The organism is Paenibacillus sp. BIC5C1, assembly GCF_032399705.1.
Taxonomy (GTDB): Bacteria; Bacillota; Bacilli; order Paenibacillales; family Paenibacillaceae; genus Paenibacillus; species Paenibacillus taichungensis_A.
The window spans coordinates 4,902,079-4,957,720 of record NZ_CP135922.1; the positions used below are offsets into that span (position 1 = coordinate 4,902,079).

The following is a 55,642-nucleotide window of genomic DNA, read 5'->3' on the forward strand; positions in this document are numbered from 1 at the left end:
TAGCCAGTTCATTCCGATCGGACCAAGTCCAGTCCCTCCAAGTGCCGCCATCTCCAGCGCACCCATGGCTGTACCGTTCTTGTTCTGGGGCCCCGACATCGCGGTCACGCCCGTCATGGCGCAAGGCCAAAGGGGTGACGTACCAACTCCGAGAATGAGACAAGCCATGGCAAGGCCAAATGCACTTTTGAAAAATATAATCATGATTACAGCAACTAATGTACAAATTAGGGCCGTCACCATTGTTGCCCGGAATCCGATTCGTTCTGCTGCCCAGCCAGAGGGAGCCCGGAACAGATTATCTCCCAAATATTGAAGGGCAAAGGCCACACCAATTACGCCAGCGGATAAGCCCAGAATATTGTCCATATACACGGGCAAAATAGCGACCAGCAGGGCACCCTTGATGATTTCAACTAAAAAAAGCGTTAGCCACATGGCGATAAAAAAAGGTGATCGCAGGATTTTGGCTGGTTTTGTAATGGTTTGCATTCTTTTTCCCCCTTCGATGCTTGCTTGCCCATCTCCTATCCTTACTGTTACCCTCGGGGATGTGTCCAAATCTCAGCAATTCGAAAAATTGTCAAGCAATACTGCTTGCATTCGGTTCTTAATTTGCTATACTCAAATTTGTTTAAGATTACAAAATGATAAGTTATCAGCGAAGCTGAACTAAATCCGTGATCGCAAGAAAAACATCCGCTACATGCGGTCTGTCTTCATAGAATTTACGTCGAAAGACGTTTTTCTTACAAATTATAATTAGGAAAGGTTGTGACAGCACTGATGGATCACCGCCGTACGCCGCTGTTTACCGCTTTAAAAAATCACGCGGCACTCAATCCGGTGCAATTTCATATTCCGGGACATAAAAAAGGATTGGGAACGGATACCGAGTTTCGTGAATTTATCGGCGATAATGCCCTCTCCATAGACTTGATTAACATCGCACCGCTAGATGATTTGCATCAGCCAACCGGTGTCATTGAGGAAGCGCAGATTCTGGCAGCCGATGCCTTCGGAGCCGATTATACCTATTTTAGTGTGCAAGGCACAAGCAGTGCCATCATGACCATGATTCTGTCCGTATGTGAGCCGGGTGACAAGATTATTGTGCCCCGTAATGTGCATAAATCGGTCATGTCTGCCATCATTTTCTCAGGAGCGAAACCCGTGTTCGTCTCTCCTGCGCAGGATGCCAATCTAGGAATTGATCACGGTGTCACTACGGGCGCGATCCGACGTGCCCTTGAGCGTCATCCCGATGCCAAGGCATTGCTCGTCATTAACCCAACGTACTTCGGTGTATGTACCGATCTGAAAGAAATTGTTGAACTGGCGCATAGCTATCAGGTTCCAGTACTTGTGGATGAAGCGCATGGCGTACTCATTCATTTCCATGAAGATCTGCCGCTCTCAGCCATGGCCGCCGGGGCTGATATGGCTGCAACGAGTGTACACAAGCTGGGTGGTTCGATGACTCAGAGTTCTGTACTCAACCTGAACACGAAGAATGGCTATGTGAACCCGCAGCGTGTACAAACCATTCTGAGTATGTTGACTTCAACGTCGACTTCTTACATCCTGCTGGCTTCGCTCGACACGTCGAGACGTAATCTGGCTCTGAATGGCCATCAGATGGCACAGAAAGCCATTGATTTGGCTGAGTTTGCAAGACGCTCCATTAATGATATGGACGGACTGTATTGCTTCGGCAGAGAGCTGCTGGGCACAGAGGCTACCTTTAATTACGACCCAACCAAAGTAACTATTCATGTTCGCCACCTTGGCATTACAGGCTATGAAACAGAGAACTGGCTGCGTGAGCATTACAAAATCGAGGTAGAGCTCAGTGATATGTATAATATTCTGTGCCTCATCACGCCGGGAGATACGGATGACTCCGTAGAAATCTTGCTGAACGCCCTGCAAGATCTATCCCGTACGTATTATCAGGTGAATCCGGCCCACGAGCTGGTGGTTAAGGTTCCAGATGTGCCACAGCTGATGCTGACTCCACGTGATGCGTTCTATGGGGATACCGAAGTCATTCCTTTCAAGGAATCCGCAGGCCGGATTATCTCGGAATTTATCTACGTATATCCACCAGGAATTCCGATTCTGCTGCCAGGTGAGGTTATCACTCAGGAAAACATCGACTACATCATTGATCATGTTGAAGTTGGACTGCCTGTAAAAGGACCTGAAGACCGTAGCGTAACCAATGTAAAAGTCATCGTGGAAGCAGATGCGATTTTCTAGAACAGCCACCTCTTCATGAGTTTGATCGATCTCTAAGGACCAAGCGGGATGCTTGGTCCTTTTTATTTTTTTCTCCACATAGACTTGTCCTGCCTCATGTTATGATCGCTGTCTTATTTGCATTTTACCACCTATTCCACTGTCCTTATCGCAAGAAAAAACAGCATAAATACCTAATAGAAAGCAAACAAAAGGCCCCCTGTAATCAAGGAGCCTTCTTGCTTTATTCCAAAAGGATGACTATTCTTGGCTTGCAACGAGTTCGTTGTACGCCGCTTCAACACGGGTCCACTCTTCTTCGTCTTCAATATTGTAGAGCACCATTTCCTCGTCTTCTTCTTCCATACGCAGAATGATGCCGTCAGCTTCAGGATTGTTACGTTCCAGCAGGAGCGCATAAACATGCTTCTCCACGTCAAACGTCTCCACCAGAACCATCTCCACGTCATTTCCGTTCTCGTCTGTCAGTGTCAGAAGAACTTCTTCATGCTCGTGGTCGTGGTCGTGGTCTTGACCGCATCCGCAGGCATCGCCGTGTTCATGTGTGTGATCGCTCATTGATATACCTCGCTTTATAAATAGAAATTGTGTAACCTTGCATATCGTAACATGTTCAATGGTCCAGGTCAATTTAACCGCCAAGGTTATTTTTGCTTCAATCGTTCAGCGCGGTAATGATTTTCTCGGCTGCCAGCACATAATTACTATTTGCATTTTCTTTAATATAAAAACCGACTTGGTACTTGCCAGCCCGGCTGAAATCATACGTAAAATCGTACGTTCGGAACCAGAAGTTATCCTTCTGTGTCTTAAGCTCCTGGGACTGAATATCCTTAACCTCACCACTTGGATTGGTAATTGTCACCTTCACGGCAGCTATATCCGTTGTCAAACTGTCCACTTGCGAGAACACATTAAATTTCAATTTACCCACGTTCACGTTGCCAAACACGGTATCTCCCTTGAAGAGAAAAATATGTACATTCGGTTTGATAACCGTTACTCTCTTGTTTGTGCTATCCCATCTGGCGATTCCGCCCGCTTCCCTTACAGGTACATAGGTCGTTCCGTCAATCAGATAACCACCGTCAGCTGCTTCCTTGCCGTTAATGAGAACCCGAATCTTCTCGTTCACTGAATCTGCAAACAATAAAGACCCGCCGAGCAAGGAGAATACCGTGACACACAGCAAAATTCTTTTCCATTTCATTCCGTCAATATTCCCTCCCCTGCTGCTAGCTGTTGTACATTTATACTGCAGGTTCATCCACAAAGTTGCGCTGTTTTTCATCATTTTTCATTTTTTATCCAGATTATTTTCCACCCCTTGGAACGATCAAAAAGAGGCGTTCCCTGTTAAAGGACGCCCCTATAGTATAGTTGTTGGCAGTACGTAATTATACGAACTTCTTTTGGATGAATTTTATTATGCTGCTGACTACGAAGTATGACGAGTTAATATGCAAGGTACGCCCTTGCCTACAGCTCCATCGGTTCGCATCCGTGCTGCATAATCCATTCCTCGTGTACAGGGGGTCTTGCAACGCTCACATACATCCGAAGTAACCAATTTCATGGATACACGAAGTTTGTCACTCTTTAACGCGGGAGCCTTTTTTCCCTTTGCTTTTGCCATCCCGAATTCCCCATTTCCCCAATTGCTTGATGATGTAATGCATCATATGGGGATTCGCCCGGTTGTGTGTCAAAAGGAATAAATTTCGTGCATGATATCGTTAAATGAAACCGCCGTTTGCACGCAGCGTCTGTCCTGTAACCCATTGCGACTCTTCACTGACGAGGAAAGAGATCACATTTGCAATGTCTTCCGGCTCACCCAGACGACCAAATGCATTCATTTTACGTATCCCATCAAGCTGCTGCTCCGTCTTCCCGACAGAAAACAATTCGGTATTTACCGGACCTGGTGCAACAGCATTTATAGTGATTTGTCTGGAGCCAAATTCCTTCGCAAGCTGACGAGTAATCTGTTCAACTGCGCCTTTGGTACCTGCGTACACGCTGTATCCCGGAAACATCTGTCCAGTTACAGAAGTGGAGAAATTAACGATTCGGCCCTGATCCTCCATATGTTTCAATGCTTGCTGACAAGCAAAAAATGTACCTTTTACATTAATCGCAAACTGCTGATCGAATTCTTCCTCCGTCACATCTGCCAAAGGTGTTGTCTTCATGATGCCTGCATTGTTGATCAGAATATCGATTTTTCCAAGCTGGTTAATCGTTTCGGAAAATAAACGCTCCACATCTCCCTTCCGGGCAAGGTCAGCCTGAACGGTAATGGCGCGCACTCCTTTTTGGCGAGCAATATCTGCGACCTGCTCTGCTTTGTCGGGGCTGCTCGCGTAATTAATGACGACATCCGCGCCCATTTCAGCGAGTTGCTCTGCTATAGCACGTCCGATCCCTCGGGATGAGCCTGTTACAACGGCCACTTTACCTGTTAGCTTTTTCATTTACGATTACTTCCTCTCTTGTTCCAAATGTAATAATCCCTTTTCGATCAACAACCACACCTGTGCAAATTCCGCATCAATTGTAGGGCTTTGCCATTCATAGGCGTGTGCCGGATGATGAAAACGAGCTGTAGCCTGAAGAATCGCCGCTGCAACCATATCTGGGTTGTTGATTTTGAATAGGTTCTCCTGCTGGAGGACCTCACTCAAATGACGCACAAGATGCTGCACATGTTTATTGATAATATCTGCGGATTCCTGGGTTACCCGTGCGTACATCTCGAACAACTCTGCATCGGATTCGGCATAATGACGTTTAAGAGCGATTAACGTTTCTATATATACTTTCAGATGACGTATACTCTCTCCGTTATAACTCTTATCCTTAGTTATTGTCGTCAAAGGCGCGATAATCTCATCTTCGAGCCATTGTGCGGTCACGCCTTCAAGCAATTCTTTCTTGCTTTTATAGTGCCTGTAAATCGTACCGTGACTAACTCCAAGCAATTTAGCGACATCCGTGACAGATGTTTTGGCAACACCGAAGCGACGGAGAGTTTCCTGTGTTGCTGCGATAATTTGTTCCTTGGTTAAAAATTCAGAAGTTTTGTCCTTTTCCATATGATTAAGATGGTTACACCATCCTCAAGTCACCTCCGTTGAAATTAGATTAACACAGCGAATAACAAATGACAAATATTTATTTTTGTCATTTGTTATTTCGTTGACGATATATATGTACGGGCGTAAAAAAAGAGCCCATTTAATATGGCCCTTATCGAAAGTTTTAATGTTTCTCTTTTTTCTAGAACACGAACTTAAATAATACGAAGATCACCGCAAGTATTCCACCGAGAATCAGCCAATTGCTGATTTCCCACCAAATGCTCTTCCCTCCGGCTAAAAGCTGTTGTTCATTTTCTTCATGACGCTGTTTGTGTGTATGTGGTTCGGAGGCATGGGGCGGCTTGCTGAAGTCCATCATATACATTCCCCTTTCCAGCAGCTTTAATCTTATTGTTCCAGTATAACCCATAATTGAGTGGGAATTTGATCATTTATTAAAATGTATTAATGTATTATTGAATAGACAATTCTTCTTCTGTGACCCATTTATGATTCTTCACCGGATCTCCACCTGTAGTTGGGATGTAATCAACCATATATACCGTCGTTTGCTCAGCGGAGTCAACCTTTGCCTTAGCACCTTTCATTCCTGGCATGTGGTCAGCGTTCAGCACAACCTCTGCTCCTGCTGCATAAGGTTGATCCGTATGGCCCTGAATTTCCTCTTGGATGACCCATTTATGATTTTTTACAGTGTCTCCCCCTGTGGTTGGCGTGTACGAGACTGCATAGGCTGTCGTCTCATAGGCTCCCACAATGGTCGCTTCTCCACCCTTCATTCCAGCCATATGGTCCGTACTCATCACGGCCTGGCTGCCCACTGGATATGTAGGATCTTTCTTTTCCTGAAGTCCTTCCGGTAATTCTCCCGAATCCGAGTGGTGCATCTCTCCTGTGCTCGCTGCATGACTGTCACTACTGCTATTATGCTGCTCAGTATTCTTGCCACATCCACTTAACATCAGACTGCCCGTGATCACCGTAGTCAGCAATATCATTGCATACTTTTTCATAAGTTGCACTCCTTTTGAACTTTCGATTTCTACACTAATAATATACCCCATATGGGTATATTTCAATCATGATTAATTTCTTTTTCTACTATTGGATATCCCTGAAGAATTAATAACATATCAAAAAACCTCCGATTCCTCGGAGGCCTTAAGTATGTTGGACATTATTTTAGATACATGCTTCAGACTTCAACAGTGACGTCCAAACGAAAGTATTGAATCGCCCCGGCTCAAGATTAGGCTAGTCCCACGGTAACATTGACGTTCCCTTTAATGCCTTTGGAATATGGGCAGTAGTCATGAGCAAGTTTGACAAATTTCTGTGCTGTCTCTTCATCCAGACCTTCAATTTTAACTTCAAGTTCAACTTCGAGCTTCACACCATTATCCTCAGGGTCCGTTACTAGCATAACCGTAGCCGATACTGTGCTTCTCTCAATTTCGACTTTGTGTTTCTTCAACTGAAACTCCAGCGCTGAATTAAAGCAAGCACTGTAGCCTGCTGCAAACAATTGTTCTGGATTCGTAGCTGTCGTTACTTTCCCCCCCAGTTCAGGTGGTGCAGCGACATCAAGCATAAATACGTTATCCGGCGATTGCACGATCCCTTGACGTCCACCTGTATTGATAACTGTAGTTTCGTATAATGTTTTCATGAGTATTGTCTCCTCTGTATGTTTTAGATTTTATTTTGTAAAGATGATGTCTCTTTATTTTGATTACAATTAGATTGTACACAATTCAATTGTGTTTGTAAATAATTATTGTAAAATTAAAAACAACCATTCCCTCTTGTAATAGCAGGAAATGGTTGCTCCGTAATTGATAACTATCTATTAATGATCCAAAAGTTGAGTCTACCTAATATAGTTTAGCTTTTACATTTTCTTCTCAAAGCCCTCCATCGGTGCAAGGGAATTCTGGTAGTCAGTCCCTTCCTGACTGTCGGTAGTAAAGTGCATGACCTCCCGAAACGAACCTTCCAGATAAGTCTGCATTGCCAAAGGAATCTGCAGTTCATCCATATCAGACGGGGACATTTGGTAACGAATGCTGCCAAGGTCACCTGCTTTTACCTTCTGTACCCATTTCGGCTCGCGAATCAATTCCCGTCCGAGTGCAGCCAAAGTTGCTCCGGCGTTAATAACTTCTTCTGCGTCTTCCGGCCTCTCAATCGATCCGATACCGATCAGAGGTTTTTTGTGATCCAAAACCCGAACGAATTTAGATAAAATTGGCTCTTTGTCATCGGGGTGGTTTAAAGAGGTTCGTTTGTAACTTCCCATCGACAGATGAATGTAATCAACCCGAGTGTCTGTCAGAGCCTCGGCAAACGCCAAGGAGTCTTCGAGCTGGATGCCCGGCATATGAATTTCTTCCGGTGAAATCCGATAACCGAGGATGAAGGGTTTATCCGCATGGGCATCGATAACCGATGCAACTTCCTGAATGACCTCCAGCGGAAATCGCATGCGATTTTCAAAGCTGCCACCCCACTGATCGGACCGTTGATTGGAATTGACGGAGAAAAATTGTTGCAACAGATACGTGTTAGCACCGTGAAGCTCTACCCCATCAAAACCAGCTTGAATGGCCCGTAAGGTTGCTCTGCCGAAATCCTTAATAATGCTTTCGATTTCCTCAGATGTTAATTCACGCGGTGTCTCAGAGCCGATTGGATGTGCGGCAGCGATTGCACTCGCACTGGTGGGTTGAACACCTCTTAGCGTTTTGGAGTTCGTTTTGCGACCTGCATGAAAGATTTGCACAATGGCTTTCGTTCCGTCTTTCTGAATGGCCCTTGCAATTTTGGACAGTCCTTTGATTGTGGAATCACTTGCGATGGAAAGCTCACCTTCGAAGCCTTTTCCACCTTCGGTTACGTACGCAACACCCGTAATGATCATACCAGGGCCACCAGCCCGTTCTGCATAATAATCGACTTCATCATTGGTAATTGAACCGTCGAAGAAACTGGACATCGTTGTCATCGGCGCCATGACCACTCTATTTTTCAACATAAAACCATTCGCAAATGTATAAGGCTGCAAGAAATTACGATTACTATTTTCCATATATATTCTCTCCCTTTATTAGGCTTGTTCGCCCTTGTCTCTGTTTCATGGGTTATTGTATAGTAGGGTGGAAAAAGAGTATAGTATGCACTTAAAAGGTAGATACTATCTAAAAGGAGAGTGGAATATGGAAACTACTGAGGAAGTAAACGTTAAACCATTTTCACATGCCATGTCGTTGATCGGCGGAAAATGGAAAATGCATATCTTGTTTTGGTTATGGAAAAAAGAAACATTGCGATATGGAGAATTGAAAAGAGCCTTAGGAGGGATTACGCATAAAATGCTAAGCTCTCAGCTGAAAGAATTAGAGGCCGACCAATTAATAATCCGTACAGAGTACCCACAATTACCGCCAAAAGTAGAATACTCTTTGTCTCGTGAAGGATTAACACTGATGCCTGTGCTGGAGATTCTCTGCGATTGGGGTAAACAGAATCTCGCTGATTTGCAGAAGAGTCAGTGAACGTACTGCAAGCTTTATATTTTCAGTAGAATACTACAAGTGCAGCAGTACGTGAACTGAATTTACTTATTGCGATTTTAAAGTACTCTCAGTCATTAATGGAGAGCATCTTTCGGAGGAGTAGTGTAGTTTGGTTTTAATCTTCTGAACTTTCGAGTAGAAATTTTCCGATAACATTCTCGTTGCTATCGTACAAGTTTATATACTTATCTACTTTTGGTTCATTCATACTCCGAATTGCTTCTTCTGGATTTTGTGGCAAATCTTGATTCATATCTGAAGTCTTGATGTAACCTTCAGTTCCGTTACACCTATAGCCTTAACTAGATCTAATACTGTTTCATCATGATAAACAAATGAACCATATGTATCACCGTTATCATTGATTTTTATTTCCATTTGATCTTCAGAGGGACTAGTATCAGCAGATGCAGCTCCCCAGCCATAGACACCTATTCCAACCCCTAAAGCAAAAGTCACTCCAACTGTAATTAATTTTAGTGATTTCGTTCTCATAAGAATATCCTCCTAATGATGAAAGATTGGTGTTATTTTATTCAAGTTATTTTTGGTCTGCTTGAAAATGCACCCTGATCTTTACTTGTGAGTACTCAAAACTTTGTTTGTAATTTTAATATCCTATATATAAATGAACACTTACAATCAGGAAATGTTACACAAAGAGAAAATTTTTTATTTAAAATTAGAACTCCAGCAGTTCTGCAATTGTTAAGTATTTATGCCGGTGCTGGATCGCTGCATCATAAGCAGTTATTTTTCTCACTATGGAGGCTTTTGACGGCAAACAATCGATTTATAATCGTTTCTGCCAATTGATTAAATACTTTTGGCTGCTGTTTGGGTTAACGTAAAAAATACCAACTCACAGTTAATGTGATGTTGGTATTTTTTTACCGATAATCAATAACAGAACTTGTAGAAAGCAATTTCAATTTAATTAACGAGATACTTAGCAAAAAAACATGGTCTTGACCATAAATTGACCATTTCTCTTTAATGAACACAAAATTATAGTGAAGTTTCTTCTATAAGGAAAAGAAGCCTTGCTCTGCAAGGCTTCTCGCGTATGATCTGTAGTGGGCTCGAACCACTGACCCCTACCCTGTCAAAGGCATGGGGTCTTTATACTGAATTACCCTCCTGTTGTTGAAACCAAGGTTTGAAAGCCTTTATATCTTGAAAGCCTTCTATGATTTACCCTACAATCTACCACTTGTATTACAGTCTGTCCCCAGTTCGTCCCCAGATTGTCCCCTGAGATCATTCAAGAAAAACCGTGTATTCTATAGACGACGAGACAACTTTTACTACAACCGGAGTTTTGATCCCTTTCACAGAAATTAAAATCTGCGCAAGGGCTTTTGCTGATTTTTGTGTTATTCTATGGTTAACATCAATTTGGTGTAATCGCATGTTGCACTTCCTTTGCTCTCATTCATTTGCTAACAGATTAAAAATGTAATCTAATAATTTCTTAAGAAGAGGTAAAGATGTCATTAGTGCAAGTTTATTTAATTCCGCAACACATGTTATACTAACTTTCGAAATTTGATTGAAGGAGTCCTCTTGGTGGAAGTTATCCGAGGGAGATGCTTACTTCAGTACTGGCTTGATCACCGCCAAATGACCCAAGCCGAATTCTCGCGTCGTACAGGTTGGTCCAAAAGAATGGTCTCGTTTTTCGCGACAGGTCAGCGCCCTATGAATGTAGAATCTATGTACCTGGCCGCGATGATCTTGGATGTTCAAATGGAACAACTGTATGAGTGGGAAGTACTAACGAAGTAGTCGCGGAATATTCCGCTCTCCCCGGCCGAATGAGTACTATGCTAGTACTCAAAATTCTTAATCCACGTCCCTCACAAGCTTCATATCTATTCACCTTTAAATGTTACCCTATGTCTATCTCCCCCTCAATATTCAATTCTTGTTTTTTCCAATTTAATAATAACATGTCGTAGCCGTGTAACTTGTCGATGGTTGTCGAAACTTTCCCTTGTTACCTAGTATCGATTTATCTTGACAATGAATGTATTTAGTGATAAATAAAAACCCGGTTACCCCGGGCTTGATTAATTGATAAGTCCTTTTAGAGCTTTGAGTTTACTTCTCGCTACAGTAACTTTATACTCAGATTCCTTAAAAATCGCTGTAGATCCAAATATTTGTTCATCAACTCTCTTAATCCAATAAGGATTGACCAGGTTACCGTTATGCGCAGGGTATAGATATGGCATAGCCTCAGCACAAGCTTTGTATGTAAGTCCAATTGTGAAGAGGCCTGTGCTTGTGTGGAATCGTGGTACATAATAGTTGGCTTTCGGCTCCCACATATCTATATAGTAAATATCACAAGCGTTAAAGAATCCACTTGTTGATAACTGCCCGTTCTCCACTATTTCTACACCAAAAATCTGCCTGCTGTCCTTCTTTAACTGTTTTACTTCATCTACGATATCTTTCCAGACTTTGAGATTCTTCTTGTTGATTCCGGTATGTATATCGTCTTTAAAGTATGCAATCCCGCCATATGATCCGGTAAACACACGATCTATGTTATCGACATTCACCAGGTTTGAGCCATCAAGGAATTTGAAGTTAGGGAAAGCCATTTCGCATGCACTCAACGTTGTAAGCACGGTAAAGTTCCCTGCTCTTGTATAAAAAAATGGGACATTATAGTTTTTCGATGGCTTCCACATTTCGATGCCCATGATATCATTCTCGGAAAAGGAAAAGCGAGGCCCGTATGAGCCATCGCTTTGTACTTGAATACCTATGATTAATCGATCATTCATCAAGGATCACTTCTTCTTCAGTTCTTCTGGCATTTTCATCACTCCAACAATGACTTTTCGTTTCTTGGATGATTTTTTTGCTCCTTTAGTAAGGTCAGTACCAAGCATTCTTGCTATTTTCTGATTCAATTTAACCACCTCCTTCACGTTTTGTCCATACTGGAAGAATAAGAATGGCTTGAACAAAGAATGCCAATGTAATTTCTGGTGATATAATTATGAAATTTACAATGACCATCGCAACTGATATCCACTTAAGCCACTTATCCCATTGGGTGGAATTTACGTATTCAAAATCATTTGGAGCGTAAATTAACATTATAATTAGGCTTACTGTATTCAATAAAATAATCGATTCGTAATTTAAATTAATTAAAGGAATTAACGCAGCGGCAAAGCCGGTTACAATTGAACATATCGTTATTGGCAAATGAATGCCACCTGAAAACTTTCTTAATGCAACAAATGAAAATAACGTAATCAAGGCACCGATAGTCGTTCCGAACGTTAATCCTAAAACAATCGTAAGAAACAGTCCGGTATACCAATTGAGTCGTAGTCCCAATTCGTACTCCAATATCTCAACAGTACCTGGTCCCTCAGGATCAGATTCTTTTATGCTTACTGCGATACGCCTCGACAGCCTTTCTAATATCACCTTGTTCCCTCCTTACTGAAAAGAAGTAAGATACAGCAAAAGTAGCAAGCGCTAGTATTAACAATCCTGTTGGTTCGGATCTGTATAACAACACTAGAGTCATGCAAATTGTTATCGTAGAGAACATCGTACCAATCAAGTAGGAAAGATTTGTCTTAGACAGATAATTCTCTTTGATAATAAAATCATGAGGAGGTCTTATAATGAAAGAAAATCCAAAATCGAACATAGAAAAGATTAAGCAAATTAAATATGTAACTAATATAGAAGACAACTGCAGTAAATAAACCAGACTCCCCTCATTCTGTTGAACAATACCAGAATGCATTATATCCATCACCTCAAATACATGAAAAATACCCATTTGTATTGCTGCGTAAGCCGATATACCAGCGCCAGCAATAAATGATGAAATATGCGATTTCAATTCCATACCAAAACGTAAAAAAAGTATGAAGAAAATATACTGAAAAGGTAAATCCAATTTTGGTAATTCTAAAGTTATTCGCATCATATATGAGAACGAAGCCATGAAAACAACGAAGAAAAATATTTTCCCTGCAAACTCTCTAACCGGCAACATATATAGCTTTAGAATAATTAAAAGCACAGCGAAAGCCTCAAAAATACCGATCACGATATAAAAAAAAGTGTTCAAATCCACACCATCCTACTTAAATATCTTTTTAAAGATATTATAAAGGAGGATGTGGCAATTCCATAGCCAATTTAATACAACTAGATAATATAAGCGAATACCACCTGTTTTTAAGCTTAATTCAATCTTCTCTTATTGTAAGCCTTTGGAATCCATTGCATAATAAAATAAAAAACCATATTAAGGTGGTATTCATCTATGCGATACATGAATGAAGCATTATCAGTTGAGGATGTAAAATTAATGACCCCGGAGCAACTTGCGAATTTCCATGAAAGAATCTTATGGGGAGATCCTGAGCCTGGAGAGAAATATTATGATTTCGAAACAGAAGAAGTGCACACTCTTATCTCCACAGATGGTGATAACGACAAATTTGCTCTTGTCTATGAAGGAGGACAATCTCCAAATGCTGATAAATGTTTCCCCCTAATGACTATAGGAAACTTAATAGACACACTTTCCTTCGAAAACAATCTCGAAATAAGAAATTGGGGTGGCGGATGGTTTGTCATATTTGAAGGAACTATATGGGAAACCGAAGAACGCAATGGACTTCCAAGACTTCTATTTGATGCATTGAGACATAAATTAACGGAAGGCGTATACCTTTAAGACTTTATCTACAAATGCATAATCTTCTGACTAATAAGCTCACCACAGGCTCACTCTAACGGTGGGCTTGTTTTCTTGCAGCTAATATTTAGTCCAATAGTCAATGTTCCCAGACGATGGTGTCTGGTCTAACTTAGGACGTTCTCCCTCACGTTCCCAGCCTTCCAAGATCACTATGTTAGCTGTGTCAGACCTGTCTTCCCAATGTATGTATTCCGCAGCCACAAGAGCGTCCAAAGCAGCCATGACGTCTGGTTTATGCTTACCTGTTTTGACAGTCAGTTCATGGATTGTAGGAAACCTACGCCGTCCACCTTTGTAGTTATATAAGATCCGGAGGACCTTCCTTTGATAATCCGTTAACATGTAAATCACCTCTTCAATATTATATGCGAACATATGTTCTTTTATCAATCTAAAGATATTGCCATTTATTTTTATAGTCTAGTCTAGAATTTTATAGTAAAATCGAACTGAAAAAGTAAAAATATGGAGGGGTATTATGGGAGCAAAGAACCAAGTTATTGCTGGTGATTACAAAGGAAAGTATTTAACACTGATGTTTGGATCAGTCAGCTTATCAACCGGATTCTTTTCTTCAATTAATCTAGATAAAACTACTGTTGAAGAATACGAAGTGATGGATGCAACACGAAGTAAAAGTGCTGTGAGTGCTGTTGGAAGAGGTTTTGTTGGAAGTTTAATTCTAGGACCTGTTGGTCTACTTGCTGGGCTTTCAGCAAAAGAAAAAAGCACTCACACAATTGCCTTACAATTTAATGACGGGAAGAAAAGTTTAATTGAAGTTGACGACAATATATATAAAGCCATCATGAAGAAGCTCTTCTAAAGATACAAGAGATCTACATAAAATCGGAAACGAGGTGTTTATCCTGGTTAAGATTGAACACTCCAAAGAGATGGAAGATTATTTAAATAACTTAGCAAGTGAAATTGAAAGACACTATAACATACCAAACCTCAAGGGTTCTGTAGCTCAGATTAAATGGGCACGAGATATCAGGATCAAATTTTTAAATCAAGCCCACGACAAAGATAAAAATTTAGAGACTGTGTTGCCACTCCAAAATAAGACTTCTGCATCGTGGTGGATTAATAACAAAGATTTAACTTTAGAACAGCTCATTGAAAAATCATCGCAGAATTAAGATGTCAATTCCACAACTTACCGCCTCTATCTATTGTAGTAAAACGCTATAATTGGATCAGAGGTGTTTTTATGTTCATAAGTCCTATGTTACTCGAAACAGCACCGAATCCATTCAGTCACTCGGATTACATTTTTGAACCTAAGATTGATGGACATCGGTTGATATATTCGCAACAGTCCGGCAATGTCCGGTTATATACACGTCACAACAATGAATGTACACGCCAGTATCCTGAATTACTTTTGCCTTTTGACTCTGATATCATTTTGGACGGTGAAGTAGCATGCGCCGATCCCACAACGGGATTGAATGATTTCGAAGCAGTCATGAGCCGATTTAGCACTAAACAGGATAGTAAGATACAACAGCTCACTCGTACGCTGCCAGCCACGTTTGCGGTATTTGATATCCTCCAGTACAAGGGTCAGGACTTGCGCAAACTACCTCTCTTGGAGCGTAAATCTATTCTACACAGTATTGCCTTGCCCTCTCCCTCTTTTGGCATCGTGCCGCATATAGAAGGCGCAGGAGAAGAGTTGTACGCTCAGATATACACTATGGGAATGGAAGGTGTAGTTGGCAAACGCAAAGACAGCCAGTACGTCAGCAGACGGTCCAGAGAGTGGCAGAAGGTCATCAACTGGTCCTATGCAGATGTGTTCATCACGGGATACAAAAAGTCCGAATTCGGGTGGCTTGCTGCTGTTCCTGATCCAACTGGCAGGATGAGACCAGTAGGGATCATCGAGCATGGTCCGAGTCCAAAACATAAGCAAGCATTCCGTGGTGTATGCCATCAGCTTGTGACAGGAGAGGACAAGAATCATGTTTACCTGGAACCACGTATACAAGCCAGGGTAAAGATGCGTAATTGGACCAAATCAGGCTTGCTACGTATCCCCGTGTTTGATCAATTTATTGTGTGATTATATATTGTAAGGACAATACAGGAGGTGCTTTGTATGTGTGGTAGATTTACGATTACTGATCCCATAGACGCTATCTTGGATCGGTACTATGCATCTATTGCAGAAGGATTTGAGTACAAGCCTAATTACAACGCTGCACCTATGCAGTACATCCCAACCATTATAGGAAGCAAAGACGGTAATCGATTGGGTTCGCTCCGTTGGGGTCTTGTTCCTACTTGGGCCAAGGATGACAAGATCGGCAACAAGATGATTAATGCACGAGCTGAGACAATCGCCGAAAAACCAGCATTTAAACGTCTGATCAGTTCCAAGCGGTGCATCATTCCGACGAATGGATTCTATGAGTGGAAGAAAGAAGGGTCTGCCAAGCAGCCGATGCGCATTTTGATGAAGGATGATAGCATCTTTTCTTTGGCTGGCCTGTACGACACCTGGACAGATCCAGACGGGAATAAGCTAAGTACATGCACTATCATTACAACGGAGCCCAATAGTCTAATGGAAGACATTCATAACCGTATGCCAGCGATCCTTCGCCCCGATGATGAGGCCGAATGGTTAAGCAGAGATAATGATGATGTTCAGTCCTTGCTCAGCCTGCTACAACCATATCAAGCATCTGAAATGAGAGCGTATGAGGTGCCGAAGGACGTCGGTAATGTGCGGAATAACAATGAGGAATTATTAAAGGAAAAAATTTAGTGGTTTTATTTCGTTCAAAAAAATACTCTACTGGCTCATGGCCGGCAGAGTATTTTAATTTATTTACATAGTTCAAAATGCTTCTGCTGCATGAGGGGATCTCTTTACCTACAACTACTTATTCATTAGATCCCTTTAAAAGAGCAGGGTGCTTCTCACTTAAAAACCTTTCAAAATTTGTTTGAAGTCTAAGAGCCTTCATTTTAGACTCGATCAACTCCAACAAACTATGACCTTGTTCTATCTTTTCAAAGTCACTCTTACAAATGTCAATGATGTAGGTCTTCTCTTCTAACTTTTCCTTCATGAGAAAAATCTTCTTGGTAAGTCCAACAGATGATGCCCATCCGCTTCCAGCAAGACCATGATAAGAAAAGAGAATCCCAATTTTAGAATGATTGTCTGCTAGTAAAGTATACAATTTACCAACCCATGTCACTCCGATTTTCTTGTTATAATTTTTACACTCTGACAAGAAGATATCGCCGGGAAGATTAATAAATTCTCTTAACCTTTTACCAATATGATTCAACTCAACTAATTGGTCAATTTCGTTTGTTGAATTTCGAAGGTTCTCATATACCTCGAAGACGCTTGACTTCTCCAACAAAAATGCAACTAAATTCTCAAGCGCTTTTCCCTTTACCTCTGTTGACGCATCACTTTGGGAACCTTCATGTAAATCTATTAATTTTGCAAGGAGGTCTGAATACGATTGTCTATCTTTATCATCTAACCTCGTGATTTCTCTAAATTTGTCTTTCTCTTCCGCAAACTGATTTAAGATGTACTCCTTTAAAGTAAACCCGTCACTACTCATCAGACATCACCCTGTATACCACAATGCTATCGTTTATAGGATCTAGAGCTTCAAAACACTCATCACACTCCACGTACTCAGGAATCTGATTAATAGTTTCAAAAAATGCGATACCAGTTGACTTTTTACAGTCTCTACAATAAATTTCATAATAAGTTCTGATTATTCCCAGTTCCTTAATGAACTCGAGAATACTATAGACCTCATTCATTGTAATATTTAGATGCCTAATCAACGTTCCTGGGTATATATATTCTCCATGTTTATATAACTTGATTATCGAGAGAAACTGTTCTAACTTGTCCGGCTCTAACTTTTTCGATTGTATCAATTTCTGTTTTATTCTCAATAATGTATTCGGTGACATAATTCATCTTCTCCATCTCAGATTGACGACCATAGTATTGTAAAATGGTGAAATCTTGATCTGAAACACCAAATTTAAACTTGACTCTAGTTTTGTCATTTTTCCATACTAAAGTCACCCATGGTAGATTAGCGAGAGTCTCTGTTTCGGAAATGAATGTTTCAAGCAATTGTTTGATTTCTGGGCTCTTATCGAAGAGAGCTTGATTTTCCTTTATCAATTCTTGAAGTTCACCAAGTAATGGCAGTACGTAACTTTCATTTATTCCATTTTCAAGAGTAGCTCTACTGCCATTTTTAAAACTCATTGACTGAGCATGAACAGCGACTTCATCTGATTTGTTTTTCCTAATATGCTCAATAATCGGTGGAAAATTCACTGGTGTGAATTTGCATTTTAAATTATCTCTAAACCATTTAAGAACAGAATCTATTGTATGTTCATAAAATTGTTCATTACCACGAAACATTTTACGCACACTATCCAATCGCACTTCAAAAATACCTAAATTTTTGAAGTAAATGCCTAAAATCGGATACTTTATCTGTTTCTTTTCACCCACACCTAGAGAAAATCCAGTAAGCACTTTGCTGAATTTAAAAATACTTACTTGCCCAATAGAATATAAAGTAGGTTTTTCTACCATTACTTGATCTTCATATTCATATTCCGTGGACACATCGTAGCTGTGATCTGGCGCAAAAAAATCATACACTTCTTTATTATCTTGCAGTTTTTTAATTGAAGATTCTTCTATTGGATCAACATAGAAAAAAGAAGAATATCTATAAGATTTAAAGAATTCGTCCTTCTCTATAAGTTTTATCGCGTTCTGTTCCATATCAATCGCCATAGACAGTTGTCCAATTGAATCTTCGATTTCAGAAACGTCCAATAAATGTTTCTCTTCAGACTTCTTCCTTCTACTCTTTTTGTAAAGAAGTACTTCGTTTCTCTCCATGCTTTTCAGCAGCTTTTCCTGTAAATTTTGCGTATAACTTTCCGAGAGAGTTGATGTTAATAACTTTTTGTAAAAATCTTCTTCTGGGCTTGAGATCCCTACTTCGACATTATCCTCCATATAGACCACCTGTGTTATTATTTTGGGACTTTCATCCTGAAATAATAACACAACATGGAAAATATAGGAATAGTTTTATTGATTAGTTAGCACTTTAACATCAATTTCTTTACGGTAATTGATAACCAATTGCCGCCAGAAGTCGTAACTCCCTGCCTTATCAGCGATATAAGGCTTGTAAAACTCATAAGCAGATTCTGCCCATTTAGGACATTCCATGTTCTCCTTGGCCTTCTGAGCTGCGATCCATTTGGCCTGAGACTCAACCGTTGCCTTCAGTTCCTCGATTTGCTTCTTTTCTTCTGTTGTCATTTGTTTTTCGCCCCCATTCTTAATACTTTCAACTTCCTCTTTAATGGGCGGAATGAAACTCATTTGCGCTGCTGCTTTCGTATTTCCCGCTCCGAAAAAGTTTGTACCTGGACACGTCTTGCTTGATTGACCTCTTTTATAATCTCCCAGCCACGCTCCAGAATCTGTATACCAAGCGTGATACACGATATGGGTTGTATCAACAGGTATGTTTAGTTTAAGTGCGAGACAAGCATATAGGTGGACTACAGCTTGTTTCTGCGCAACAGTCATTGTGTCTCCACCTTGATCAAAGTTACCTATGATCTCAATACACAAAGCACCTGTGTTCGCTCCTTTGATTCCAGCAGGCGTTTTATTGAGATCCCGATCTAAACTGATGGCGATACGTCCATCCTCAATTACAGTTATGTTCTGACCTGTACCGGACCATCCCTGTGATAAATGGTACGTCCTCATACCCTCAAGACATTTCCAGACATCCTGTTTGGCTACTCCATTGACCACCTGACGAGTAGTGTAGTTGGGTGCAGCCGTATGATGGACCTGGAGCTTGTCTATCTTTCTGGTTATTTTCTGTTTGTCGAGCCACCCTTTAAATTCGAATGGCTCAAGTAACAAGAAGTTGCCTTTTGAGATCATGACTGATCAGTCCCTTTCTTCGCTTGCTTGACCACCTGGTTACCGAATACCGCAAACGCACCAACCAATATTCCTTGGATAAGCGATTCGGGAGACCAGCCGAGTGTCCAACAGGTAATAACAATAGCGAAGGCAGTCACGATGAAAACAATGGTCCAGTCCGGAATCTTCGGGATACGTTTTATGCCAACACCAAGTACCCAGCATGCAGTCAATACAATAAATAACTTAGGATCAATAAGTGAAAATACAGTACTCCAATCCATGTCCTACACACCTCCCGTTTTCAAAATTAGAACAATTGCTCCGATTGCTATACCAATCAGGGTTGTTGCAATGGTCCTCCACAACCAGGTCTGAGCATTCTCAATCTTATCGAGTCTGTGATGGGCCGATTTGGTGGATTGCATAGCTTCCTTTGCCAGATCCCGTGTAGCTTCCAATGTGGCAGCCATTGCCGGTACTCCTTCAAGCGTCTTTTCCATTCTGGCCAACTGTACTTGGATACCCATAAGGACTTTCGTAGTTTCTTCCACAACACTGTTCACCTCACTTATAGTTGTGTCGCTCAATTGAATCCCCCATCTCTCTGTTCAGGATAAATTTCCTGACCTATTCACTAACTTCTGGCTTATCCTTTTGTTCTTGAATCTCAATTGCTGCCAGTGCATTCCCGATCTCCAAATCTAAAGCAGTCAGAATCTCTTTTTGATTGAGTGGATGCGAGCTAAGAACCGCAGAGATTACCTGTGTCAATTCTTCAGCTGGTTTATTCAGATCCAGTTCAACTTGGAGTGTATGTGTCATCTTTGCCAAGACCTTTCCTCCTCTCTATACGAAAATAAGCCCCTTCCAATTAAGGAATAGGGCTTCATGTATTTAGCTTATTTGATTTTTGTTACTTCGGTACTACGGATAAAGAGGAATTATACTTAATTCTGTCGAATTTCGGAAAAAGAGAGGAGGAATACTGTGCCTAACAAAAAAGAAGAACCTCGACGTATACACGTCCAAGGTTCTGTAGACAAAAGATCCGCTAGGCTTCAACCAGAAAAGCCAACAAAGGTTGAGCCGGAAAACACATCACAGAAATCAGAAGGAGACAACAAATGAGCCAGAATAAATCATCCAGTAACAATTCGCCGCAAAGACCTCAAACGACACAGGGAAGACCGTCTCATAACAATTCTGTCGATAAACCAAGCGCTAGAATTGTTCCGAATCCTTCACCTACGAAGAAGAATTAGGAGATTGCGCCTTTTCGATGTCGTCCGGATCGAAGATTTTAATATATGTACCCGCCTTGGTATCATATAAAATCTGAGATACAGCGACTTGTCGGTTCTTGACCAGATCAGTGAAAAATTCTATATCTTCTAGATTAAGATAGCGTTCCGGCTCAAATGTTCGGGACGCTTTACTTATACACCCAATTATCGGCTCACCATCACTATTCAATTTACCAATTTCAACGACTTGTGAATCATCTTTGAGAAAAATCTCATCCCACACAGAAGGATTCATAGAGAAAGGTGCTACATTTCGTTTTTTTCGCACTTTGTTAATAAATTTAATATATTTATCATATACTTTAACAGCCCAAATCCAACTCATTCCATAGCTTACCACTACACTTAATATCATGAAGACAACAAGAAACAGAATGTTGTCTGACTTGGAACTCAAATCTTTTAAAGACCAAACTATGTCGGCATTACCGAAAAAGCGTGAAACATAAATTCCGCCGTTATATAGCAATAGTGTAACAAACGAAGTCGGTAACCATAACAGCGCTGCAATAGCTGTAAACTCACCAGCCGTATGTTTTACAACGGGATTAACCCCAAATGATTGAATCCAGAAATACATTAGGAATCCAGGCAATATAAAAACGACTGTACCAATGAAATTTTCCATTCCCATCCCCCTACACATGTTAATATTATGCAGTTACTATACCACTGTTAGCTATGTTCTCACTACTGCAATTCACCGATCATCTTCTCTGTAGGATGCAATTTTCTATTTGACTTGTGTAGTCAAGATGTCTAGTCCTGAAATTACATTGATTACATCCGTAGGCTTCACGTTAGAAAATCCAACGGAAATACTTACAGGCGCACCTCCCTCAAAAATGAATTCTTTTTCATAGGACCAATCTTTCGTTTTCAGTTCTCCTTCCATTACTAAGCACCACCTTAACGTATTGTTGTCCACCTCAACATATCACCTTTGCAATACGTCTCCACTTCGCATTCCACAAACAAAAAAAGAGCCTGCTTATGTACAGGCTCTCTCAGGTAAATTCTCTTATTCTATTTAGCAGTAAGTAATGCTTCATTAATTAGTTTTAATTCTGCTTCATATTTAGCAATTTCAGAATCATACTCTGAAAGTCGTTGCTCTGATACTTTAGCCGCTTCTTCGTTCCCTATGGCTTTCAACTCTTCAAGCGCTGAAGCAGTTGTTTCTCTAGCTTTTTTTAGTGGGGCAATAACATTGTTAACTGTGCTGTCTTTCAATTGATTCAAGCTTGATTTAGTTCCTCCGATATATTTATTTGTCTGAGAAGTAGTGGTATCAGAAGGAGAGCTTTCATTTGTTTCATTACTTCCTTCCACAGAAGTAATTGTTATTACTTTTCCGTTCACAGTAACATCAGCTCCTAGTGCTTCGGACAAAGTACGAGCCGGAACATTCGCCTTGCTATCAATTACCGCTCCTTTGTCCGATAATTTTGATCCGTTAACGATAACTGTATACTCTCCAGTCACTTTCTTTCCAATAAGAGATTTCACCTGATCAGCAAATGCCGCTCCCGCTGTCATGAAAACTATTCCGAGCAAGAAACCCATAGCAATATAAGCAACCTTTTTCATTGATTTACCTCCGTATTGGTGCAATTTACCTATTATGATACATTACGGAGTGGTTGTCGTAAAGGTCCCACCGCCTGATGTCTGGTTCTGTGGGTTTCCGTGATTATGGTTGGCAGTTGTGACGCTGTGTCTGTGATTGTCATATGAATATTGCAGCGCATCAATTTTGCTTTGTAAAGAAGTGAGTTGGCTCTGAAGTCCTACAATATCAGAAACTGATATCCCGTATACAAATCCTGTCCTAAAGGTTGCTGTTCCGCCAAATGTAACAACCCCCTGCAAACGGATAGGGTTTCCGGTATTATTTGATCCGAGAAAAAGGTCATTACTGAAAATAGTTAATCCTCCACTATTTTGGTAGGTGTTAATTTCTCCAGCAAATGCTCCTCCTGATCCAAAGAAAGACATCGCTGCTATTCCATCATCTGAATCAGTATTGATTCTAATCCTATTTCTATTATTAGAGTCATATGTTCGAAATCCACTTGCATCTTGCTCCACACGTCTGCCTGTTGCTGCTGTACGGATCAAAGCACCTGTTATCGTACCACCATTAATATTTGTACCTGTAATAGTCGAAGCTGTAATTGATCCAGAGAAGTTCGCTCCAACTGCGGACATAATCCCGCCTGAAGTGACGGTAAACATCCCATTACCTACATTTATTGAGGAACCTACGATTGCTCCATTTTTAAAGTTGGAGTACTCAATATTGGCATAGTTGGCTGTTAAACTATTCGCAATCAAATCACCCTTCATGTTTAAACGGAAAGGTGCGCTATTAAAAGCAGATGCTCCAGCAGCAATTCCGTTTGTATTGATCTGTACAATGTCTTCTCGGTTACCGATTAACATAGATACAAAGTTACCAAGTTGGCCTATAACTTGCTCCGCCACTACGCCACCCGCTGTTATAGCAGCTCGTATTGTTTTCCATCCATCAGTGGATATCCCAAGTCCTTTAGAAGTGAACCTGACTTGTTCCAGTGGATTGGTTTTCTCTTGAGCCAATATACCGCCTTCTGGTGGATAGATCAGTTCGGTTTTGCTGTTGTTGATATCAATGACCGCTTGCTTAGCAAATGATTCAAAGACATCGGTCCGGATCTTTCCGTTTGAAAACAGGTTATTAGTAATATTCTTATTTCGTTCCAGGTCACTGATAATATCATCGTAATCTCTTAAATTGAGATTGGAGATTGTCGGTTCAGCATGCTTATCCATACTGTATGGATACTCGGTAAGCTCTGTAATACGAGCCTTCATCCGGTTCATGCCCATATCTGGGTCGATACACATGACATCATCACCCAAGTGAGGTTTAGGTTCAGTGTGGTCGATTTTAAACAAGTCTGCCGTGGATATAGTCGCCTCCAGAGAAACTACCTCTTGTTCAAGCAACGCTTTACGTGTAGCCTTCAGCAACTCCTCTGCTTCTTCAATATCCTGCTCGATGATCTCCCCATCATAAAACGGAACCGAATCACTCGCCCAGTACTGAGCAAAAGGAGATATGAGATAGTTGACCGCGAGTTTACCATTCACAATCGTTCCTGGTATGCTCGACAATAAACTTCTTTCCAGTTCAGTCAGCAAGGATGCATCCATGCCGATAAACGTCCGACCGTCTTTCATTTGAGCATGCATTCGGGTAACAAGAGATTCGCCTTTGTCTTTGAATGAGCTGGATACGATATTCTTTTTAAGCCGGTACTGTAATCCGTGGTCTGAACCTATTCTCTTCTTGAGATTAATAACGAAATTGTTGGGTTCTACCTCACACTCATACATATCAATGATTTTATTCAGGGCTTCAAGACAAGTTCCTCTTCCAAAGTCCTTAACGTCATGTAAATCAAACGTATCGTGGATCATGAATGTAAATCTTCCACCTGTAGCTTTTGTAATCAATTCAGTCAGCTCGTTTAGATGCACGCCATAAGCTTCGTCGATGTATGAAGCATAAGGGAATTTAAAATCGTTAAGCTTGAACATGACATGATTACAATATATTGAAGCCATGAGTTTACGACCTTCACGGGATCGGCTCCGGGACTGAATGACATAAAATTGTCCGCGCTCATCTTGAACGTGGCCTTTAATTGCTATTTTTTCGCGGTAATCATCAGAGGTCATTGGAACCTGGAAGGTTATTTCATAATCACTGTTGATGCGTCTTCTTCGTTGAATGTCTGTGCTATCTATCAGCGTACCTGCACGCCGCAGATTTTTATCAAACACTTTCATTGTAGGATTAGGCATATCACACCTCAATTAATACAGGAATTTGTCTCTATGTGTAACACGGATCAGTACGTTTCTACCTGTTTCAGGATCTGTCCATGTAAGATTGTTTTCTCCAAGGTTTAAATCAAAGAAATCTCCTTCAAGTAAATGTGAAGCATTAACTCCATTTTGAGTTATCTTATACGAATTGGCATCGATAACAACTTGATCACCTGGTTTAAACGGTCCACTGAATTCCAAAAATTCCACATGGTACCGACTGCCTTTGCCGACTGCACCAAAACCAACGTTCATCACAGCTCGTTTGGTAATCTCTCGAATGAAATCCGCCTTTGTGCCAGCAGCTACATCCATAACCGCCGCAAAGGATATTTCACGGACAAAATCCCCTGCCGCTCCCACATTGACATCCATAACCGCCGAACCCGTCATTTCCATCGTTGCAGCAGCTACAGCAGATCCTGATATATCAGCAACTGCCCGGCCAAAGACGAATACGGATATTTGGCGGTTAAAGGCCATGCGGTTAAAAGCCCCTCTGTTAAACATGGCCTTCACCCCTTTTTGGACAAAATAAAAACACTCTCTGTTATTGGGCGTGCTGTTTACTTCTCAATCAGAAATTCAACTCCACTTTCAGTCAAAATAATGTCAACTTCTTTACGCAGAGACATAGGAACCACCTTGTACTCTGTTGTGCCGAAAATAATACGTTGTGCGAAGAACATAGCTACCATGGCATCACCTCCTTCCAAGCGCAGAAGCAGCCAGAATAAAATGCGCTGGATCATTTATATACCTCTATGGCTATTTCAGCGATAACATCATCAGTGAACGCAGCTCGTTCTGCAAGCGCCTTGCTCTGCGCCTTCAAGAGTGTGTTGTCCTGCATAAGCGCATCCACTTGCTTACTAAGTGCTGGGCGTGGTTCCTGTGGTGTTTCTGGATCAGTTGGATCTGGATAGGTGAAGAGTGCTTCCTTCGTTTCCAGATCAATGCGGGTAATGATCCCTCCTGCCTCTCTGTCTGACTTGTGATCCTCATAATCAAATTGTATAATTCCAACGGTTTCTGGGACACGTTCCGCAAGAGAGACATACGAAGCGAAATCCTGTTCAATTGTCGTGACTACGACATTACCCGAACGTTCTCCCACTTCTTGGATCACAATACCAGTATCCTTATCGTAGTAAATTCTTGCTCCAATCTTCAAATTAATCCCTCCTTATACTCGGAACGCTTCCCAAATATAATTAGCGTTCCCATAATACACTGGCAGTCTAAATCCATTAGGCCAGATTGCGCTGGTGGCAGTGGTAGAACTCGCATACTCGTTAATTCTAAATATAGCTCCCATGTCATAAGTTCCATTTGTCTCATATATAAAATTGTAATCAGTTCCTTCACGCGGATTTGTAGTGTAAAAAGATTGTATATACTCCCCTATTGCTGCATCCGCATGACGTATCGTTATTCTGTTAGGCTTAAATGTTAATCCTGTCACCGCAATCATGTAGCGAGTACGATTAGTTGACCCATCCCTTAAGATTACGGTAACAGCGCCTGTTGTGGATGTCGCCGTCCCTGTTGCGTACATAGGTCCTTCGTTAAGAGTTCCAACTACGCCTCCTATGTTCACGCCGCTTCGGATATTGGCAGCAATTAGATTTGCAAATACGGCTTTAATAATACCTAATCCATTATGGTATCCAGCAGGGATTGTATACGAGCCGTTCTGAGACGTAATGTTCTGTGAAACAGCACCACGGTTAACCATCGTCCCAGCTATCCCGTTTGCCGTCGTATTACTAAACGTAGACCCTGCTAAAACTTGCGCTGCTGTTGCGTTACCCGTTGCACGGATGACTGCCGCAATCTTAGGGATAAGTTGATCCCATGTCTCGGAAGTGGATGCCGATACCCCAATGGAGTTAAGCGCGGCAACCACTTCCGATTTCCGCTCAACCCCATACTGAAAAGCCGCAGCTACGGCAGATTCGGTGGCTGCCACGTCATCACGGTTTCCGTTCGTGGCTTTGGAAAGCATCGTGATTCCTTTTGTTGTAAGAGAAGCATTTGGAACGACAATGTTATCAACCCTTCGGCTGACATCTTCGATATTCTCTCGGAAAGTATCATGGTCATATGCCGTGAAGAACCTTGCGAGTTTTGTGCCTACTGCCCAAGACTTGGCTCTGCTCTCAAAACCTCTGGTTATGCCTGTAATCTCATTTCCGGTTTTCCCGGTGTAAAGCACCGTCTCAGCAGATTCATCCGTTCCTAACGTAAGCAGATTAGGCGCAGGAGGTAAAACGGACCCATCCAATACTGTAAAACTGGTTTGTGCATCGTCGATCGCTTCAGCCAGTTCCGTTTGTTTACTGTTTACGGCTGCTGGATACATTGTTTCAAGCATCGTTCATACCTCCTTAATTCAAGCGAATTTCAACTTGACCGGCCAGAAATTTGAAAATGTCATTATTCAAAATGCTTCGTGGTGATTCGAGGGTCCCGAAATAATAAAGGTTCCCACCCGTAGCAGCATCCCGCAGTCCGAAATGTGTAACAGTGCCCCAATTGGCTGTCGCTACTGCAAAGGCTACATCTGCCGCAGATTTGATGGCCATCTTTTGTATGTTATTCGTCAATACACCCGTGATCGGGTTAAACTCTTGAACTGTAATTTGAGAAGGTTCGGCAAAGGTTATCACTTGCCTGCCGTAACCTCCACCGGACACCTCTTGTCCCGTATCATTCCAGGTTGGATCGGATGTATAAAGAGCGACATAGAGCTTGTCCGGGAACGTGAATTTCTCGCCTCTTGCCGATACATTCAATTGTTTGGTCGCTAGAAATTTACTAATATTCATCGTTTCACCCCTCTAATAAATATTCATTCATCAGTCTGAATTTTTTAATTGTTGTGGAGCCTGTATTGGTTAAAACAATTACCGGACTAGCTCGCTCATCCCCCGACGAAGATACTCTAATAGTTTCCGGTGAATTAACAATTGTTTCCTCCAGCATTTTTTCGTCACTTTCAGGAAATGGATGTTCACCCATCTTGATTGGGATGGTCAGTTCCCCGTCAAAAAGAATCTTTTCAATATCAAGAGTACCGGCATATCTTCCGATGTATCTTCTTCCTGGTAAATCGTCGAAAGTGAATACGATATCCCCTTTTTTAGCATTAAAAAGAGCCGCCACTTGGGCGACTCTCCTATGATAGTCAAGGGTAGTATCTTCAGCCATTATGATACATTCCAAATTAATTACTCTTGGTCCATAGGTGCTACCAAAATCGATTTCTCCATCCCGCCCTGCAATTTCGAGACTGTAGTCCCTCGTCGGCGGCAAGACCGGGATGTTGTGTTTTTTTAAACCGAGTCCAATTGATCGGAAAGACTTACCGTCCGCTGTAGCGTCAATCATCAGCCTTTACCTCCCCTTGCTTGCATCCTCCGCATCAAATTATCGCGTTCACTCCAAAAGACCTTCGCAGCCGATTCGTCTGCAATATAAGTATCTCCTGATTTAATTACGAATTGATTACCGGTTCTCTCCGTATTTACTCCATTTGAAGCTTGAGGAACTGAAAATTCGGGCATTGAGAAGTCTAGTCTGTGCATTCGTAGATTCAAGAGATTAAATAACGAATCCTGTTGACGGTCATTAAGAATAGCCTCTCCAGCATGGGCGATAACTGGAACAGCCGCACCGCGTGGACCTTTGACCACTCCGCCTTCACTAAAATGCTGAAGCTTGCCTGTATCTTTATCTATTCCATATTTCTTACGAATGGCATCGTTCTGTTCTTGAAGGAGTCGCATCGTTGCTGCATCACCACGAGCTTTAGCTGCATCCCAAGCATCCTTGTTAGCGTTATAGGTGTACAGATCAATTTCCTTCTGATATGAAGAGTCCTTCGATGCAGTTCCAGGAGCCAATGATCCATCAGCAACTCCAGTCCCTCCAATTACAGCATTTGCCGCAGCAATCTGATCAAGGCGACTCTGATACTCCAGAACAAATGTATCAAGCATTCCGAGGATCGTTTCGTTCTTCTCGCTCTCCTTCAAAATCTGAATGTTTTTCAAATTCTCGGCAGACAATTCAGTATTTGAAGAGAATTCATCAAAGGCTGCTGAAAGATTATCGTAATGCGATTTAGCATCTTGGATTTTATCGTCAAAATCTTTTTCGCGAGTTGTTTTTTCTTCTTGCAAAGCTGTTTTTTGATCTTCGAGCGCTTGCTTCGCAAGTTTACGACCATGTTCTCTATCCATTTCTTCAATGTCTTTTTGAACTCGTTCTCTCTCTTTGATACCATCTGGCCCAACAGCTGACTGAAGTTCTTCCAGACGCGCTACTTTCTCCGCACGCAACCTTTCGAAGTCATCCTGATCATTAGTTCGCTCCATAGATTGAATCAAATCATCAATGGCTTTGATTTTGGCTTCTTGCGCTAAGGTGAACGCGTCCTTCTCGGCTTGGATACGCTTAATTTCCTCATCTCTCGCGCTGTCCATTAGCTTTTTCTGCTTAGTTACCGATTCTGATACTGCCTTAGTCATTTCGTCCATCAGTTTTTTCTTTAGATCATAGACCTTTTCATCCGCATCCATTCGTTGATCGCTTCCTACCAGATAAGCAGCCTGAAGCTTCATATACTCAGCAAGTTCTTGCTCAGTAGTCATTTCACCGATGGCCTTCAAGTGGTTAATTCGTTTCTCAGCAGCGGAATAGTATTCTTTGTCCAGGTCATTTCGCTGCTTATATATTTTCTGTTCGAGATCCCATTGCTGTTCAGTAGATAAGGTTTTATCGGCTTGCATTTTTAGATACTCTTGCAGTTCCCATTTCATGATGTCTACTTTTTGACTCCCGGCCATTTCCATCTTCAAAGCTTCTTTGGTCATCCACTTCTCCGAAAATTCATAACGAGACTGAATTAATTTCTTCGAAGTATCCTGATACAATTTTTCTGCTTCTGCTCTTTGTTCTGCCTTTAGTGTCGTGTCATTTCGCATACGGTTGTATGCCTCAGCCTGCATTTGATAGATTTCAACCTCAGACTTACCTTGACGCTCCATCTGATCGGTTTGTTTGTCTATCCAATTTGTCGAATTTTTGAATTTCAATTCCGTAACCTTGTTTGTCAGGTCATACACTTGTTTAGCTGATTCAACACGTTGTTCCTCAGTGAGAGCCGTATTCTTGAGTTGTCCCTGATAGAACTGAAGTTGGGTCTTGGTCATTTCCATTTCGGATCGACCTTGTTGACGCATACGCTCAACACGAGCTTCCATATTCGCCTGTGCCGTATCAAATTGGTCACTGGCATACTGATCCTTCATGTCTTCTTTTTCGGACTGTACATCCCCGATTTTCTCAGTCAGGCTCCGACGCTTATTAGTCAATTCATCCGATTTTAGCCCAGACTGTTCGATCATCTGACGCTGTTCCTGCATAAGCTTTTGAATTTCGGTTTTCAGCTTTAATTGCAGTTCATATTCGGTTTTGTACTCTTGGGAGTCTTTCTTCAAATTTTTCTGACGTGCCTCTGATTGTTTTAAAGACAGTTCTTTGTCAGAGATTTTCATATCTTTGATTCCGAGTTTACTCTCCAGCTCGGCAACGTCGATGTTATATAGTTCATCACTGATACGGAGCGTTTCGCTTTCAGCGGTGTTTTTTGCATCGGTTAATTGCTTCTGCGTAGGTGGTGTACTGGTCTTTTGTGGTGAATAATCAGCTAAGACTTTATCTACATACCCAACATCTCCGTATACCTTGCTTTTATAGACTTTTTTGTACTTATCAGAATAAGCTTGCATATCAGCTTTGTTGTACCCGCCTGATTTTTGGAACCAATCAATGATACCAGCACCCATGTTGTAGCCACCAAGAGCCATGGCGACATCTCCACCGGATTTCTTCAGTAGCTCGGATAGCATCTTAGTACCCGCATCAATACTCTGTTTTACTGTCGCATTGTTCATGCCGTTAACTTGCATGACGTTTGTTATGCCATTGGCTCCAAAAGTTGATTCGCGTTGGATCACAGCAGCGACAAGATACGGATCAACGTTAAACTGACTTGCAGCAGCATTGATTTCAGATGCGTATTTCCCTGCATACTTAACATTGCTGTTGCTCGCTTGAGTAACGTTTAATGATGTAGAAGTTGCATTGTCATTGGATAACCCAGGAATACGAGTTGCACCATTGTACTTGGGACCCCAATAGCTATTGTTTAAATCCGAAACTTTTAGTCCGGACTCCCCCATTTGGATAAACTTGCTGTCACCCATATAAATACCAACATGAGAGTTGTCCTTGCCGTTAGTATTGAAAAAAACAAGGTCTCCAACTTGTAGGTTTTTCTTTGAAACCGCAGTTCCGGCCTTAGCTTGTTGAGCTGCTGTTCTTGGGACTTGTACGCCAATCGTCTCAAACATCTCCTGCACAAACTGCGAACAATCCGAATAGGCCCTTTCTTTAAACTCATTGAACGAACCAGTAAACTCACCTGGTATTTGTTTATACTTCATCACGCCAGAGTTCGCCAAATCAACAGCAGTGGATAGCATTTTAGTGATATCTGTCGATGGCGCCCCGCCTGTTGTTATCTCCATCTGAGAGGATACGAGCTGTGATGGATCATTGTATCCTTGTTCATAAAGCTTTTGTTCCTCTAGTAAGGCTTCGCGTTTTTGTGCCAGGATATCAAGGTATTCTTTGGACGACTTCGCAACTCTTTTCTGTTGAGAATCCAATTTATCCAGTGATTTACTGTACCCTTCAATAGCCTTCTGTAAGTCGGTCATAATTTCAACAGTTTCTTTACGTACCTTATTATTATCTTCTACTCCATACGTGTCATCTTCCAAAAGTTTGGTCATGGCTTCAATTTGGTCGTTACTTAAGTTCAATTGATTCCCGTACTCTCGGATGGCATCTTTAACAATGTCTAATTGTTTCGTTTGTTCTTCCAGTTGTTCGTTTGTTTTCTTGCGAAAAAAATCGGCCATTTCCTTGCTCATGTAAAGGGAATTGGTAAGTTCTTCTTCGGTCTTCATCTTTTTGTCGGAAATTCGTTTTTCTATCTCCGCAACCTTCTGACGGGCATCTGAAATGCTGGTGATAGTCTCCAACTCTGTTTCGTAGAACTGGATTCTTTTTAGCGCCTCTACAGCAGCTGCGCTTGTTGAAGCCCTTTCAGCTTTAAGATCATCTATCGACTTTTTGATCTTGGATTGTCTAAGTTTTTCCAGTGCCTGTCCCTCAAAAGTCCACCCATCTGTCGTCTTTCGGATCTGGGAAGCCAATTCAGGATACTTGAGAATCAGATCAGCAACAGTTTGAGCATTAAGAGATTGGCCTTCTGTTAAAGTCGCTGATGTTTTATTTAATTCAGCGACGGCAAATATACTGGCCTGCGTGACTTGTCGTAAAGCTTCAGCCTGCTCCGTTATGCTATCAGTTGCCTCCCCCGAGGCATCTGATATTTTTCCAGCAGATCCTGCCAAAGCATCTGTTTCTTCTTTAGCCTCACCTGTACTGATCGCCAATTTTTGAATCTCTTCACGGGTTTCGCCCATTGAGACAGTCAAATTGAGACCTTGAGTCTCTAAATCAGACAATTCGCTTTCCAAATTATTAATAGAATCAAAGGATTCGTCCAGACTTTTGAAACTGAAAATATTCTTTAAAACATCCAAACCGCCTGCAGCTAAACTATTTTGTATCGATTCAATCTTCTCTTTTGTCTTTTCTATAGCTGCATTATTTTCTTCAATTTGACTATTTAGGTTCACTTCTTCTTTATCCAAGACAGCCTTGCGTGCTTTTTCCCTTACTTTTATCAATTCATTCAGTTTATCGATCTCTTTTTGTGTTGCTTGATCAGTGTATCCCGCTGCTTCTAGTCGAGCTAATCCCTCTTTACCGATAGTCATTGTAAGTGCCTTAGATACTTCTTCCAACTGACGTTTTGTTTGTTCATTCTTGCTTTCTGATAACGTCCCGCTTTCGATCATTTGCTTGAGAGAGTTATGAGCTTTGACCATTTTCGGCAGTAACTCGATTTGACGTTGGTACTGACTGACCATTTGTTGGCTAGCAGAATCATTATCTTTCATAGTCTGTATCCGGTCCCGTTCAGCTTTCTCCGCTTTACCGCTACTGAGTGCAAACACAGCAATAGCGCCTACCAGCAGAGATAACCCTGCGGTTGCTGCTGCCATCGTAACGGTTGAGACTGCTTGCGCTTTGCTCAGTGAACTAGTCGCCACTGTAGCCGCACCTGTCGCTATTGTTTGGGCTTCTCTAGCAGCAGTCTGTTGCACTGTAGAGACAATCACACCTTCACTGGAAACGATATTTACTGTGTTTGCAGCACTGTTTGCTGCGGTTGCTGCTGTCCCTGCAACAGTCGTAGCGGCTTCTTTAGCTTTAGCTGCATTTAATACTTCAATTGCTGCGACTACAGCCATTACAGGCCCTCGTAATGCTTTGTATGCCAAAAGCAAACCCGTTAATCCGGCAGTGGCTGCATAGACACCTGTTGGTATTTTTGTTAAGCCGATCAAGAGCTGATCTATACCGTCCAACACGTCTTTAATCATCTGGCGAAGACCATCTTCTCCCGCCGTGTTAAAAATTTCAAGGAGGGAAGTTTTGGTCTGTGCTGCCTTCCGTGAAATCGTGTCCATCTGAACGGTTAAGTACTGCATTGTCGAGCCGGTGGAACCAACTGACGCAGCCGTACCAAGAAGGATATCCCCCACATTAAGAGATGCAGCCAGTTTTGCGTACTGGTATACCCCCCGAGAGATATCCGCATAGGATTGTGTGAGGTCATAGTTCTTGTCTGTCACTTGGATGGACAAATCCAACAGAATATCTTCGGCTTTACGCCATTGTTCAACACCATCGACAACTTCCTTGGTCTTGACACCGAGACGTTCAATTTCATCCACGGCTTTATCCGTCCGGATTGTACCAAGGACTGTTTTCCACATGTTACCCAAGTTCTCCCCGGATAAGGCAGTGTTACGCACACCAGAGGAGATCAGACCGTTCATTACGTCGAATGATACGCCTGTTTCGGCGGCTATCTTACCAGTACGTTGGAAGGCTGCGCCCAGGTCACGCGCTGGAGCCATCGTATCATGTGCAACTTTAGACCAAGAGTCCAAAACCCGGTTACCAATTACCATGGCATCATTCGCATTACTGATGTGTACACCATACTGAGACATAACCGATTCCATAGACTTGGTTGCATCTTCGAGTTCCACCATATCAACGGTGGACAATTTTGTAGACTGACGGACAAGCTCCTGGACTACGTTTACATCTTTGTACATACGGCCCCAGAGACGAGCTGACTCCGTTACATCCAGAATGTTTGAACCTAGCTCGTGAGCAGTATGGATGAATTGTTGAGTTTCCTTATTCAACCTTTGGGTGTCCATAATCATTTTGTTGGTGCCATCTTCGAAATGTACAAAATAATGCTCATTGGTCTGAACGTAACCGGCCATGTTTGATTCGATGTCAACCAAGCCTTCATTCATAGCCTGGGTGACTTCGTGCATTGCTTTGTACATCGTATGGAAGACAACGGCATGTGAAGCCATGTCTCCTATTCTACCAATCCAACTTTTAGAGACAGCATCCATTGTGGACCCCATCCGCTTGGTTTGCTGTTCAGTTTGAGATAAAGCTTGTCGAATCCGTTGTTCCTTTTGCAACACTTTTTCCCTAAGAGCTTCTTCTTTCCTTTGTCGCTCGGTCAGGGCCATTCGTATCTTCTGTTCTTCTTGCAAAACACGTTCCCGCGTGCGCTCGTCTGTACCCGTACCGGTTGCTTTCGCAGCCTCTTGTCCCGATTTAACTGAACGATTTTGAAGAATCTGCATCTTTTGTTGGTGTTCACGTTCAGACTGCTCAATCTGTTGATTACGTCTCTTGATCAATGCTTGCTGCGCCTGCATCTTAGCATCAATCAAACGATTGGTTTGCTCAAGCTGTTGGGCCTTAGCGCCAAGTAAGGCGGTTTGAGCAAGTTTTTGCTTATGTTGTGCTTCAACTTCAGCGAGTATTTTTTGGCGGCGTTGATCCGCAGTTAAAGCCATTTTATCCATTGCTGATGATATATTTTTGTATGACTTCTCAGCCGTGGATAACTCAGCATTTAGGGCTTTAAATGCATCTGCGTTCCCTCGTGCTCCAGTGTCGATGTTTTTGAAAGACTGTAAGACTGTGCCTGTATCTAAATTAATCCGCGCAGCAACGACATCTTTATTTGTACCCTCTGCCATAGTAACTCCTCTCTATCTTGGCTGGATGAAACCGAGATCGGATAAGTATTTTGCTTTCTTCGGTTTTTTGTTTTCAACTTTACCGCCATGCAATACAATTTCGAACTCACGAGAACGTTGCTTCTCATTCATCAAAGCCCGAATTTTAGGAATGGTCATATTAGGCCACTCTGTATCAGATATCCCGTTGCTGATACAGAGTGCCCATAGACCAAACCAATCCGTACCCGGATGATCTGATTCTTCCTCATCGTCTGAATCGTCATCTTCGTCATCCGGGTCTTGTGGGAATGATTCCTTATAGAAATCGATCTAGGACATCATCAAGTTCCTTGATGCCCTCCATGTCTACCTGTTCATATTCTTCATTCGTTAGACCTTCAACAAATATTAGATTAAACGCTTCTTGATATGCCTTCTCGATGGCTGGGCAGTCAATGGCTGGGATGTCTTGTTCTCCTACTTGTGTTGCTTCAATAGAATCTCGTCCAATTACATAGCTGAAACGAATACCCTTGAGGTTCTTTGCTTGCTGCCGAACTTCCCGGATCAATTTGATCGTTCCTACCTTAATAGTCTTCTGAATGCCTTCAGCTAAACGTACTGTGCTTCCAATATTTAAAGTCTGGTCCAACGTCTTCTCTTCTTGTCCTTCAACTGCTTTTTCAACTTCACTCATGTTCATTCTCCTTTGAATTCAAATGGTTTTTACCAAAAAAAGAACCCCACCGAGGACCGGCAGGGTTAGTTTGGTTAGATTCCGAATTTGATTGTCATTGCATGACCGTTCGGGTTTTCTGGTGTACGCTCAGGCTCCATGACTTGCAAATCCATGGTGGAAGTATTAGCTTTTTTACGCTCTTGGGATACGTCAAGCGTACCACCACCCAGCGCTTTGTAGATAGTGAGCTGGCACTGAATCTCATTGCTCGTTTTGTCATCGATCAGTTTGAATCTATGTGTGAATTTAAATGCTGTTGGGCGACGAGTCCCATCGAATGAAGTTTCCGTTCCCTGGTTAGACCACTTATAGGTAACAAGAAGCTCTTTATCATTATTTGCTGTGGTAGATTCGATCACTCCCTCAGCAGTAATCGTGTATTGTTTATCAGTCGGCGTTGATGCCACACGGGTAAGTTGAGTCAAGGCATCAGTATCCGGGTCCTTGAGATAGACTTCGTCACTGTCCACTACCAAGGTTTCTCCGAAGGCCAGTTTGTACTCGCCACCCTTCAGAAAAGCCGTTTCCGTTTCGTCAAACACAATTTCTTTCTTCTCTGTTTTACCGCCTTGAGACATATCAGCGATTGCCGCGGAGTAACGTGGTACTTCAATGCTGACTTTGTCTTGTAGATCACCTGCTGTGTAGTGGAATGCATATCCACTGTCGCCGCCCATGACCGCCTGCCAGTCAAATTGCAGTTGTAACGTAACCTTTGTTACCTTATCTTCAACGTACTTAATAGTTCCATCCAGATTCCGAGCAACGATTGTACCTACACCATCAAAAACGAGTGGTCTCATATTAATATTTCCTCCTTATTTTTGTGACGCTTAAACAAGCTCCCAGAGCCTTGCGTCAATTTCTTCGATACGTTTGTAATCTTTGGTATCTTTGTATCCTTCGACAGGTTGTTGACCGTCCATCAATCCCAGTTTTTTGGCAAGACGAACCTTTTCTTGAACCAGCTTCTTCAGCTCAGGAAAATCTTCCTTAGGCTCCTGTTGCCCCTCCGCTGACTCATTCTGTTTATCAGACATATTTTCACCTCAATTCATTCGAAGATAGTCCACGTCGAAAATAGCCTTGTATCCTTTTACGCCTTGGATTCCGGTTGCGAAATCAGCGTCATACGTAAGTACACAAAGGTATGTCGCCCAACCTGGCATCGTAATCCGTTTGTCGTGTAGAATACGGAACGCTCTTTCAAACAGCAGCTTCGCGGCATAACCAGTCCCAGCATAAAAATCTAAGCAAAACTTTCCTTCGAAGACTAATTGATTCGGAGAAAAGCGCCCTGGCATCACATACTGGCAAATATGAGGCACAGTTTCATGACTTACAGTGATTTCTGGCTCCATTCCCTTGGTCAATCGTTTCACTACCTCTTTGGATGGTGAAGATGTATCAAGTTCTAGCAGTTCCATTAGCTCCAAATCACTTTTAAGCGCATGTTGAACTGCATCCAACAATTGCAAACTCAACCCTTCACCTCCCTGAAGTAGCGATGATATGGGAAATCAGTAATAACGCGACTGATTCCGTTCAATATCCGCTCCCGGTTCGATTCGATAGCAATACGCATGAAATAAGTAGGAGGAGTGGCTTTGAACGAAGGATCAAGATCCCCCCGTTCTGCCAACTCCTCCAAATCAACGCCTGCATATCCGCCTTTGGACTCCTTAATCGTTCCGTCAATTGCTCGGTACTTTCCTCTACCCCGGCCTACAACAACTCGGCTTCCCTTTGATCTCAGCCGGTTCCACCCTTCACTATTCATATAACTTACCAGACCCGGGTTTTGACTCGGGCCAGCCATAAGTGATCCTTTACCGAACTGTTCAAGCCAGGCTTGCCAGTAATCAGCAGTGATGTCTCCTGATATCATCTGGTTCGCCAGAACAGTCATTTGCATTTCCAAGCTTTCCCGGACGGCCGGGTAGTATCTGATGCCAGTCTTGGCAGTAAGCATAACGATTTTTGTCAGACCTGTGATTTCAACCGCCAGTTTGTTCTCCAAATCCCTCGCCGCACGTTCAGCATCATAACCTGTGATCATCGCCGGTCCTCACTCAATTGGATGTATAGTAGATTCGGATACTTGATCCGATCCACTACGTCCACTTGATACTTCTTTCCAGCTATTACGATGCGATTTGGCTGCAATAAATCAGGATCACTTGGCTCTTTGACATCAACTGTGATCTGCAAAAGAAGAACCAACGATGTGGTAGGGAGTAGGCCGGGTTCCTCTTGCTTGAGCTGCGCCGATACATGTTGAGCGAAACCAACAACATCCGCTGCGACAGAAACAAAATCAGGACGCCCTTTCGGGTTGTCCTGATCATCATACTCTTGTGCATAGCGACGAACTTCAACGGTAACATTTGTCTTGATTAGGGAGCAGTAGTTGTCCCCGTCAACCGTTTTTCGAAGCGTCTGTACCAAGAAGATATCGTCAGTTCGTAATAAAGAACCTCTTTCAATCAATGAATCCGGTGAAAAGACTCCATTGTAAACGAATTCTTTGCCCATTACAGTGGTTGCTTTCGTTTCTCTGGACAGAATGACCGATTCTTCGTTTTCATCCACTAAACAGGCCGTGTGACGGTGAGAGAACTCATAGAACATTTATCTTCACCTACCTAAATGACCGAAGCTCGAACTCCGACAACAAATCGGCAATCTCCGGTGTGATCATGTTATTTCCAAAGTACTCAATGCTGTAATCGAAATCCTTCTTCGACTTCACATTAGTATTAGGATTGGTAGACATTTGACCAATGAGCAACCCGCAAGCTACCTTCACTTTATCCGGTATGATGTCCCACCCGCTTGTGTAGCTCACTTCCAACTCTTCGTAGGCTGATCCGAAAGGTGAATGTCCACACCAAATAGTTCCGATCTCCTTGTCCACATCTATGATACTTAAGTCATCAATGGTTTCGAAGTTAGGAGAACCGAAGAAATTCCCGAGAATACCCTGTGTAGGTCTTCCTTTTGCGTTAAGCACATCAACAACAGGGTAATAGGACAGGTGTCCTCGCTGCGCATCAGTGAGCCGTATGCGCTCGGTGTATGCCTTTACCCCAATCTCACGCTTACACTTGCCGTCAATAATGGCAGATGCACGAATGATCAAAGGTTCTGTTAGTTTGACACTGACAGGAACATAATCGATATCGGTAACTTCGAGGTAACGGCTCATTTCGCATAACCACTTTTGATGAGCGTATTTCCTAGTGCGCTTGGAACAAGTGTCTTTCCTTCCTGGAATGTCACAATCCCTCCGTTGAAATGGATAGAATGCGAGCCTTTACACTGGCTTGGCGTGCCGATCAAAGTCAATTCAACAACATCCGGTTTATCATCTTTTGGCGGTTCAACAACCTTGCTGGAGATAAAATCTTCTCGTGCTTCATTCAGCACGTTATTTCCAACTTCGAATTGATTCGGTTCAGCACCATCTGTTGCTACCAATGATTCAGCTTCTTTGACAGCACTCTGAAAAGCTTCAACAGCAGCGATTGGATATTGCCCCGGATCACTCCCAGCTTTCGTTTGAGATAGCAGTTCAATAGCAGCAGAAATAGCATCCTTCAATTTGTCCAAATTCGATTTCGCCACAAAGTCACTCTCCTTTCTGTAAGACGGCCCTTCTGGGCCGTCTTGAACTTGATTAGCCTACAGAAGCGATTGTAGGACGTTCGATAGTTCCATACGCATGAGCGTAACTTGGACCTTTAGCAACTGGTGCGCCATATTTCACACCGATGTATTGTTCAAGCAAATTGCTTGTTGTTCCAAGTTCGAACAGGAACATACCCTTTTCGCCAACATAGTGATACTCAATCATGGATTCGGTGACAATCGCGATACCGTAATCCGTATTGCCTGTATTAGTCTCGTTTGCTTTAGAAGGCATAAACGGCTCAGGGATGATTGGTAACAAGCCAGCCGCTGTCATGATAGTTGGAACCTCAAGACCAGCTACAACTGTCTTGCCAAACGGATCAGACATTTTTCCGCTTTCTACAGCCAAACGCACTTCTTCAGTCATGTGATAATGACCGATTGGGTGAATGTAAATCGCTGTCGGTAACACTTCATATTTCTCGCTTCCTACCATTGCCGCAACTTTAGCGCGAATAGCAGAAACAATTGATGCTCCAACACCTACTGTGAACGTATTTGTGATTTGACTTGGAATGCCCATGTATTGTCGAGTAGTAGGAACGGCCAAAGCAGTATCATTTCCTCGCCATAGCGCTTTACCATGTGTCAATGCAATTCCATTCAGCATGTCATCGAGATCCTTGGCTTTTAGTTCCGGGAAGTTATTTTGCTGTTGTCCGAGAGTGACATCGTAATGCCCGAAGTTAACCTGATTCGTCAAAGCCTTGATTTTCACACCATGAGGCGTGCGTTGATTGCTTGTTGGTGTAGCTGAAGGATTACGTGGGTCAATGAAATCCCCACCGTTTACCGTGTTTTGTTCATAGTAAGTCGAGATATCTCCCGTAGCCGGTACGTAATTGATTCGTCCATCCAGAACCGATTTCCGGCGAAGAATGTCCGTAATTTCTTTTTGATAATCATCAGTGATCAGGGCACCTGGTCCTTGGAATTGAGTTGCTGCTGCGATATCAACGAATTGAGCTTGCCCAACGCGACTGTTCATAAATTACACGCTCTCTTTCTCGGCAAATTGTGCTTTTGCCTGCATTTTAAGTTTGAATGATTCAGATGAAGAAAGGTTCAGAGCATCAACAGAGGCACAGAACGTTTTGTAATCAGTCTCAGCGTCGCTTACGGCAAGGTTAGTACCATATTTGGAGAGCAACGAAGTCGCACTGATTGTTTTTCTTTCTGGTTCTCCTGGAGGAGTGGCAGCAGCTTTCAACTCCTTGAGTTCCTTCTCCAACGCAGCCGTTTTGTCTTGAGCTGCTTTCAGATCAGCAGCGGCTTGTTCCTCTGCTGTCTTTTGTTCATCCTCTTCTTTCGATGCCTTCATGCTTGTAACTTCGGTTTTAATAGACCCGACCTCCGTCACAACACTTTGCACACTTGCTGTAATGGTCGTCATGCTGTCTTGCAACGCCTTCATTGCATCTTCCATCGCTTTTACTTGTTCCGGTGTCATATCGACATCCCCCTTGTTCTGTTTCGAATTACGAGCTGCAAAACTCGTTGTTTTATAAGCAGCGGCTTCGGCAAACAGAATAGCTGCTCCAGTACCGCAAAACTCCATAACATCCAATACGTCATCTGCATCAGTAGCATTTTGCACGGATGCTTCCATTTCAAGTGATGCTCCAAATTGATATTCACTCCAGCTATGCTCCGAAGCTAGCCCGTTATAGTAACGGATTGTAGCAACCACGTCTGGAAAGTCTTTGCCGTAGATATAGCCCTCAATCCAAGCGTATCCATCCATTGCACGGTAAGCCTTTTCGATTACCGCCACTTTAAAACGCGGGTCATGATCAGACATGCCGTTGATATAGTCAATGTTTAAGGCCATACCCACGAACGTATGTAAACATTGATCGCAAACACTGGATGAAATACGAATCTTTTTGCCTCCAGCTCCATGAGGCGAGCCATCACTTGGCTGGTCAACTGCAAACAACGCACACTTGAAAGGAACTTTATTGGGATGACTTCCTGCATCAGACATACTAAAGTCTTGAACACGCATGGTTTGCCTGCTCATTTTCAATGTTTTGAGCATTTAAATTCTCACCCCCTCCCACGGAATTGGAGTTCCCGTCTTTCCCACCGATTTCTTGGAGTAGGAACAGACCGCTGATAAGTCATCCTTACCAGCTTAGAAACGATCTTCGAAAGCATTTTCTCACCATCTCTCTGTGAAAATAAAAAAAACACCAGCTTATTTAAGAGGTGTTAAGGTTCATCTTCTTCAGTTATGTTTGGTGGAGGATCACTCGTTGTTTCTTTTATTTGCTGTTCGGCAACAACAGGATCATTCAGGTTAACTACAGTCGTCTTGCCTGGAACAAGCAATACTTCACCATGACCGTTAGGCAATGCTTTTTTAGCTTGTTCATCACGAACCTCATCCGGCGTTATGACTCGACGATCTAAATAGATTGCATCAATATCCGCCTTGAGTTTTCGATCTTTCAAAGAAGTCGCATAGTGGAATTTGAATTCAAGCACGCCACCCATACCAAAAATCCCGTCAATAATATGATTGTTGATATGCTCGACGATATTCTCTGCAATGGATTGGACGGTATCTTCAGTGTCTTCGTCCTCGCTATCGGCTGTGCTCCTATTAACATCCTTGGTCTGCCCAAGCTTTTTGGGCGAGATATCAAAGGAGATAGCCACGATTTCAATCAAGAAACGCTGCCATTCAAGGAACAAAGCTTTGTCATCAGTAGCTCCAAGATCATGAACACTTGGATTTTCCCCGCCAATAATCGGGTCAACACCTCTTCCCATGACCTCGTTTTCCCAATAAACACGAAATGCTTTCACAGCATTCTCATTTGCTTTTGTGCCCAGGTTAATTAACTTACGCCTCCCTGCACCAGCCGTTTGCCTCCCAGCAGAGCGATGAGCGGAAATAAAACTCTCCGCAGACTCCCACACAATTTCGAGTGGAGAAAGACCAAACGGAGTATTACTCCTCGGATTCATCCGAATATACATTAATTCAGAAGATTTCAGATGGATGTGTTGACCGTTCACTCTCTGTGCATACCTGTACGAAGTCGGTTTTCCATCCCATTCCGGGTACAAATCTACAGAGAACGTATCAACAGGATACATCCTGAATGGTCTGAGTGGATCTCCTGCCCGGATAACCTCGGATGAACCAGCACTACAAACAAGCATGTCTTCAACAAGCTGTTCAATGCAAGATCGAAACGTATCACCCGGGTTAGGCTTTAAGAGAGTTCGCTCAATGATTTTGCATATTTCGTGATACTTCTCAGACTCATTCTCATCAATGGTTGCTACCGACCAATTAAGCTTTGTAATCCCGTTCTTGATGACGTTAATTGCTCTTCTCGGGATTGGTGACTCCGATAGCTTTCGCAAGTTTGTTGGAGTACGTTTCGGCGCTGGCTGGTTATTACCTTTACGCATCATCACTCCGTACGGAAAAGGATAACTCTCTGTCATTCGGTCAGGCTCGTTTTTCGTCCTTCCTGCTTCAAGCCAATTAACAAACCATGATCTTACCCCCAATCGCCTACCTCCTTTCTGACAAAACAAAAAGAAGGCAGGAAATGTTTCCTTACCTTCTTTCTTTGGTCATATTTCTATGGATTTATAATATCATCACGTTATTGCGTTGTTACTACGGATTTTATTTTCTTAGGGCTCTTAACGACATCAAATAATCGTCACCATAAGGCGTTAGCATCCAGTATGTCGAGGTATCTTTCACACTTCTCTGTTTCGAGCTCATTGCAATTAATCTAAGAGCCCTCAACTGAATTTTAATAGTTTGAAAGTCAGTCGAATCAACACTTACTGTTGTATTTCTAACTAACCCCCTCTCTCTTATTTTTTTTCCATCTTCGTCTATAATAAGCCTAATCAAAGCTCTCGCCATCTCATCTTCAGTTGACTCATTCAACAATATAGGCCCGATATAATAAAATATTTCGTCCCAACTCACTTCTAATGTTCCGCGTAATCTGCTAATGCCGCTATTTTGGTTGTTCTTTGCGGGAAAAGTGTATCCCAGATCAAATTTATCATTTCCTTGGTGCAGGTTTTCTACTCCTATCGGCGGAGTTGTTCTAACCGTTTTCAATTCAGTTTGTAAATCATCTATCACAGTTTTTAACCTCAGTATCTCTTTGGCAGATTCACCATCTGACACTGAGTCCGCCCTTACCCAACCAACTGCTGGATTTGATTTTATTAGTTTCGTCAGACTCCTCGAAACTACAGAACCTAAATCCGAAGGAGTACTCCAAGTACGAACTAACTTTTCTTGAGTTAATTCCCTGAATTCTTTTAGCTTTTCTCTGCCTTCCTTTTCAAGCTCTGTTCGATTAACAGGCAGTTCATCAGGATTCTCATGAACGAAGGCAATGATTGGTTTTCCGGATTCCAAAGCATATCTATATTCCATCTCAGTATAACTAATTCCCTTAGGACCAATTGAACCGTATCTTCCCCCTAGAACAACAATGTAATAATCACTGTCATCTATAACACTTTTAATAAGTGTCCATTGATCATCATTGGTAGCGGGAAAAAGTTCCATACCCGAGGGGATGCAATCCAATTCTAGTAAGGCTTGCATGATTTCCTTTCTTTCTTCTTGCAAATCCCGATATGTTGAACTCACAAATACTTGATATCTTTTGTCCATAATTCCCTCCATGTGGAAAAATTAAGTATTTAGGCTTAAGTAGTATAACACCTTTTTTTCAACAATGGGTTACTCCATGATGATTACCCAAAAGCAAACCCAGATTCTGTTTGAATATTAGCAAAGGCCAAAACAAAAGCATCTGCTCTATCGGGAGATTGAAGTCCTCGCTTCTTCATGTCCTCTTTCTTTTCCAGATAAATTCTCCCGTTACTGCCCATTCTCCATTTACGGCTTGTTAATTGTGTTACCAATTTCTCATCTTCCGGCAGTTCAAGGACACCAGGAACCCCAAGAATATAATTGCTCATGTTCTCTTCTAACAAAGATTTAATGTGCCCCCACATTTCGGAACCAAGATTTCCATAATGTGCATCGTCTGCCGAAGATCCATTGTTTACCCCGACTATTGTGTAACCAAGATTCCTCTCATCATTGATTTCGTTGAGACGATCCGTCACAGCTCCACCTATACCACTGTCATCGACTCTAATTTCAACTTCGTCCACTTCTAGATGTTCAGACTTAATATCATCAACAATGCGTAAAACCCAACCAGTAGTCGTCATTGTATCCTGCTTGTGGTGGAAGTGACTCTTCGCTACCTTTCCACCAACCTGTCCGTAAATCGTCGTCTCATCATCACCGAAGCGAGCCACGTCAACACCAACAGTAAGTTTGTGCCCGTTTGATTCAATTCGAACTTCGTTCTTCGCAAACTCAGCAGCTTCCAATGCAATGAAGGTGTCCGACTCTCCCCGAGGGAATTCCCCTTCAACCCGGACGCGCCATACATCAGATCCTCTGCCATACTTCCGTTCAAGCATAGCTATGTTCTCTTTGCTTGTCCGAGGACTGTTCAGACAGGAAACTTTGTGCGTGTTGTAATCTGCTCGATCCCTGTTGTGAGAATCATAAAACACACCGCTGGTCCGAGTCGGGTTTCCACACATGAGCAACTTATTGAATTCGCCTGAGAGTGTACCCAAGATCGCTTCCATGATCCGATCCTCAACCCCGGAAGCTTCGTCCACTATGAACAACATGTAGTCTTCATGAAAACCCTGCATGTTTTCTGGCTTAGTTGCTGTCCGGGCTGTAGCAAACCATCGTTCCTCGTAATTTCGCATGTAAATCTTAGTCTTTGTCCATTTGAGTATTCGCTTGAGCAGAGGGCTCTTCTCTTGCCATTTACTTATCTCTGCCCATAAGACATCATGCAACTGCTGACGAGTCGGTGCTGTACAGATAACCTTCGGAAACGGGAAACACGATAGGAACCATAATGCCACCGCAGCCTCAAGACCTGTCTTCCCGACACCCTGTCCAGATCGCACGGACACTCGCGGACTTCTGGCTATGTCCATCAATACTTCCGCTTGCCACTCATCAGGAGTAAATTTCAGTAGCTCCACGCAAAAAAGAACCGGGTTCTTCCGGTACGCAGGAATACGTTTTTTGAATGCAGCAAAGCGGCGTTTCGTTTGCGGAGACTCTTTACTCACCAGTTTCCACCGCCTTCACCCAATCTTCAATCAGATCATCCTCGGTATCTCCATCACCATTCTTCAGTTTTTCAATCTCAAGGCGGGTTTTCTCGACTTTGGCCTGCATCTGATCCAGTTTTAATCGGCGTTCATCTTCCTGCGGTGCAATATCAAGGAATTGTTTAATGGCTCCTCTGATCTCACGCATGACCGTAGCTTCTGCTTTGATGAAACTAGCATACTTATCCCAAGCAAACTGTATCTCCCATTCGTATTCATCTCCATACTCACCTGGTTTCTCCCTTTTCAACTCTTTGGTCATATCCTCTTTGTCTTTGATGAAGAAGATACGCTGCGCCCAAATGATTTTACGGAATCCCTGGGTGATGTTATGCCAGATCATGTCTATAGGTTCCATTTGCTGAACAATATCTATGAGTTCTAGGTACTCAGGATCTTGTGGTTCGAACTTGCGGAACAAACCATGTGTTACAGCTTTCTGATTCCCTTGTGGCCCGCCCTTGCCTCCCCTATTTCCCTTAGCATTCTGATTTCCTCGCGGAGCGCCAGGTTTACTGTTAGCCATCTTCCCTTCCCATTGATCAAGCGACTTCCATTTTCGAACTGATTCAGGGGTAATGTCCAACTTTTCTGCAATCTCTTTCGGCTTCATCGCCCCGCCACTATCTTTCCAGATTTTGAACGCTTTCTTCCGATTCGGATTCTGTTTTCTGCTCACAAAATTATCACCACTTTCATGTAATTGAGTTGGAATTCCTATTTAAGGTCAGTAATAGTCAAACGTTACGAATCAAAATAAGCCTCCGGCTGAATCGCAGGCTACTGTTCTGTACTCATATCCACTAAATAATGTAAGCTGACTGAAACATAAAGGTAATAGTGTTTCACTCATTTCAGGCATAAAATATTGTGTTTCTTCATCTAATACCATGATATTTCTTTTCTGAGTGAACTAATCATTGTATTTTGTTTCACTAATTTCATCGCAACTTAAGTATTGCTCTGTCCATCATGTCCTGAGTTAACCCGATATAGTCCAATGTCTCTCTTGGATCGCTGTGTCCAAACATCTCCATTAGTAACGCTAAATTTTCTGGATCGTCCATATACAGACGGTATGCCCAGGTCTTTCGCAATGAGTGAACCCCTATATCTTTCAATCTGAATTCACGAGCTGCTTCACTCAGAAAACGATATGCAGTGGTCCGATCAATCGGCTGTTTCCGCATTCGACTTACTGTTTTAACTTGGCGGCTTGGAAATAGACAATCATTCGGGAACATGTCCGCAGTGTACTCATCGAGATCTGATCGAATACTCGGATGAATTATAAATGTTTTAGCATGCTTGTTCTTTTGCTCAACCATGCTTATGTGAGTTCCCTTGGTTTGCCACACCCTAAGACTCAGCAAGTCTGATACCCTCAGGCCGCTGTATATACCCATACAAAAGAATAAGTAATTGCGCATGCTTCGTATATAGAAGTATTCCTTCATTCCGTCTATAACACGTTCATCACGGATCGGCTGGACTTTCCTCATTTCATCACCTTCTCTGGATCATGGTCCTTCTTCCAACATCTCGGTATAATACATAGCTGATTCACTCCCGTCCACGTTCCCCATCCACACCCACGACATTGTTCCGGCTGCTTGTCCGATACCCTTGGAATAGCCGGTTCATTTCTGCTGAAATAGTTACCCTCCATACCCTTCCCTCCAATGCAAAAAGGCCGCTTTTCAGCGACCTGATGTTATAATTCTTTATGGAAAGAGTCTATCTTGAAATTACTGTTTACCCACTACTAATTTTTCAAAATAACTCAAACAACTTGTTAAACTTCTCGGTTCCAAAGTAATTATAGTTACCAGCTCCACCATTAATAATGATTATATACGGCTCATCTTTGAACTCACTCTCATGGCGCTCATCGACTTGAAGAAGAAAACCATCTTTGTGTAGTCCGAATTGGTTAAAATTATTCCCTGTTTCCACAGAATAATAAGTACTCTTATTAGGATTGCTTTTAACGAGATTGTATATAATTTTCTTCAAGCCTATGTCAGAGAAATGTTCACCATCACCAGTAACTAATTTGAATGTTTCGTAAATTTTACCCATTTTTCCACCTCCTTTATTTTTATATCGGTATGAAGCTGTTACAATTTAATCCTATTCTTAAAACGCAATACTTCTAAGTGCTATCTCGCCATCTTTGTTTCTACCCCGACCATAATCAATCGTAACAAAGTCCAAAGTCCTGTTGAATTTAAGGCTGTTAGCAATGCCTGCTATTGCCCTGCGCCGTTTATCTGCAAATGTAGTTGCTGCAATACCAGGAACGTCCTTACGATATCCTTTCTCCATGTAAACTTGGGCCTTCAAATACTTCTTACCTTCCAAGAATAGCAATCTGGCTGCTACACTCTCATGAGGATCTTTAATGTTGTTTATGGCGAAACGAATGTTATTGGTTATGAATACGTAAAGCTTGTAGTTATCATGACGCTTGTCTTTCATAATGACCGAATTAGCTGTAACGTCTGCTGTCAGCTCATGACCTGATTCTCGCTTGGCAACCGAACCCTCAGCAGACAATAATTCGTATGCCGACATTCCATTTTCGATTTGTTTAAGTGCATATTCATAATTTTGTATGATGTCAATCATATCTACATATTTCCCAAGTAGCCATTTAGTTTTACGGATATCTTCTTTATCCACATCCGAAAAAAAATTTAACTGGATAATTTTATTTGTATCATCAATGTCTTCCTGCTTAGGCGTGATAACTACTACCTCTTCTTTGCTCATGCCGTTCCCTCCCGGATCTCCCGCTTACATTTTTCTCTCATCAATTCCAAGCACCTATCTTCGAACCACTCAAGTTCCCTCTTGACCTGATCCCGGTCGGAAGCAATCTTAGCATTGATTTCAGTCAGCTCTTTCATTGCTTGATCACGTTCGTTTATAGCTTCAATCAAATCCTCTGGAGCTACGCCTTCCCATTCACTTATCAAACCAGCCACTCGGTTGTTCATTCCACCACCAACTTCCCTAATTCCTTGATTTCTGCTTTGGTTTTCGCTTTGGTGAACCCATTGAGATAAGCGACCTTTTTCATGGCATGTTTAGACTCCACTTTGACTGTTTTCTTTTCCGCAGGCGACATATCATGACTCACAAAGTCGTACCATCTCCGTTGTGCTTTCAACCCTTCGATTAAGCTCGACTGGATTGCAATCGCATCATCATACGTTAAACCGAATTTTCTCATTCTGTATCCGCTCCTTCCTCAACCAATTCGAAACAATCGTCCAGTTCAAGTGTCCCGTTCATATCCAAGCACCCTACGTATACTTCTCTTCCCTGGCTATCTGTCGAATAATATTCTTCTGACTCCTTGTGCAAATCTGCTACCAGTTCCTCACCGTAATTGACTGCACACACCAATCTACCATTGCCAAGGTTGAATTCCTCAAATGAATCGGTGCATCTCACCTTAATCTGTTTCATTGTTCCGCTCCTTCCTTGGGAGCCAACCACTCAGGGTTGTTGTAGATGTTCCCGATTATTTCAGCGTCCGTCACGTCATATCCCGTCCATCCACCATTGCCTGCGTTTGCTTTGTACAAACTCACCGGTACCGCCTTAAACCGCGATTGTTTGGTGTCATAACAGATAATCCGAACCTCTACGTCATTTTCTTGAATGTCTCCTTCGAATATCGGATACCCGAATCTATCTTCCCGTCCTAATGGTTGCATGAATTCAAAATCACTCATTCGAAGTTTGTGATACCCTCTGCCATCCATCGGCAGATAAACGCCGACTACCTTCGTTTCATAAATAATGCTTTCAATCGTTTCTGGCGGTAACATAAGACCTAAAGGTTTGTACCACGCACGCGGTGCTTTTGGTTGCATCTTGTATATCCTCCTATTTGGGGAGACCAGAAACCCTTATCCGGCCTCGCTTCGCTTAGTATTTCGGTCGATTTCGATGGCCTTCGGCCTTATGCATCCGTACTGCGTATCAACCGTAACCTACCTGTTCGCCATCAATAAATCTCTGCAAATCATCAAAAAATTGTTCTGATGATTGGAACTCGTTATTTCCGATCCTTACGGCAATAGCGTCTGCAAACTCATTATCCGCAGTGTCGATCCCCTGGGCATTCATCCAATCATATAGCGCCGACAAAAGCTGATGCTCTCTGTCCTTCACTTTCATGTATTGCTCAAAGGTGTTGATAATTCGCTTAGTAACTTTCATCCGTCTATTCCTCCTATGAATGTTATAAGTCCAGTACAGCCAATAAAGCTGCCTTACATATTGCTTCAGATACGTTTTTACTGGTATAAACCTTCCGGCCGATATACACATCCACTTCACAAGCTGTGTTGCGCATATTCATCTCCCATGCCCATTCCTTTTGCGCGGTCTTTATTACTTCCCATGCTGCGGACATGTCCGTGCTGTATCTTTTCGGGCAACCTTCGAATTTTGGCCCCAGTTTGATCCAACCGTCTTTGAATTCACCCGCTTCATATCCCATCACTTCAATGGCTACAATCAGATCCAGATTATTTCCGGGCTTTAGTGCCAACACTTGCTCCCGGGTCAACGCTGTTTGTGTCACGTTATATCCTCCTTAGTAGGGAGAGGCCCAAAGGACCCGACCCCTGAAATTCAATCTTGTTTACGCCGGATCTTCCTCAGCCGATTGTGGCAAGCAATGGTTATATATTTCGATCACTTCCCACGGCCACGAACCTTTCACGGTTACTTTTAGATTGCCGTTCACTTCGATAAATGTGATTTCAATCTCCCCGTTCGTCTCATCATCAAACAAGAACTTAAAGCCTCCGCCGATTGAAACGAACTCTCCATCAGAGAAACCATATCGCTTTTGGATGTTTGCTTTAACCGATTCAATAATTGCATCCCGTTTTTCGATGTTGTACCAGAGCGTCAATTTGTTTTCCACTTCAATCTCCCCTTGTTCTTCGAATTTAAGTTGGTGTTCCTTGTATCCTTCGTTGGAGAGAGTAACCTCTACCGTCCGTTGGTTCCCCTCTCCTTCCTGACCCAAAACTTTCTCTAAAGCCAGTAACATCGTTTCCAAGTCTTCTAAATCCGCTGAATAATCCGACTCTTTATAAACCCGAGTGTCCAATTTATCCAAGAATCCATAATCTATCGTCCATCCTCCTTCTCCATCCGGTTGCCGTGGGAACTTGATCTTACGTGCCTCTTCAAGCTCCTGCTGTAACTTGTGTGCTGCCTCCTGTGCTGCATCTCGTTCTGCTGCGTATCTTCGTGAATAATACTCATGCAGTTCGGTGAGGGCAGAGGTTGTATCGTCATCAAGTAAAGTAGTCATATGCTTAGTTTCTTGTTGTGCCTCTTCAAGCTCCTTGCGGAGCCGGTCTGACTTTTCTTCTGCGGCGTCATAGCATTTTTCCCATTGTTTACGGTTCTGCTTCGCGATATCTCGATCCAATAAGACTTCTTCCAACGTTTCCAGCAGATAAGCGATATATTCAGGAGCCTTGGCGATCAGGTTTGCATCATTATCACGAATGTACACAAACTCTCCACCTAACCCGCATGCGTGACCCACGATGTTATCAGGGGCTTTCAACTGAGGATGGTCATACGCCGTTCCAATCAACGTTTCCTCGCACTTGCCCACGGTAGTCTTGTAAATCGCCCACGGCCCCGGTGTGGCTGCTGCCAACGCTTGTTTGATTTCTTCCTGCTTACTCATGACCGTTTTCGGTTTACTCAGAATGTTTTTGATAGGCAACTCGCCCTTTTGAAATAAACGTTCACTCATGACTGTTCTTCCTCCCCTAATCCATTTGGCGATACGCAAGCACTTGGTAACCTCTTCGTTCCATCTCTGCTACAAACAAAGTGACTGACCTCTCCCTTACATTTGCTTGTGCACCATTGACCGTAATCATGTATCCCTCACCGATCCAACGCCGCTTTGATTGCTTCTAAAACCTTCACTTCACGCGCTCGCGGCAGTATCAGGAACACTTTATCCAGATTCGCTGTGCCGCCATCCTTCGTTCCCGCTACGGCTTCTGTAACTGCCTTTTGCGCTTGTTTTAGATCGTCCGTTAGTTTTGTGTAGTTCATGTATATCCCTCCTTGGTTAGAGGCCGGAGCCTCACCATATTGATGTGCTAATGAGTGTCGGAAACTTCTCAGTCTGATTCAAAACGTCCATGATTGATAGATAGGTTTTTGACCCTTCTTCGCTCAAAATGAATTTACGCCGCAACTCTTCTTGATCTGTAATCACCGTTACTTCCACGTCTTCAATATCCTCCATGCCCCAATCGTCAATCATGAACTGCAAGGCTTGTTCGTCATCGGCTGCCGCCACGCGGAATGTTTCTGAGCCATCCTCGATCAGCCAAACCGGGACCGCAGGCACAACTTGTAATTGCACCTTGCCGGACGGTGTGACAATGTTACCTCCGCAATGACACTTCACAGTTTTGTCCGTGGCATTCTGGTCATAATTAACTTCGCTTGCATCATGTTCTGCCCCACATCCCCAGCAATAATTGATGAGTTTCAGGTTTCGCATATCCATGTGTTATCTCTCCTTTGGTGGGCCTAGCCCTCATTGTGTGGTGGGAAGGGAGGGTATTCCCTTCCTCTGTTATGGGGTGCTAACCTAAATATCGTTTAACAGCTTGACCAACCCATCTGCCCATTGGGACAGCTACTGCGTTGCCGATCTGCCTGTATGCATCGTTGTCCGATCCAGCAAACTGGAACCAATCCGGGAAGCCTTGCAACCGCGCATACTCTCGCACCGAATACGGTCGGATGGACTTTCCATCATTGACCAACCGTGTGGACCTGTCCTTGGCGTAATGAGCCACACACGTTGGCGCCTTGCCGTCCAAACTAGTGATGATAGGCAAATCTCTGTACTCTCCGTTCAATCGCTTCTGGACGTAATCTGGAGCGTACACCTCAGCGCCTACGTCAACAATGTCCCTCATGCTAACCGGGTTTGATTCAGGGTATGGAAGGTCATGTATCGGTCGTTTTGTTCCAATCACGATCAACCGTTTGCGTTCTTGTGGCAGCCACATGTTTGCGTTAACCGGGCATTCCACGCGAACGTAATAGTTCGGGAGCCGTGTCAGACACTCCATTACAACCTGAAACTTCTTCATACCAGGAACATTCTCGACTACGTATACCTCCGGCTGAGCCAGTGCTACGTGCCGGAAGAAGTGGAGGAACAAATCGTCTCCGGTCCGGGTCCCATGAATATCTGCAATGGCGCTGTATTTGGTGCACGGGAATGTCCCGATATATACGTCCGCGTCCTGTTGGTCCAAGACGGTGATTTTGGTAATGTCTGATTCATTAACGTTATGGTTGAAGTTCTGCCGCAGCGTGTCGCAGGCCATTTTGTCGATCTCGAATGATTCAATGACGTTTATTCCCGCCTCCATCATCCCGAGGTCCATGCCGCCTGCGCCGCTGAAATAACTCTTGGCTGTGATCATGTGTGTCTTGTCTCCCTTCCTCTGTTATCCGGGGAAACTAAACCCCAAATAACATTACAAATTCGTTGTTATATGAATTATTTACATATTAATCATCGAAGTGTCCGTATCCAAACGGGACCTGATGCTTCTCTTCAACTCTTACGATATCGTTGATTAACGATTCAAAAATAGAGATCTGTTTATCATCCATCATTTCAATAAGCCGGACCTCTTTTGCTTTCAACGAACGTCCTGCCGCAGAAGAAATAAGTTCTTTAACCGGGTTCAAAGATTGTTGGCGATTCTGTTTCTCCTGCTCCGCTTTCTGCAACGCATCTTGCTTCCGGTTATACTCGTCCCAATCTTGTTCGTCGAACCAAAAGCGGTCTCCATATTTATCACGGAAGGCGGAAATCCAAAATTGGAGTAATTCTTCGTTGGTTTGAATCCGATCATGACAGGGCCAGCAAAGCCTTAGGCCGTTGGTTTTAACTCCCCGTCCTTTTCTGCCTCGCGGATATACATGGTGAGTAGTTGTCCCTTCCGCAATCTTGCAGCATTCACAAATTCCGTTTGATTCTTCGATAAGTTCAGCTACGACTTCTTTCGGAAAATCGCCGCGCTCCTTCGAGCCTGGTCTGGATTGGTGATGGGCTAAAATGTCCTTCTTCCATTCCGGTACAGGCTTTTTGTCTTTCTTACTTCGCCCGAAGCTGCTCACTTTCTTTTCTTTCACTTTTTTCTCCGGTTTCCAGAATGTCTGATGGGCCATTTCCTCATCCACCTTTCCTTCCTATTCCCTGTGCTTATGCTTATATTTTGAACCTATTTCACTGCTATTCCACTACGGATTTTATAGGCTCCAATAACCCAACCTGTTCCAGAACAGCATAGTGCGCTTGTCTCTCCTCAGCGGTTGCTTGGACTCCGTTTACCGAATAACCGACATAAAAAGCAATAGCTTGCTGCACTTCGGTAGGCTGTTCATCAAAGTTGTTTAAATCTACAGTACTCACATCAAAACCTCCCTTACAATGCCGACAATCGACTATATTTTTCATCGAATTTTGATTTAATATCAGAAGGTAAATCACTGACAACTTCATCCCACACATTCAACAAATCTTTGTTATAAGAACTGGCCTGTCTAATCTGTGCATACCTTTCAGATAAGGCTGCGGAGAATTCATCTTTTTCAGCTTCAGTCACAGAGCATACCTCCCAATTGACTATTAAGTTCCAGTACAATGTTGATCGTTCCAGTAAACTGTTTCTTTGTTGAGGTCAGGAAATGTTTCCTTTGCCTCTTAGTGGTGCCAACCTCACTGGACGTATCCAGTGAACGCTCTGAGCCTAATGGCCTGTTTTCGTTCGCTCAGACGAACTTTCAACTCTCTAATCCAGATGGTAAGTAAAGTGAGGTCGTATTCAAATTCCCAATACCCATCGGTCCAGTAAGGTGTTTCTTTGTAAGTTCTTCTCAAAATGATTCAACCTCCAATATATTATCCGTTATCGTATTTCGTATATTTGTTGTTTATATAAGCATATACGATATCGTATATTCAGTCAATTCATCTTGCTAATAAATATTCGTTATCGTATAATTCCTTTGAAAGGGTGACTACAATGATTAACGTGAAACCAAATTTAATGCCTCTTTTAAAAGAGAAGGGGATTACTCAACAGCAATTATCAGAAATGACCGGTATCCCTCAGGGATCATTAAGTCGATTTGATAAGAATACCCGACATGAGTCTGCTCACTTGTTTAGTATCGCGAGAGCATTGGGTATAGGTGTAGAAGATTTGTTTAAAGTGCAGGAGCAAGAGGAAGATTAAACCTCTGTGCTCCTTTTTAATTTTTCATTCAGACAGGATTCTTAACTTCTGGAAGCTCCATCGTATCTCCAACAAACCTAAACTCCGTTTGATTGGGATCGTGTGTCGGACCCCAATGACCGTTTTCTTGCAAAATTCGAACGATGTCTGTTGCATACTCTTCGTCCGTGTTAACAACCAGGTAAGTGTTCAACGCAGCTTTCCCCTCCAGAAGGCGCAGCTGCTGAATCTTCCACAGGAGACTAGAAAGTTCGCTTTTGTCCAGTTCGTTAAGATGCTTTTCGATATCCTCATTTTTGATTACGGTGAATTTGATTTGCATTTTGCTTTCTCCCTTCATCTGCTCGTTTTTTAAGTGCATTCGTTGCTCGTTTACGTGCTGCTTTTTCTTTCTTGTATTGCGCAAGCGGTATAAATTCCCCACGTTTTTTAATGAGTATATCAATGGGTAAAGTCGGATATTTTGCTTGGAACAGTTTCAGTTTTACTCGGAAGGTGGATGTCTCCACTCCCTTGATG

At 42.6% G+C, this 55,642-nt stretch carries 74 protein-coding genes (2 of these 74 running past the window's edge); 8 read left to right on the plus strand and 66 right to left on the minus strand.

The features are described from left to right. On the minus strand, positions 1-492 hold the start of the coding sequence (locus RS891_RS21810) for an MFS transporter (protein ID WP_315793157.1). It extends 801 nt beyond the left edge of the window; the window shows 492 of its 1,293 coding nt (coding positions 1-492); the start codon lies at positions 490-492; its stop codon lies beyond the left edge, outside the window. A gap of 294 nt (positions 493-786) precedes the next feature. Here RS891_RS21810 and RS891_RS21815 point away from each other — a divergent pair, with 294 nt between their 5' ends. Then, positions 787-2,262: an aminotransferase class I/II-fold pyridoxal phosphate-dependent enzyme gene (locus tag RS891_RS21815; protein ID WP_063565751.1), complete on the plus strand. Its 1,476-nt coding sequence runs from the start codon at positions 787-789 to the stop codon at positions 2,260-2,262. A gap of 240 nt (positions 2,263-2,502) precedes the next feature. Here the strand turns inward: RS891_RS21815 and RS891_RS21820 are convergent, their stop codons facing one another. The 9 genes from RS891_RS21820 to RS891_RS21860 form a co-directional block, all read right to left on the minus strand. Further along, positions 2,503-2,820, minus strand: a complete 318-nt coding sequence (locus tag RS891_RS21820; protein WP_063565566.1) for a DUF1292 domain-containing protein — start codon at positions 2,818-2,820, stop codon at positions 2,503-2,505. Positions 2,821-2,917: 97 nt separating this feature from the next. After that, positions 2,918-3,472, minus strand: coding sequence for a stalk domain-containing protein (locus RS891_RS21825; protein ID WP_076288201.1), 555 nt, complete (start codon positions 3,470-3,472; stop codon positions 2,918-2,920). A gap of 228 nt (positions 3,473-3,700) precedes the next feature. After that, a complete protein-coding gene (locus tag RS891_RS21830) occupies positions 3,701-3,898 on the minus strand; it encodes a hypothetical protein (RefSeq protein ID WP_072735367.1) in 198 nt (65 codons plus the stop codon). A gap of 100 nt (positions 3,899-3,998) precedes the next feature. Beyond that, positions 3,999-4,739 (minus strand): SDR family oxidoreductase, encoded by a 741-nt coding sequence (locus RS891_RS21835; protein ID WP_315793158.1) that lies wholly within the window; start codon positions 4,737-4,739, stop codon positions 3,999-4,001. A 6-nt stretch (positions 4,740-4,745) separates the two neighbouring features. Then, on the minus strand, positions 4,746-5,360 hold the full coding sequence (locus RS891_RS21840; protein WP_315793159.1) for a TetR/AcrR family transcriptional regulator: 615 nt from the start codon (positions 5,358-5,360) through the stop codon (positions 4,746-4,748). Between the two features lie 184 nt (positions 5,361-5,544). Beyond that, a complete protein-coding gene (locus RS891_RS21845; RefSeq protein ID WP_113053905.1) occupies positions 5,545-5,724 on the minus strand; it encodes a hypothetical protein in 180 nt (59 codons plus the stop codon). A 94-nt stretch (positions 5,725-5,818) separates the two neighbouring features. Next, the gene (locus tag RS891_RS21850; RefSeq protein WP_315793160.1) at positions 5,819-6,379 is read right to left on the minus strand and encodes a YdhK family protein; all 561 of its coding nucleotides are present in this window, start codon (positions 6,377-6,379) and stop codon (positions 5,819-5,821) included. A 236-nt stretch (positions 6,380-6,615) separates the two neighbouring features. Further along, the gene (locus tag RS891_RS21855; protein ID WP_113053903.1) at positions 6,616-7,035 is read right to left on the minus strand and encodes an organic hydroperoxide resistance protein; all 420 of its coding nucleotides are present in this window, start codon (positions 7,033-7,035) and stop codon (positions 6,616-6,618) included. Positions 7,036-7,257: 222 nt separating this feature from the next. Continuing rightward, entirely contained in the window at positions 7,258-8,454 is a 1,197-nt protein-coding gene (locus RS891_RS21860; protein ID WP_315793161.1) for an NADH-dependent flavin oxidoreductase, read from the minus strand. Between the two features lie 127 nt (positions 8,455-8,581). On the opposite strand from RS891_RS21860, the gene RS891_RS21865 reads away from it, so the two are divergent. Then, complete coding sequence (locus RS891_RS21865; RefSeq protein WP_113053901.1) at positions 8,582-8,920, plus strand: winged helix-turn-helix transcriptional regulator; 339 nt, start codon at positions 8,582-8,584, stop codon at positions 8,918-8,920. A gap of 270 nt (positions 8,921-9,190) precedes the next feature. Here the strand turns inward: RS891_RS21865 and RS891_RS21870 are convergent, their stop codons facing one another. Further along, a complete protein-coding gene (locus RS891_RS21870; RefSeq protein WP_315793162.1) occupies positions 9,191-9,436 on the minus strand; it encodes a hypothetical protein in 246 nt (81 codons plus the stop codon). Positions 9,437-10,510: 1,074 nt separating this feature from the next. Between RS891_RS21870 and RS891_RS21875 the strand changes: the two genes are divergently transcribed. Further along, positions 10,511-10,729: a helix-turn-helix domain-containing protein gene (locus RS891_RS21875; RefSeq protein ID WP_315793163.1), complete on the plus strand. Its 219-nt coding sequence runs from the start codon at positions 10,511-10,513 to the stop codon at positions 10,727-10,729. 284 nt (positions 10,730-11,013) lie between these two features. On the opposite strand, the gene RS891_RS21880 is transcribed toward RS891_RS21875, so the two are convergent. From RS891_RS21880 to RS891_RS21895, 4 genes are read right to left on the minus strand one after another with little or no spacing between them, the layout of a single operon-like run. Then, positions 11,014-11,739: a LytTR family DNA-binding domain-containing protein gene (locus RS891_RS21880; protein WP_315793164.1), complete on the minus strand. Its 726-nt coding sequence runs from the start codon at positions 11,737-11,739 to the stop codon at positions 11,014-11,016. A 6-nt stretch (positions 11,740-11,745) separates the two neighbouring features. Continuing rightward, positions 11,746-11,868, minus strand: a complete 123-nt coding sequence (locus RS891_RS21885) for a hypothetical protein (protein ID WP_315793165.1) — start codon at positions 11,866-11,868, stop codon at positions 11,746-11,748. A 1-nt stretch (position 11,869) separates the two neighbouring features. Then, positions 11,870-12,397 (minus strand): accessory gene regulator B family protein, encoded by a 528-nt coding sequence (locus tag RS891_RS21890; RefSeq protein ID WP_315793166.1) that lies wholly within the window; start codon positions 12,395-12,397, stop codon positions 11,870-11,872. Then, entirely contained in the window at positions 12,345-13,055 is a 711-nt protein-coding gene (locus RS891_RS21895; RefSeq protein WP_315793167.1) for a hypothetical protein, read from the minus strand. Before RS891_RS21895 ends, RS891_RS21890 begins: the two co-directional genes overlap by 53 nt. A gap of 198 nt (positions 13,056-13,253) precedes the next feature. On the opposite strand from RS891_RS21895, the gene RS891_RS21900 reads away from it, so the two are divergent. The 4 genes from RS891_RS21900 to RS891_RS21915 all read left to right on the plus strand — a co-directional run bounded on the left by RS891_RS21900 (position 13,254) and on the right by RS891_RS21915 (position 16,476). Continuing rightward, positions 13,254-13,670: a hypothetical protein gene (locus tag RS891_RS21900; protein WP_315793168.1), complete on the plus strand. Its 417-nt coding sequence runs from the start codon at positions 13,254-13,256 to the stop codon at positions 13,668-13,670. Between the two features lie 502 nt (positions 13,671-14,172). After that, entirely contained in the window at positions 14,173-14,520 is a 348-nt protein-coding gene (locus tag RS891_RS21905; protein ID WP_076250176.1) for a hypothetical protein, read from the plus strand. Between the two features lie 390 nt (positions 14,521-14,910). Further along, the gene (locus tag RS891_RS21910; protein WP_315793169.1) at positions 14,911-15,768 is read left to right on the plus strand and encodes an ATP-dependent DNA ligase; all 858 of its coding nucleotides are present in this window, start codon (positions 14,911-14,913) and stop codon (positions 15,766-15,768) included. A 36-nt stretch (positions 15,769-15,804) separates the two neighbouring features. Continuing rightward, positions 15,805-16,476 (plus strand): SOS response-associated peptidase, encoded by a 672-nt coding sequence (locus RS891_RS21915; protein ID WP_315793170.1) that lies wholly within the window; start codon positions 15,805-15,807, stop codon positions 16,474-16,476. A gap of 118 nt (positions 16,477-16,594) precedes the next feature. On the opposite strand, the gene RS891_RS21920 is transcribed toward RS891_RS21915, so the two are convergent. The 49 genes from RS891_RS21920 to RS891_RS22160 all read right to left on the minus strand — a co-directional run bounded on the left by RS891_RS21920 (position 16,595) and on the right by RS891_RS22160 (position 54,765). Next, positions 16,595-17,296: a nuclease-related domain-containing protein gene (locus RS891_RS21920; RefSeq protein WP_315793171.1), complete on the minus strand. Its 702-nt coding sequence runs from the start codon at positions 17,294-17,296 to the stop codon at positions 16,595-16,597. A 263-nt stretch (positions 17,297-17,559) separates the two neighbouring features. Further along, on the minus strand, positions 17,560-18,744 hold the full coding sequence (locus tag RS891_RS21925) for a hypothetical protein (RefSeq protein WP_315793172.1): 1,185 nt from the start codon (positions 18,742-18,744) through the stop codon (positions 17,560-17,562). A 75-nt stretch (positions 18,745-18,819) separates the two neighbouring features. Beyond that, the gene (locus RS891_RS21930; RefSeq protein ID WP_315793173.1) at positions 18,820-19,698 is read right to left on the minus strand and encodes a peptidoglycan recognition protein family protein; all 879 of its coding nucleotides are present in this window, start codon (positions 19,696-19,698) and stop codon (positions 18,820-18,822) included. Further along, positions 19,695-19,964 carry a phage holin family protein gene (locus RS891_RS21935; protein ID WP_315793174.1) on the minus strand — a complete coding sequence of 90 codons (270 nt, stop codon included), beginning with the start codon at positions 19,962-19,964 and terminating at the stop codon, positions 19,695-19,697. Before RS891_RS21935 ends, RS891_RS21930 begins: the two co-directional genes overlap by 4 nt. A 3-nt stretch (positions 19,965-19,967) precedes the next feature. Then, on the minus strand, positions 19,968-20,270 hold the full coding sequence (locus RS891_RS21940) for a hemolysin XhlA family protein (RefSeq protein WP_315793175.1): 303 nt from the start codon (positions 20,268-20,270) through the stop codon (positions 19,968-19,970). Between the two features lie 40 nt (positions 20,271-20,310). Continuing rightward, entirely contained in the window at positions 20,311-20,505 is a 195-nt protein-coding gene (locus RS891_RS21945) for a hypothetical protein (RefSeq protein ID WP_315796389.1), read from the minus strand. Positions 20,506-20,928: 423 nt separating this feature from the next. Beyond that, a complete protein-coding gene (locus RS891_RS21950; RefSeq protein ID WP_315793176.1) occupies positions 20,929-21,615 on the minus strand; it encodes a DUF6338 family protein in 687 nt (228 codons plus the stop codon). A gap of 105 nt (positions 21,616-21,720) precedes the next feature. Next, positions 21,721-21,882 carry a hypothetical protein gene (locus RS891_RS21955; protein WP_315793177.1) on the minus strand — a complete coding sequence of 54 codons (162 nt, stop codon included), beginning with the start codon at positions 21,880-21,882 and terminating at the stop codon, positions 21,721-21,723. Between the two features lie 131 nt (positions 21,883-22,013). After that, positions 22,014-22,577 carry a stalk domain-containing protein gene (locus RS891_RS21960; protein WP_315793178.1) on the minus strand — a complete coding sequence of 188 codons (564 nt, stop codon included), beginning with the start codon at positions 22,575-22,577 and terminating at the stop codon, positions 22,014-22,016. A 42-nt stretch (positions 22,578-22,619) separates the two neighbouring features. Then, complete coding sequence (locus tag RS891_RS21965) at positions 22,620-24,839, minus strand: phage tail protein (protein WP_397386857.1); 2,220 nt, start codon at positions 24,837-24,839, stop codon at positions 22,620-22,622. Between the two features lie 12 nt (positions 24,840-24,851). Continuing rightward, on the minus strand, positions 24,852-25,373 hold the full coding sequence (locus RS891_RS21970; protein ID WP_315793180.1) for a phage distal tail protein: 522 nt from the start codon (positions 25,371-25,373) through the stop codon (positions 24,852-24,854). Between the two features lie 56 nt (positions 25,374-25,429). After that, positions 25,430-25,615 carry a hypothetical protein gene (locus RS891_RS21975; RefSeq protein WP_315793181.1) on the minus strand — a complete coding sequence of 62 codons (186 nt, stop codon included), beginning with the start codon at positions 25,613-25,615 and terminating at the stop codon, positions 25,430-25,432. Next, positions 25,612-26,037, minus strand: a complete 426-nt coding sequence (locus RS891_RS21980; protein WP_315793182.1) for a hypothetical protein — start codon at positions 26,035-26,037, stop codon at positions 25,612-25,614. The genes RS891_RS21975 and RS891_RS21980 overlap by 4 nt, the downstream gene beginning before the upstream one ends. A 12-nt stretch (positions 26,038-26,049) precedes the next feature. Next, positions 26,050-27,240 (minus strand): tail fiber protein, encoded by a 1,191-nt coding sequence (locus RS891_RS21985; protein WP_315793183.1) that lies wholly within the window; start codon positions 27,238-27,240, stop codon positions 26,050-26,052. A gap of 13 nt (positions 27,241-27,253) precedes the next feature. Beyond that, the gene (locus RS891_RS21990; RefSeq protein ID WP_315793184.1) at positions 27,254-27,694 is read right to left on the minus strand and encodes a phage tail fiber protein; all 441 of its coding nucleotides are present in this window, start codon (positions 27,692-27,694) and stop codon (positions 27,254-27,256) included. Between the two features lie 4 nt (positions 27,695-27,698). Further along, the gene (locus RS891_RS21995) at positions 27,699-28,256 is read right to left on the minus strand and encodes a phage tail domain-containing protein (protein ID WP_315793185.1); all 558 of its coding nucleotides are present in this window, start codon (positions 28,254-28,256) and stop codon (positions 27,699-27,701) included. Further along, positions 28,256-35,155, minus strand: coding sequence for an NlpC/P60 family protein (locus tag RS891_RS22000; protein WP_315793186.1), 6,900 nt, complete (start codon positions 35,153-35,155; stop codon positions 28,256-28,258). Before RS891_RS22000 ends, RS891_RS21995 begins: the two co-directional genes overlap by 1 nt. A 12-nt stretch (positions 35,156-35,167) precedes the next feature. Beyond that, positions 35,168-35,314: a hypothetical protein gene (locus RS891_RS22005; RefSeq protein WP_315793187.1), complete on the minus strand. Its 147-nt coding sequence runs from the start codon at positions 35,312-35,314 to the stop codon at positions 35,168-35,170. Positions 35,315-35,453: 139 nt separating this feature from the next. After that, positions 35,454-35,834: a hypothetical protein gene (locus RS891_RS22010; RefSeq protein ID WP_315793189.1), complete on the minus strand. Its 381-nt coding sequence runs from the start codon at positions 35,832-35,834 to the stop codon at positions 35,454-35,456. A gap of 74 nt (positions 35,835-35,908) precedes the next feature. Beyond that, positions 35,909-36,679: a hypothetical protein gene (locus tag RS891_RS22015; protein WP_315793190.1), complete on the minus strand. Its 771-nt coding sequence runs from the start codon at positions 36,677-36,679 to the stop codon at positions 35,909-35,911. A 30-nt stretch (positions 36,680-36,709) separates the two neighbouring features. Beyond that, positions 36,710-36,916, minus strand: a complete 207-nt coding sequence (locus RS891_RS22020) for a hypothetical protein (RefSeq protein WP_315793191.1) — start codon at positions 36,914-36,916, stop codon at positions 36,710-36,712. A gap of 9 nt (positions 36,917-36,925) precedes the next feature. Next, positions 36,926-37,360 (minus strand): hypothetical protein, encoded by a 435-nt coding sequence (locus tag RS891_RS22025; protein WP_315793192.1) that lies wholly within the window; start codon positions 37,358-37,360, stop codon positions 36,926-36,928. Beyond that, the gene (locus RS891_RS22030) at positions 37,357-37,935 is read right to left on the minus strand and encodes a hypothetical protein (protein WP_315793193.1); all 579 of its coding nucleotides are present in this window, start codon (positions 37,933-37,935) and stop codon (positions 37,357-37,359) included. Before RS891_RS22030 ends, RS891_RS22025 begins: the two co-directional genes overlap by 4 nt. Next, complete coding sequence (locus tag RS891_RS22035; RefSeq protein WP_315793194.1) at positions 37,932-38,507, minus strand: hypothetical protein; 576 nt, start codon at positions 38,505-38,507, stop codon at positions 37,932-37,934. Before RS891_RS22035 ends, RS891_RS22030 begins: the two co-directional genes overlap by 4 nt. Positions 38,508-38,517: 10 nt before the next feature. Beyond that, entirely contained in the window at positions 38,518-39,084 is a 567-nt protein-coding gene (locus tag RS891_RS22040) for a hypothetical protein (RefSeq protein ID WP_315793195.1), read from the minus strand. Beyond that, positions 39,081-39,503 carry a hypothetical protein gene (locus RS891_RS22045; RefSeq protein ID WP_315793196.1) on the minus strand — a complete coding sequence of 141 codons (423 nt, stop codon included), beginning with the start codon at positions 39,501-39,503 and terminating at the stop codon, positions 39,081-39,083. Before RS891_RS22045 ends, RS891_RS22040 begins: the two co-directional genes overlap by 4 nt. 52 nt (positions 39,504-39,555) lie before the next feature. Beyond that, positions 39,556-40,557, minus strand: a complete 1,002-nt coding sequence (locus RS891_RS22050) for a hypothetical protein (protein ID WP_315793198.1) — start codon at positions 40,555-40,557, stop codon at positions 39,556-39,558. 3 nt (positions 40,558-40,560) lie between these two features. Further along, the gene (locus tag RS891_RS22055; RefSeq protein ID WP_315793199.1) at positions 40,561-41,610 is read right to left on the minus strand and encodes a 3-oxoacyl-ACP reductase; all 1,050 of its coding nucleotides are present in this window, start codon (positions 41,608-41,610) and stop codon (positions 40,561-40,563) included. A gap of 173 nt (positions 41,611-41,783) precedes the next feature. After that, positions 41,784-43,100 carry a phage portal protein gene (locus RS891_RS22060; RefSeq protein WP_315793200.1) on the minus strand — a complete coding sequence of 439 codons (1,317 nt, stop codon included), beginning with the start codon at positions 43,098-43,100 and terminating at the stop codon, positions 41,784-41,786. Between the two features lie 121 nt (positions 43,101-43,221). Beyond that, complete coding sequence (locus RS891_RS22065) at positions 43,222-44,241, minus strand: DUF4062 domain-containing protein (RefSeq protein WP_315793202.1); 1,020 nt, start codon at positions 44,239-44,241, stop codon at positions 43,222-43,224. Between the two features lie 83 nt (positions 44,242-44,324). Then, positions 44,325-45,749, minus strand: coding sequence for a DEAD/DEAH box helicase family protein (locus tag RS891_RS22070; protein WP_397386968.1), 1,425 nt, complete (start codon positions 45,747-45,749; stop codon positions 44,325-44,327). Then, positions 45,739-46,467, minus strand: a complete 729-nt coding sequence (terS, locus tag RS891_RS22075) for a phage terminase small subunit (RefSeq protein WP_315793203.1) — start codon at positions 46,465-46,467, stop codon at positions 45,739-45,741. Before terS ends, RS891_RS22070 begins: the two co-directional genes overlap by 11 nt. Before the next feature lie 262 nt (positions 46,468-46,729). Further along, positions 46,730-47,290 (minus strand): tyrosine-type recombinase/integrase, encoded by a 561-nt coding sequence (locus RS891_RS22080; protein ID WP_315793204.1) that lies wholly within the window; start codon positions 47,288-47,290, stop codon positions 46,730-46,732. A gap of 271 nt (positions 47,291-47,561) precedes the next feature. Beyond that, positions 47,562-47,870, minus strand: coding sequence for a hypothetical protein (locus RS891_RS22085; RefSeq protein WP_315793205.1), 309 nt, complete (start codon positions 47,868-47,870; stop codon positions 47,562-47,564). A gap of 57 nt (positions 47,871-47,927) precedes the next feature. Further along, positions 47,928-48,563, minus strand: a complete 636-nt coding sequence (locus RS891_RS22090; RefSeq protein ID WP_315793206.1) for a hypothetical protein — start codon at positions 48,561-48,563, stop codon at positions 47,928-47,930. Further along, entirely contained in the window at positions 48,560-48,790 is a 231-nt protein-coding gene (locus tag RS891_RS22095) for a hypothetical protein (RefSeq protein ID WP_315793207.1), read from the minus strand. Before RS891_RS22095 ends, RS891_RS22090 begins: the two co-directional genes overlap by 4 nt. Continuing rightward, positions 48,787-49,026 carry a hypothetical protein gene (locus RS891_RS22100; protein ID WP_315793208.1) on the minus strand — a complete coding sequence of 80 codons (240 nt, stop codon included), beginning with the start codon at positions 49,024-49,026 and terminating at the stop codon, positions 48,787-48,789. The genes RS891_RS22095 and RS891_RS22100 overlap by 4 nt, the downstream gene beginning before the upstream one ends. After that, positions 49,023-49,265 (minus strand): hypothetical protein, encoded by a 243-nt coding sequence (locus tag RS891_RS22105; RefSeq protein ID WP_315793209.1) that lies wholly within the window; start codon positions 49,263-49,265, stop codon positions 49,023-49,025. The genes RS891_RS22100 and RS891_RS22105 overlap by 4 nt, the downstream gene beginning before the upstream one ends. Further along, positions 49,262-49,675 (minus strand): YopX family protein, encoded by a 414-nt coding sequence (locus RS891_RS22110; RefSeq protein WP_315793210.1) that lies wholly within the window; start codon positions 49,673-49,675, stop codon positions 49,262-49,264. The genes RS891_RS22105 and RS891_RS22110 overlap by 4 nt, the downstream gene beginning before the upstream one ends. 109 nt (positions 49,676-49,784) lie before the next feature. Continuing rightward, positions 49,785-50,024, minus strand: coding sequence for a hypothetical protein (locus RS891_RS22115; RefSeq protein WP_315793211.1), 240 nt, complete (start codon positions 50,022-50,024; stop codon positions 49,785-49,787). Between the two features lie 22 nt (positions 50,025-50,046). Continuing rightward, a complete protein-coding gene (locus RS891_RS22120; RefSeq protein WP_315793212.1) occupies positions 50,047-50,391 on the minus strand; it encodes a BC1872 family protein in 345 nt (114 codons plus the stop codon). A gap of 60 nt (positions 50,392-50,451) precedes the next feature. After that, positions 50,452-51,591 carry a hypothetical protein gene (locus tag RS891_RS22125; RefSeq protein ID WP_315793213.1) on the minus strand — a complete coding sequence of 380 codons (1,140 nt, stop codon included), beginning with the start codon at positions 51,589-51,591 and terminating at the stop codon, positions 50,452-50,454. 137 nt (positions 51,592-51,728) lie between these two features. Further along, complete coding sequence (locus tag RS891_RS22130; protein ID WP_315793214.1) at positions 51,729-51,902, minus strand: hypothetical protein; 174 nt, start codon at positions 51,900-51,902, stop codon at positions 51,729-51,731. Between the two features lie 31 nt (positions 51,903-51,933). Continuing rightward, positions 51,934-52,365 carry a hypothetical protein gene (locus RS891_RS22135; protein ID WP_315793215.1) on the minus strand — a complete coding sequence of 144 codons (432 nt, stop codon included), beginning with the start codon at positions 52,363-52,365 and terminating at the stop codon, positions 51,934-51,936. A gap of 79 nt (positions 52,366-52,444) precedes the next feature. Beyond that, positions 52,445-53,299, minus strand: a complete 855-nt coding sequence (locus RS891_RS22140) for a DNA cytosine methyltransferase (protein ID WP_315793216.1) — start codon at positions 53,297-53,299, stop codon at positions 52,445-52,447. 88 nt (positions 53,300-53,387) lie between these two features. Beyond that, entirely contained in the window at positions 53,388-54,053 is a 666-nt protein-coding gene (locus RS891_RS22145) for an HNH endonuclease (protein ID WP_315793217.1), read from the minus strand. 64 nt (positions 54,054-54,117) lie between these two features. Continuing rightward, positions 54,118-54,297 carry a hypothetical protein gene (locus RS891_RS22150; protein WP_315793218.1) on the minus strand — a complete coding sequence of 60 codons (180 nt, stop codon included), beginning with the start codon at positions 54,295-54,297 and terminating at the stop codon, positions 54,118-54,120. A 13-nt stretch (positions 54,298-54,310) separates the two neighbouring features. Next, on the minus strand, positions 54,311-54,490 hold the full coding sequence (locus RS891_RS22155; protein WP_315793219.1) for a hypothetical protein: 180 nt from the start codon (positions 54,488-54,490) through the stop codon (positions 54,311-54,313). A gap of 113 nt (positions 54,491-54,603) precedes the next feature. Beyond that, positions 54,604-54,765: a hypothetical protein gene (locus RS891_RS22160; RefSeq protein ID WP_193748451.1), complete on the minus strand. Its 162-nt coding sequence runs from the start codon at positions 54,763-54,765 to the stop codon at positions 54,604-54,606. A gap of 145 nt (positions 54,766-54,910) precedes the next feature. Here RS891_RS22160 and RS891_RS22165 point away from each other — a divergent pair, with 145 nt between their 5' ends. Beyond that, positions 54,911-55,123 (plus strand): helix-turn-helix domain-containing protein, encoded by a 213-nt coding sequence (locus tag RS891_RS22165; RefSeq protein WP_315793220.1) that lies wholly within the window; start codon positions 54,911-54,913, stop codon positions 55,121-55,123. Positions 55,124-55,151: 28 nt separating this feature from the next. On the opposite strand, the gene RS891_RS22170 is transcribed toward RS891_RS22165, so the two are convergent. Together RS891_RS22170 and RS891_RS22175 are read right to left on the minus strand one after the other, a co-directional pair. After that, positions 55,152-55,445 (minus strand): hypothetical protein, encoded by a 294-nt coding sequence (locus RS891_RS22170; protein WP_315793221.1) that lies wholly within the window; start codon positions 55,443-55,445, stop codon positions 55,152-55,154. After that, positions 55,414-55,642: the final stretch of a DUF1064 domain-containing protein gene (locus RS891_RS22175; RefSeq protein ID WP_315793222.1), read on the minus strand. It continues 275 nt past the right edge of the window; 229 of the gene's 504 nt are visible here — the last part of the coding sequence; its start codon lies off the right edge, out of view; it ends in the stop codon at positions 55,414-55,416. The genes RS891_RS22170 and RS891_RS22175 overlap by 32 nt, the downstream gene beginning before the upstream one ends.

Bases quoted from the DNA above. Each gene is read 5' to 3' on its own strand.
- RS891_RS21955 (WP_315793177.1), bottom strand. From the start codon at position 21,882: ATGGAAGGAGAACTGAAAACGAAAGATTGGTCCTATGAAAAAGAATTC.
- RS891_RS21855 (WP_113053903.1), bottom strand. From the start codon at position 7,035: ATGAAAACATTATACGAAACTACAGTTATCAATACAGGTGGACGTCAA.
- RS891_RS22065 (WP_315793202.1), bottom strand. From the start codon at position 44,241: ATGGACAAAAGATATCAAGTATTTGTGAGTTCAACATATCGGGATTTG.
- RS891_RS21825 (WP_076288201.1), bottom strand. From the start codon at position 3,472: ATGAAATGGAAAAGAATTTTGCTGTGTGTCACGGTATTCTCCTTGCTC.
- RS891_RS22030 (WP_315793193.1), bottom strand. From the start codon at position 37,935: ATGATCACAGGTTATGATGCTGAACGTGCGGCGAGGGATTTGGAGAAC.
- RS891_RS22105 (WP_315793209.1), bottom strand. From the start codon at position 49,265: ATGAAACAGATTAAGGTGAGATGCACCGATTCATTTGAGGAATTCAAC.
- RS891_RS21995 (WP_315793185.1), bottom strand. From the start codon at position 28,256: ATGATTGACGCTACAGCGGACGGTAAGTCTTTCCGATCAATTGGACTC.
- RS891_RS22125 (WP_315793213.1), bottom strand. From the start codon at position 51,591: ATGAGTGAACGTTTATTTCAAAAGGGCGAGTTGCCTATCAAAAACATT.
- RS891_RS21925 (WP_315793172.1), bottom strand. From the start codon at position 18,744: ATGGAGGATAATGTCGAAGTAGGGATCTCAAGCCCAGAAGAAGATTTT.
- RS891_RS21830 (WP_072735367.1), bottom strand. From the start codon at position 3,898: ATGGCAAAAGCAAAGGGAAAAAAGGCTCCCGCGTTAAAGAGTGACAAA.
- RS891_RS22090 (WP_315793206.1), bottom strand. From the start codon at position 48,563: ATGAGCAAAGAAGAGGTAGTAGTTATCACGCCTAAGCAGGAAGACATT.
- RS891_RS21910 (WP_315793169.1), top strand. From the start codon at position 14,911: ATGTTCATAAGTCCTATGTTACTCGAAACAGCACCGAATCCATTCAGT.
- RS891_RS22050 (WP_315793198.1), bottom strand. From the start codon at position 40,557: ATGAACAGTCGCGTTGGGCAAGCTCAATTCGTTGATATCGCAGCAGCA.
- RS891_RS21915 (WP_315793170.1), top strand. From the start codon at position 15,805: ATGTGTGGTAGATTTACGATTACTGATCCCATAGACGCTATCTTGGAT.
- RS891_RS22055 (WP_315793199.1), bottom strand. From the start codon at position 41,610: ATGCTCAAAACATTGAAAATGAGCAGGCAAACCATGCGTGTTCAAGAC.
- RS891_RS22100 (WP_315793208.1), bottom strand. From the start codon at position 49,026: ATGAGAAAATTCGGTTTAACGTATGATGATGCGATTGCAATCCAGTCG.
- RS891_RS21935 (WP_315793174.1), bottom strand. From the start codon at position 19,964: ATGGATTGGAGTACTGTATTTTCACTTATTGATCCTAAGTTATTTATT.
- RS891_RS22020 (WP_315793191.1), bottom strand. From the start codon at position 36,916: ATGTCTGATAAACAGAATGAGTCAGCGGAGGGGCAACAGGAGCCTAAG.
- RS891_RS22115 (WP_315793211.1), bottom strand. From the start codon at position 50,024: ATGAAAGTTACTAAGCGAATTATCAACACCTTTGAGCAATACATGAAA.
- RS891_RS22035 (WP_315793194.1), bottom strand. From the start codon at position 38,507: ATGTTCTATGAGTTCTCTCACCGTCACACGGCCTGTTTAGTGGATGAA.
- RS891_RS21860 (WP_315793161.1), bottom strand. From the start codon at position 8,454: ATGGAAAATAGTAATCGTAATTTCTTGCAGCCTTATACATTTGCGAAT.
- RS891_RS21905 (WP_076250176.1), top strand. From the start codon at position 14,173: ATGGGAGCAAAGAACCAAGTTATTGCTGGTGATTACAAAGGAAAGTAT.
- RS891_RS22165 (WP_315793220.1), top strand. From the start codon at position 54,911: ATGATTAACGTGAAACCAAATTTAATGCCTCTTTTAAAAGAGAAGGGG.
- RS891_RS21840 (WP_315793159.1), bottom strand. From the start codon at position 5,360: ATGGAAAAGGACAAAACTTCTGAATTTTTAACCAAGGAACAAATTATC.
- RS891_RS21945 (WP_315796389.1), bottom strand. From the start codon at position 20,505: ATGACACATACACTCCAAGTTGAACTGGATCTGAATAAACCAGCTGAA.
- RS891_RS21815 (WP_063565751.1), top strand. From the start codon at position 787: ATGGATCACCGCCGTACGCCGCTGTTTACCGCTTTAAAAAATCACGCG.
- RS891_RS22040 (WP_315793195.1), bottom strand. From the start codon at position 39,084: ATGAGCCGTTACCTCGAAGTTACCGATATCGATTATGTTCCTGTCAGT.
- RS891_RS22085 (WP_315793205.1), bottom strand. From the start codon at position 47,870: ATGGGTAAAATTTACGAAACATTCAAATTAGTTACTGGTGATGGTGAA.
- RS891_RS22135 (WP_315793215.1), bottom strand. From the start codon at position 52,365: ATGGATATGCGAAACCTGAAACTCATCAATTATTGCTGGGGATGTGGG.
- RS891_RS22140 (WP_315793216.1), bottom strand. From the start codon at position 53,299: ATGATCACAGCCAAGAGTTATTTCAGCGGCGCAGGCGGCATGGACCTC.
- RS891_RS21850 (WP_315793160.1), bottom strand. From the start codon at position 6,379: ATGAAAAAGTATGCAATGATATTGCTGACTACGGTGATCACGGGCAGT.
- RS891_RS21970 (WP_315793180.1), bottom strand. From the start codon at position 25,373: ATGTTTAACAGAGGGGCTTTTAACCGCATGGCCTTTAACCGCCAAATA.
- RS891_RS22130 (WP_315793214.1), bottom strand. From the start codon at position 51,902: ATGAACTACACAAAACTAACGGACGATCTAAAACAAGCGCAAAAGGCA.
- RS891_RS21965 (WP_397386857.1), bottom strand. From the start codon at position 24,839: ATGCCTAATCCTACAATGAAAGTGTTTGATAAAAATCTGCGGCGTGCA.
- RS891_RS21845 (WP_113053905.1), bottom strand. From the start codon at position 5,724: ATGATGGACTTCAGCAAGCCGCCCCATGCCTCCGAACCACATACACAC.
- RS891_RS21950 (WP_315793176.1), bottom strand. From the start codon at position 21,615: ATGGAAAATTTCATTGGTACAGTCGTTTTTATATTGCCTGGATTCCTA.
- RS891_RS21960 (WP_315793178.1), bottom strand. From the start codon at position 22,577: ATGAAAAAGGTTGCTTATATTGCTATGGGTTTCTTGCTCGGAATAGTT.
- RS891_RS21930 (WP_315793173.1), bottom strand. From the start codon at position 19,698: ATGATCTCAAAAGGCAACTTCTTGTTACTTGAGCCATTCGAATTTAAA.
- RS891_RS22110 (WP_315793210.1), bottom strand. From the start codon at position 49,675: ATGCAACCAAAAGCACCGCGTGCGTGGTACAAACCTTTAGGTCTTATG.
- RS891_RS22080 (WP_315793204.1), bottom strand. From the start codon at position 47,290: ATGAGGAAAGTCCAGCCGATCCGTGATGAACGTGTTATAGACGGAATG.
- RS891_RS22000 (WP_315793186.1), bottom strand. From the start codon at position 35,155: ATGGCAGAGGGTACAAATAAAGATGTCGTTGCTGCGCGGATTAATTTA.
- RS891_RS21990 (WP_315793184.1), bottom strand. From the start codon at position 27,694: ATGAATATTAGTAAATTTCTAGCGACCAAACAATTGAATGTATCGGCA.
- RS891_RS21975 (WP_315793181.1), bottom strand. From the start codon at position 25,615: ATGATCCAGCGCATTTTATTCTGGCTGCTTCTGCGCTTGGAAGGAGGT.
- RS891_RS22095 (WP_315793207.1), bottom strand. From the start codon at position 48,790: ATGAACAACCGAGTGGCTGGTTTGATAAGTGAATGGGAAGGCGTAGCT.
- RS891_RS22170 (WP_315793221.1), bottom strand. From the start codon at position 55,445: ATGCAAATCAAATTCACCGTAATCAAAAATGAGGATATCGAAAAGCAT.
- RS891_RS21880 (WP_315793164.1), bottom strand. From the start codon at position 11,739: ATGAATGATCGATTAATCATAGGTATTCAAGTACAAAGCGATGGCTCA.
- RS891_RS21900 (WP_315793168.1), top strand. From the start codon at position 13,254: ATGCGATACATGAATGAAGCATTATCAGTTGAGGATGTAAAATTAATG.
- RS891_RS21835 (WP_315793158.1), bottom strand. From the start codon at position 4,739: ATGAAAAAGCTAACAGGTAAAGTGGCCGTTGTAACAGGCTCATCCCGA.
- RS891_RS22005 (WP_315793187.1), bottom strand. From the start codon at position 35,314: ATGACCATTCCTAAAATTCGGGCTTTGATGAATGAGAAGCAACGTTCT.
- RS891_RS21985 (WP_315793183.1), bottom strand. From the start codon at position 27,240: ATGCTTGAAACAATGTATCCAGCAGCCGTAAACAGTAAACAAACGGAA.
- RS891_RS21920 (WP_315793171.1), bottom strand. From the start codon at position 17,296: ATGAGTAGTGACGGGTTTACTTTAAAGGAGTACATCTTAAATCAGTTT.
- RS891_RS21870 (WP_315793162.1), bottom strand. From the start codon at position 9,436: ATGAGAACGAAATCACTAAAATTAATTACAGTTGGAGTGACTTTTGCT.
- RS891_RS21865 (WP_113053901.1), top strand. From the start codon at position 8,582: ATGGAAACTACTGAGGAAGTAAACGTTAAACCATTTTCACATGCCATG.
- RS891_RS22010 (WP_315793189.1), bottom strand. From the start codon at position 35,834: ATGAGTGAAGTTGAAAAAGCAGTTGAAGGACAAGAAGAGAAGACGTTG.
- RS891_RS22015 (WP_315793190.1), bottom strand. From the start codon at position 36,679: ATGAGACCACTCGTTTTTGATGGTGTAGGTACAATCGTTGCTCGGAAT.
- RS891_RS21820 (WP_063565566.1), bottom strand. From the start codon at position 2,820: ATGAGCGATCACACACATGAACACGGCGATGCCTGCGGATGCGGTCAA.
- RS891_RS22145 (WP_315793217.1), bottom strand. From the start codon at position 54,053: ATGGCCCATCAGACATTCTGGAAACCGGAGAAAAAAGTGAAAGAAAAG.